This window comes from Effusibacillus consociatus (assembly GCF_042652925.1).
In the GTDB taxonomy this organism is placed as follows: domain Bacteria; phylum Bacillota; class Bacilli; order Tumebacillales; family Effusibacillaceae; genus Effusibacillus; species Effusibacillus consociatus.
On sequence record NZ_JBHSHC010000099.1, the window covers coordinates 1 to 57671 of the forward strand.

At 48.9% G+C, this 57671-nt stretch carries 56 protein-coding genes (1 of these 56 running past the window's edge); 49 read left to right on the top strand and 7 right to left on the bottom strand.

From position 1 onward, the window contains the following. The first annotated feature begins 263 nt into the window (after positions 1 to 263). The 8 genes from ACFO8Q_RS13035 to ACFO8Q_RS13070 all read left to right on the top strand — a co-directional run bounded on the left by ACFO8Q_RS13035 (position 264) and on the right by ACFO8Q_RS13070 (position 8660). Complete coding sequence (locus ACFO8Q_RS13035) at positions 264 to 1139, top strand: YitT family protein (protein ID WP_380026249.1); 876 nt, start codon at positions 264 to 266, stop codon at positions 1137 to 1139. 60 nt (positions 1140 to 1199) lie between these two features. Continuing rightward, positions 1200 to 3206 carry a transketolase gene (gene tkt / locus ACFO8Q_RS13040; RefSeq protein ID WP_380026250.1) on the top strand — a complete coding sequence of 669 codons (2007 nt, stop codon included), beginning with the start codon at positions 1200 to 1202 and terminating at the stop codon, positions 3204 to 3206. Positions 3207 to 3273: 67 nt separating this feature from the next. Further along, positions 3274 to 3657 carry a cupredoxin domain-containing protein gene (locus ACFO8Q_RS13045; RefSeq protein WP_380026251.1) on the top strand — a complete coding sequence of 128 codons (384 nt, stop codon included), beginning with the start codon at positions 3274 to 3276 and terminating at the stop codon, positions 3655 to 3657. 189 nt (positions 3658 to 3846) lie between these two features. Then, positions 3847 to 4164, top strand: coding sequence for a c-type cytochrome (locus ACFO8Q_RS13050; protein WP_380026252.1), 318 nt, complete (start codon positions 3847 to 3849; stop codon positions 4162 to 4164). A gap of 141 nt (positions 4165 to 4305) precedes the next feature. Further along, a complete protein-coding gene (argC, locus tag ACFO8Q_RS13055) occupies positions 4306 to 5343 on the top strand; it encodes an N-acetyl-gamma-glutamyl-phosphate reductase (RefSeq protein ID WP_380026253.1) in 1038 nt (345 codons plus the stop codon). A gap of 12 nt (positions 5344 to 5355) precedes the next feature. After that, a complete protein-coding gene (argJ, locus tag ACFO8Q_RS13060; protein ID WP_380026254.1) occupies positions 5356 to 6591 on the top strand; it encodes a bifunctional glutamate N-acetyltransferase/amino-acid acetyltransferase ArgJ in 1236 nt (411 codons plus the stop codon). A 39-nt stretch (positions 6592 to 6630) separates the two neighbouring features. Then, entirely contained in the window at positions 6631 to 7488 is an 858-nt protein-coding gene (gene argB / locus ACFO8Q_RS13065; protein WP_380026255.1) for an acetylglutamate kinase, read from the top strand. Next, positions 7485 to 8660, top strand: a complete 1176-nt coding sequence (locus tag ACFO8Q_RS13070; protein WP_380026256.1) for an aspartate aminotransferase family protein — start codon at positions 7485 to 7487, stop codon at positions 8658 to 8660. Before argB ends, ACFO8Q_RS13070 begins: the two co-directional genes overlap by 4 nt. Before the next feature lie 98 nt (positions 8661 to 8758). Here the strand turns inward: ACFO8Q_RS13070 and ACFO8Q_RS13075 are convergent, their stop codons facing one another. Together ACFO8Q_RS13075 and ACFO8Q_RS13080 are read right to left on the bottom strand one after the other, a co-directional pair. After that, positions 8759 to 9346, bottom strand: a complete 588-nt coding sequence (locus tag ACFO8Q_RS13075) for a S8 family peptidase (RefSeq protein ID WP_380026344.1) — start codon at positions 9344 to 9346, stop codon at positions 8759 to 8761. Beyond that, positions 9237 to 9983 (bottom strand): S8 family serine peptidase, encoded by a 747-nt coding sequence (locus tag ACFO8Q_RS13080; protein ID WP_380026257.1) that lies wholly within the window; start codon positions 9981 to 9983, stop codon positions 9237 to 9239. Before ACFO8Q_RS13080 ends, ACFO8Q_RS13075 begins: the two co-directional genes overlap by 110 nt. A 389-nt stretch (positions 9984 to 10372) precedes the next feature. Between ACFO8Q_RS13080 and ACFO8Q_RS13085 the strand changes: the two genes are divergently transcribed. Beyond that, the gene (locus ACFO8Q_RS13085) at positions 10373 to 12058 is read left to right on the top strand and encodes a thiamine pyrophosphate-binding protein (protein WP_380026258.1); all 1686 of its coding nucleotides are present in this window, start codon (positions 10373 to 10375) and stop codon (positions 12056 to 12058) included. Between the two features lie 50 nt (positions 12059 to 12108). Here the strand turns inward: ACFO8Q_RS13085 and ACFO8Q_RS13090 are convergent, their stop codons facing one another. From ACFO8Q_RS13090 to ACFO8Q_RS13100, 3 genes are all read right to left on the bottom strand, one after another. After that, entirely contained in the window at positions 12109 to 12564 is a 456-nt protein-coding gene (locus ACFO8Q_RS13090) for an N-acetyltransferase (protein WP_380026259.1), read from the bottom strand. A gap of 92 nt (positions 12565 to 12656) precedes the next feature. Further along, positions 12657 to 13511, bottom strand: a complete 855-nt coding sequence (locus ACFO8Q_RS13095; protein ID WP_380026260.1) for a polysaccharide deacetylase family protein — start codon at positions 13509 to 13511, stop codon at positions 12657 to 12659. After that, positions 13508 to 15004 (bottom strand): putative glycoside hydrolase, encoded by a 1497-nt coding sequence (locus ACFO8Q_RS13100; protein WP_380026261.1) that lies wholly within the window; start codon positions 15002 to 15004, stop codon positions 13508 to 13510. The genes ACFO8Q_RS13095 and ACFO8Q_RS13100 overlap by 4 nt, the downstream gene beginning before the upstream one ends. A 202-nt stretch (positions 15005 to 15206) precedes the next feature. Here ACFO8Q_RS13100 and ACFO8Q_RS13105 point away from each other — a divergent pair, with 202 nt between their 5' ends. The 6 genes from ACFO8Q_RS13105 to argH all read left to right on the top strand — a co-directional run bounded on the left by ACFO8Q_RS13105 (position 15207) and on the right by argH (position 24154). Next, on the top strand, positions 15207 to 15335 hold the full coding sequence (locus ACFO8Q_RS13105; RefSeq protein ID WP_380026262.1) for a hypothetical protein: 129 nt from the start codon (positions 15207 to 15209) through the stop codon (positions 15333 to 15335). 374 nt (positions 15336 to 15709) lie between these two features. Next, on the top strand, positions 15710 to 16804 hold the full coding sequence (locus ACFO8Q_RS13110; protein ID WP_380026345.1) for a carbamoyl phosphate synthase small subunit: 1095 nt from the start codon (positions 15710 to 15712) through the stop codon (positions 16802 to 16804). After that, positions 16788 to 20009 (top strand): carbamoyl-phosphate synthase (glutamine-hydrolyzing) large subunit, encoded by a 3222-nt coding sequence (gene carB, locus ACFO8Q_RS13115; protein WP_380026263.1) that lies wholly within the window; start codon positions 16788 to 16790, stop codon positions 20007 to 20009. Before ACFO8Q_RS13110 ends, carB begins: the two co-directional genes overlap by 17 nt. Positions 20010 to 20119: 110 nt before the next feature. Further along, positions 20120 to 21088: an ornithine carbamoyltransferase gene (gene argF, locus ACFO8Q_RS13120; RefSeq protein ID WP_380026264.1), complete on the top strand. Its 969-nt coding sequence runs from the start codon at positions 20120 to 20122 to the stop codon at positions 21086 to 21088. Positions 21089 to 21176: 88 nt separating this feature from the next. After that, the gene (locus ACFO8Q_RS13125) at positions 21177 to 22415 is read left to right on the top strand and encodes an argininosuccinate synthase (protein WP_380026265.1); all 1239 of its coding nucleotides are present in this window, start codon (positions 21177 to 21179) and stop codon (positions 22413 to 22415) included. Positions 22416 to 22723: 308 nt separating this feature from the next. Then, positions 22724 to 24154, top strand: a complete 1431-nt coding sequence (argH, locus tag ACFO8Q_RS13130) for an argininosuccinate lyase (RefSeq protein WP_380026266.1) — start codon at positions 22724 to 22726, stop codon at positions 24152 to 24154. Between the two features lie 66 nt (positions 24155 to 24220). Here the strand turns inward: argH and ACFO8Q_RS13135 are convergent, their stop codons facing one another. Together ACFO8Q_RS13135 and ACFO8Q_RS13140 are read right to left on the bottom strand one after the other, a co-directional pair. After that, positions 24221 to 24415 carry a hypothetical protein gene (locus ACFO8Q_RS13135; RefSeq protein ID WP_380026267.1) on the bottom strand — a complete coding sequence of 65 codons (195 nt, stop codon included), beginning with the start codon at positions 24413 to 24415 and terminating at the stop codon, positions 24221 to 24223. 69 nt (positions 24416 to 24484) lie between these two features. Continuing rightward, entirely contained in the window at positions 24485 to 25285 is an 801-nt protein-coding gene (locus tag ACFO8Q_RS13140) for a hypothetical protein (RefSeq protein WP_380026268.1), read from the bottom strand. Positions 25286 to 25400: 115 nt separating this feature from the next. On the opposite strand from ACFO8Q_RS13140, the gene ACFO8Q_RS13145 reads away from it, so the two are divergent. The 34 genes from ACFO8Q_RS13145 to ACFO8Q_RS13310 form a co-directional block, all read left to right on the top strand. Continuing rightward, positions 25401 to 25526 (top strand): hypothetical protein, encoded by a 126-nt coding sequence (locus ACFO8Q_RS13145; protein WP_380026269.1) that lies wholly within the window; start codon positions 25401 to 25403, stop codon positions 25524 to 25526. Beyond that, complete coding sequence (ftsE, locus tag ACFO8Q_RS13150; protein WP_380026270.1) at positions 25519 to 26205, top strand: cell division ATP-binding protein FtsE; 687 nt, start codon at positions 25519 to 25521, stop codon at positions 26203 to 26205. Before ACFO8Q_RS13145 ends, ftsE begins: the two co-directional genes overlap by 8 nt. Continuing rightward, positions 26195 to 27076 carry a permease-like cell division protein FtsX gene (gene ftsX, locus ACFO8Q_RS13155; protein ID WP_380026271.1) on the top strand — a complete coding sequence of 294 codons (882 nt, stop codon included), beginning with the start codon at positions 26195 to 26197 and terminating at the stop codon, positions 27074 to 27076. The genes ftsE and ftsX overlap by 11 nt, the downstream gene beginning before the upstream one ends. An 83-nt stretch (positions 27077 to 27159) precedes the next feature. Next, the gene (locus ACFO8Q_RS13160; RefSeq protein ID WP_380026272.1) at positions 27160 to 28590 is read left to right on the top strand and encodes a S41 family peptidase; all 1431 of its coding nucleotides are present in this window, start codon (positions 27160 to 27162) and stop codon (positions 28588 to 28590) included. Positions 28591 to 28674: 84 nt separating this feature from the next. Further along, complete coding sequence (locus ACFO8Q_RS13165; RefSeq protein WP_380026273.1) at positions 28675 to 29964, top strand: serine protease; 1290 nt, start codon at positions 28675 to 28677, stop codon at positions 29962 to 29964. 26 nt (positions 29965 to 29990) lie between these two features. Further along, complete coding sequence (locus ACFO8Q_RS13170) at positions 29991 to 30800, top strand: flagellar motor protein (RefSeq protein ID WP_380026274.1); 810 nt, start codon at positions 29991 to 29993, stop codon at positions 30798 to 30800. Further along, the gene (locus ACFO8Q_RS13175; RefSeq protein WP_380026275.1) at positions 30784 to 31536 is read left to right on the top strand and encodes a flagellar motor protein MotB; all 753 of its coding nucleotides are present in this window, start codon (positions 30784 to 30786) and stop codon (positions 31534 to 31536) included. The genes ACFO8Q_RS13170 and ACFO8Q_RS13175 overlap by 17 nt, the downstream gene beginning before the upstream one ends. 227 nt (positions 31537 to 31763) lie before the next feature. After that, a complete protein-coding gene (gene uvrB / locus ACFO8Q_RS13180) occupies positions 31764 to 33749 on the top strand; it encodes an excinuclease ABC subunit UvrB (protein ID WP_380026276.1) in 1986 nt (661 codons plus the stop codon). A 113-nt stretch (positions 33750 to 33862) separates the two neighbouring features. Then, positions 33863 to 36748 carry an excinuclease ABC subunit UvrA gene (gene uvrA, locus ACFO8Q_RS13185; protein ID WP_380026277.1) on the top strand — a complete coding sequence of 962 codons (2886 nt, stop codon included), beginning with the start codon at positions 33863 to 33865 and terminating at the stop codon, positions 36746 to 36748. Between the two features lie 13 nt (positions 36749 to 36761). Further along, positions 36762 to 37073 carry a hypothetical protein gene (locus ACFO8Q_RS13190; protein WP_380026278.1) on the top strand — a complete coding sequence of 104 codons (312 nt, stop codon included), beginning with the start codon at positions 36762 to 36764 and terminating at the stop codon, positions 37071 to 37073. 70 nt (positions 37074 to 37143) lie between these two features. Continuing rightward, positions 37144 to 37332 carry a PspC domain-containing protein gene (locus ACFO8Q_RS13195; RefSeq protein WP_380026279.1) on the top strand — a complete coding sequence of 63 codons (189 nt, stop codon included), beginning with the start codon at positions 37144 to 37146 and terminating at the stop codon, positions 37330 to 37332. 12 nt (positions 37333 to 37344) lie between these two features. Next, positions 37345 to 37692, top strand: coding sequence for a phage holin family protein (locus ACFO8Q_RS13200; protein ID WP_380026280.1), 348 nt, complete (start codon positions 37345 to 37347; stop codon positions 37690 to 37692). Between the two features lie 92 nt (positions 37693 to 37784). Beyond that, on the top strand, positions 37785 to 38585 hold the full coding sequence (locus tag ACFO8Q_RS13205; RefSeq protein WP_380026281.1) for a Cof-type HAD-IIB family hydrolase: 801 nt from the start codon (positions 37785 to 37787) through the stop codon (positions 38583 to 38585). A 17-nt stretch (positions 38586 to 38602) separates the two neighbouring features. Then, positions 38603 to 39574, top strand: coding sequence for a PucR family transcriptional regulator (locus ACFO8Q_RS13210; RefSeq protein WP_380026282.1), 972 nt, complete (start codon positions 38603 to 38605; stop codon positions 39572 to 39574). Between the two features lie 90 nt (positions 39575 to 39664). Continuing rightward, positions 39665 to 40774, top strand: a complete 1110-nt coding sequence (locus ACFO8Q_RS13215) for an ABC transporter ATP-binding protein (RefSeq protein ID WP_380026283.1) — start codon at positions 39665 to 39667, stop codon at positions 40772 to 40774. Between the two features lie 97 nt (positions 40775 to 40871). Beyond that, complete coding sequence (gene hprK, locus ACFO8Q_RS13220; protein ID WP_380026284.1) at positions 40872 to 41810, top strand: HPr(Ser) kinase/phosphatase; 939 nt, start codon at positions 40872 to 40874, stop codon at positions 41808 to 41810. 144 nt (positions 41811 to 41954) lie between these two features. After that, positions 41955 to 43397: a peptidoglycan DD-metalloendopeptidase family protein gene (locus ACFO8Q_RS13225; protein ID WP_380026285.1), complete on the top strand. Its 1443-nt coding sequence runs from the start codon at positions 41955 to 41957 to the stop codon at positions 43395 to 43397. 140 nt (positions 43398 to 43537) lie between these two features. Next, positions 43538 to 44494, top strand: a complete 957-nt coding sequence (locus ACFO8Q_RS13230) for a nucleoside recognition domain-containing protein (RefSeq protein WP_380026286.1) — start codon at positions 43538 to 43540, stop codon at positions 44492 to 44494. A gap of 28 nt (positions 44495 to 44522) precedes the next feature. Further along, on the top strand, positions 44523 to 45164 hold the full coding sequence (ppaX, locus tag ACFO8Q_RS13235) for a pyrophosphatase PpaX (RefSeq protein ID WP_380026287.1): 642 nt from the start codon (positions 44523 to 44525) through the stop codon (positions 45162 to 45164). Between the two features lies 1 nt (position 45165). Continuing rightward, positions 45166 to 45657, top strand: coding sequence for an acyltransferase (locus ACFO8Q_RS13240; protein WP_380026288.1), 492 nt, complete (start codon positions 45166 to 45168; stop codon positions 45655 to 45657). A gap of 98 nt (positions 45658 to 45755) precedes the next feature. Then, a complete protein-coding gene (gene hisZ, locus ACFO8Q_RS13245) occupies positions 45756 to 46988 on the top strand; it encodes an ATP phosphoribosyltransferase regulatory subunit (RefSeq protein ID WP_380026289.1) in 1233 nt (410 codons plus the stop codon). Beyond that, entirely contained in the window at positions 46985 to 47659 is a 675-nt protein-coding gene (gene hisG, locus ACFO8Q_RS13250; RefSeq protein ID WP_380026290.1) for an ATP phosphoribosyltransferase, read from the top strand. Before hisZ ends, hisG begins: the two co-directional genes overlap by 4 nt. Continuing rightward, the gene (gene hisD / locus ACFO8Q_RS13255; RefSeq protein ID WP_380026346.1) at positions 47659 to 48933 is read left to right on the top strand and encodes a histidinol dehydrogenase; all 1275 of its coding nucleotides are present in this window, start codon (positions 47659 to 47661) and stop codon (positions 48931 to 48933) included. The genes hisG and hisD overlap by 1 nt, the downstream gene beginning before the upstream one ends. A gap of 5 nt (positions 48934 to 48938) precedes the next feature. Further along, positions 48939 to 49532, top strand: coding sequence for an imidazoleglycerol-phosphate dehydratase HisB (hisB, locus tag ACFO8Q_RS13260; protein WP_380026291.1), 594 nt, complete (start codon positions 48939 to 48941; stop codon positions 49530 to 49532). Positions 49533 to 49547: 15 nt separating this feature from the next. Beyond that, a complete protein-coding gene (gene hisH, locus ACFO8Q_RS13265; protein WP_380026292.1) occupies positions 49548 to 50168 on the top strand; it encodes an imidazole glycerol phosphate synthase subunit HisH in 621 nt (206 codons plus the stop codon). Further along, entirely contained in the window at positions 50165 to 50932 is a 768-nt protein-coding gene (hisA, locus tag ACFO8Q_RS13270; RefSeq protein WP_380026293.1) for a 1-(5-phosphoribosyl)-5-[(5-phosphoribosylamino)methylideneamino]imidazole-4-carboxamide isomerase, read from the top strand. The genes hisH and hisA overlap by 4 nt, the downstream gene beginning before the upstream one ends. After that, complete coding sequence (gene hisF / locus ACFO8Q_RS13275) at positions 50932 to 51693, top strand: imidazole glycerol phosphate synthase subunit HisF (protein WP_380026294.1); 762 nt, start codon at positions 50932 to 50934, stop codon at positions 51691 to 51693. The genes hisA and hisF overlap by 1 nt, the downstream gene beginning before the upstream one ends. Further along, on the top strand, positions 51690 to 52379 hold the full coding sequence (gene hisIE / locus ACFO8Q_RS13280; protein ID WP_380026295.1) for a bifunctional phosphoribosyl-AMP cyclohydrolase/phosphoribosyl-ATP diphosphatase HisIE: 690 nt from the start codon (positions 51690 to 51692) through the stop codon (positions 52377 to 52379). The genes hisF and hisIE overlap by 4 nt, the downstream gene beginning before the upstream one ends. A gap of 186 nt (positions 52380 to 52565) precedes the next feature. Beyond that, on the top strand, positions 52566 to 52694 hold the full coding sequence (locus tag ACFO8Q_RS13285) for a hypothetical protein (RefSeq protein WP_380026296.1): 129 nt from the start codon (positions 52566 to 52568) through the stop codon (positions 52692 to 52694). A gap of 23 nt (positions 52695 to 52717) precedes the next feature. After that, on the top strand, positions 52718 to 53233 hold the full coding sequence (locus ACFO8Q_RS13290) for a hypothetical protein (RefSeq protein WP_380026297.1): 516 nt from the start codon (positions 52718 to 52720) through the stop codon (positions 53231 to 53233). A 172-nt stretch (positions 53234 to 53405) separates the two neighbouring features. Continuing rightward, on the top strand, positions 53406 to 54455 hold the full coding sequence (locus ACFO8Q_RS13295; RefSeq protein ID WP_380026298.1) for a substrate-binding domain-containing protein: 1050 nt from the start codon (positions 53406 to 53408) through the stop codon (positions 54453 to 54455). A gap of 101 nt (positions 54456 to 54556) precedes the next feature. Beyond that, complete coding sequence (locus tag ACFO8Q_RS13300) at positions 54557 to 56062, top strand: sugar ABC transporter ATP-binding protein (RefSeq protein ID WP_380026347.1); 1506 nt, start codon at positions 54557 to 54559, stop codon at positions 56060 to 56062. 3 nt (positions 56063 to 56065) lie between these two features. Further along, positions 56066 to 57205, top strand: coding sequence for a sugar ABC transporter permease (locus tag ACFO8Q_RS13305; protein ID WP_380026299.1), 1140 nt, complete (start codon positions 56066 to 56068; stop codon positions 57203 to 57205). 110 nt (positions 57206 to 57315) lie between these two features. Further along, positions 57316 to 57671, top strand: partial view of a sigma-54-dependent transcriptional regulator gene (locus ACFO8Q_RS13310; protein ID WP_380026300.1) — the beginning only. Its footprint extends 2500 nt past the window's final position; only the first 356 of its 2856 coding nucleotides appear in the window; the start codon lies at positions 57316 to 57318; its stop codon lies beyond the right edge, outside the window.

The following is a 57671-nucleotide window of genomic DNA, read 5'->3' on the forward strand; positions in this document are numbered from 1 at the left end:
TAAGCTCTCCAGCGCCGATGGTACTTGGGCACGAGCCCTGGGAGAGTAGGTCGTTGCTAGGCACCATAAGGCCTGATCTGTTGATCAGGCCTCTTTCATTTATTGAACGAAAGTCACTCCAATGTGTTTTTGTCTATTCCGTAATCGTACTTCCCTTCGAAACAGAGGAATGGTATACTTCATAGGAAAAACTCAACCATTCGAAATGAATATTTCGTACATACTAAGATTGACAACATGTGTTTACAATTGGGGGATTGTCGTTGAAACGCAACCGTGATCGTGTCTCTCTAACGAGTTCTTGGGTACGCGATATGATCTTTGTCACAATCGGTGCTTTTCTGACCGCCCTTTCGGTGAACTGGGTTTTTGTTCCGAATCAAATTGTGACGGGCGGTTTGACGGGAATCGGTATCCTCCTGGAATTTGCACTGGGCATACCGATTTCGGCTACTACACTTTTGCTCAACATTCCGCTCTTTGTGGCGGGTTGGAAAATGCTTGGCGGACAGGCCTTCGGTTTTAAAACATTGTACGGTTTCGTAGTATTGGCCGGATTCATACAACTGACCGATTTTTTCCGCACAACCCCTTTAACGGATGAGCCTTTATTGGCGTGTATTTATGGGGGTGTTTTGCTTGGAGGCGGACTCGGGATTGTATTTCGGGGTCGTGCCACTACAGGCGGAACTGATTTGTTGGCCCGTTTGGTACAGAAGTTAACGGGCGTTTCACCGGGAGTGTTGCTTCTCGTCATTGATGGTTTGATTATCGTGTCTGCAGCTGTCATGTTTAATGTGGAACGCATCCTTTATGCATTGGTCAGTTTGTTTGTGACAGGGAAGACAATCGATTTTATCCAGGAAGGCTTGGCTCGTTCCAAGGTTGCCTATATAATCTCGGCCCATCATGACCAAATTAAAGAAGGAATTCTTCATTCACTTGACCGCGGTGTTACACAGTTGGAAGCGGTGGGAGGCTATACCGGGGAGAACCGAAAGGTTTTGCTCTGTGTGGTGAACCAATCGGAAGTGTCCAACTTAAAAGATCTTGTCCGCTCTGTCGATTCGGAAGCATTTGTGATCGTGTCGGACGCACACGAAGTTTTAGGGAAAGGATTCCTGCTTCCAACCTTATAGTTCAGCATAGACAGGGATTTTGAGAAAAGGATCAGAACAATTTTGAAAGGAGTATTCTGAATGAATCACAACTCTGTAGAACAACTTGCGATTAATACGATCCGCACACTCTCCATTGATGCGGTCAATAAAGCGAACTCCGGCCATCCCGGAATGCCCATGGGCGCCGCACCGATGGCGTACGTTCTCTGGACTCGTTTTATGAAGCATAATCCAACCAATCCTTCCTGGTTTGATCGGGACCGGTTTGTACTGTCAGCGGGCCACGGTTCCATGCTGCTGTATAGTTTGCTGCATCTTTCCGGGTACGATGTAACGATGGATGATTTGAAAAACTTCCGTCAATGGGGAAGCCGCACTCCCGGTCATCCTGAGTTTGGGCATACGCCAGGTGTGGAAGCCACTACGGGTCCGTTGGGACAAGGGATCTCGATGGCTGTCGGGATGGCGATGGCTGAGCGCCACATGGCGGCCGTCTATAATCGTGACGGACATGAAATGATTGATCATTATACATATTCCATTTGCGGCGATGGCGATTTGATGGAAGGTGTGGCAGCGGAAGCCGCTTCCTTGGCAGGTCATTTGAAACTCGGCCGTCTGATCGTATTGTACGATTCAAATGATATCTCACTCGATGGGGAATTGAATCTCTCGTTTAGTGAAAGTGTGGAAAAGCGTTTTGAAGCGTATGGCTGGCAGGTGCTTCGTGTTGAGGATGGCAACGATATACAGGCAATTGAACAGGCAATTGCAGAAGCCCACAAAGATACGGAGCGCCCTACCTTAATTGAAGTACGCACGACGATCGGTTATGGAAGCCCGAATCGTGCCGGCAGTTCGGAAGCGCACGGAAAGCCGCTTGGCAACGAGGAAGCCCAACTGACGAAAGAAGCATACGCATGGCCGCATGAACCGTTCCACGTTCCGGATGAAGTTCGGGCACATTTTGCCAAAGTGAAGGAACAGGGTGAACGGGCAGAAGCCGAATGGCGGCAACAATTTGATCAATACAAACGGGAGTTTCCTGAATTGGCTCAGCAGCTGGAGGATGCAATCGGCAACAAGCTCCCTGCCGGTTGGGAGGAGAGTTTGCCCACCTATACTCCGGACAAGGGGAAGATTGCAACACGGAATGCATCCGGTGATGTGCTGAATGCGATTGCCAAAAAGGTTCCTTTCTTCCTAGGAGGATCGGCCGACTTGGCTTCTTCGAACATGACGCTTTTAAAGGGAGAGTCCAATTTCAGTTCACGGGATTACAGTGGCCGGAATATTTGGTTTGGAGTGCGGGAACATGCGATGGGAGCCGCCCTGAACGGAATGGCGTTACACGGTGGGGTGAAGGTTTACGGAGGAACTTTCTTCGTATTCTCCGATTACCTGCGACCTGCAATGAGGCTGTCTGCGTTGATGAACGTACCCGTGATTTACGTATTGACACATGACAGTATTGCGGTTGGCGAAGATGGGCCGACTCATGAACCGATTGAACACCTTACTGCACTCCGTGTGATTCCGGGCATGACTGTTTTCCGCCCTGCCGATGCGAATGAAACGGCTGCGGCCTACCGTTACGCTGTTGCGGAAAGCAAAGGCCCGGTTTCGATGGTGCTGTCCCGCCAAGGGTTGCCGGTTCTCGAAGGAACTCAGGACAATATTTATCAAAAAGTGGCACGCGGGGCGTACGTAGTTTCCGAAGCTTCCGCACAGCAGCCGGAAGTTATTTTGATCGCTACCGGTTCGGAAGTCAGCCTGGCCATTAAAGCCCAACAGGAATTGGCTGCAAAAGGCGTTGCGGCCCGTGTCGTCAGCATGCCAAGCTGGGAGTTGTTCGAAAAACAGCCTCAGTCCTACAAAGATCAAATTTTGCCTCCTAATGTGAAAGCACGTGTGGCAATTGAAATGGGACATCCGATGGGCTGGGAGCGTTATGTCGGCGAGCAAGGTGCCGTACTTGGCATCGATAAGTTCGGAGCTTCCGCACCTGGTGACAAAGTGATCGAAGAGTACGGATTTACAGTGGCCAACGTTGTGGCTGCGGCAGAAAAAGTGATCAAGAAATAGTTTTCACAAAACTGTCAACACCTCCTTGCCCCAATGATGTTAGGATTGGAACGAGGAGGTTTTTTCTATGACCAGATCTGCGAAATTGTTTGTGATAGCTGCTGCTTCTCTTGGAATCTTAGCCGGATGCGGCGGAGGGGAGTCTGCCTCAACTTCCAATCCCGTGATGACAGGGAACCCGCAAGAAGTGAAGATTGCAGGCTCGAACTATAAGTTTGAAGTGACCCAGGGTGAACTGAAAGCGGGGCAACCGGTGAAACTGACGCTTGAGGGGAAAGCAGGCGTCCATGGATACAAAATTACCGATTCCTCCATTAACGAAACCGTAAAAAGCGATGAAGTCAAAACGGTGACCTGGACTCCCGAAAAATCGGGCGAGTACTTTGTTGTGTGCTCAGTTCCGTGCGGTTCAGGCCACAGCAGCATGCAAGCGAAGATTGTCGTAAAGTAACGGTGCAGCCATTGCACCGATCTATGAGAACGACCATTGTGGTAAAAATAATCCCTTCTGCGCCCACTGCCTGCACCTTCGATTGATTTTGGAATTGAGGGTTTTTTTGTTTTCATTTCTTTGCATAATGAATAGAGGGGATCAACCGGACAATGCGAATGGATCAATGCGATTTGGAGGCAGCGGATCATGAATCGAAAATTCACTATGTCGGTTGCACTAGGTGTGGCCTTGATTGCAACTGGGTGCGCGACCAAAGATAAGCAGGAAGGACAGCCCGCCGTTTCGGATATTCCTGCCGCTTATAGAAAAAACTGTTCCGCTTGTCATGGAAGCTCGCTGGAAGGGAGAAGCGGCCCTAATCTCACCAAAGTGGGAGGCAAGCTGCCGCAGGAACAAATAAAATTGATGATTGAAAAAGGCGGACGTGGGATGCCACCGTTCAAGGACGTTCTTACAGCGGAAGAGATAAACGAAATAAGCAACTGGCTGGCCGCTAAAAAATAATCTGCGGATTCCAACCATACCCGTTTCCTATAGTCGGAAGCGGGTTATTTTTACGTTTCTAAATGGTGTTGAAAAAATATACATATATATGTATAATCATTCATATCGTTTTCATATCGTGATTTATGGGGGAATCTAAAGATGATTCGTGCTGCTGTTGTGGGAGCATCAGGATATACAGGCATTGAACTGCTGCGATTGCTGCAACGTCATCCTCAAGTCCAGGTGACATGCATGACGGGTGATTCGTCAGCAGGAAAAGACATACAATCGATCTATCCTCATCTTCAGGGGTTTTATGGCAATAGAATCGAAACGGTCGATCCGGATGCGATTGCGGAACAGGCCGATGTGGCATTTATCGCACTTCCCAGCGGACACGCGGGAGGGATTGTGCCCGGACTCTTAAAAAATGGCCTGCGCGTCATTGATCTCGGCGGGGACTTGCGGCTGCCTGCTGACCTCTATGAGACTTGGTACGGGAAAAAACCTGTTCCGGCAGAGGTTCAGAATGAGGCTGTTTACGGTCTGTCCGAATGGTACCGCGAGGAAATCAAAGAGGCAAAGCTGATTGCGAATCCGGGATGTTTTCCGACTGCGACGCTTCTCGCCTTACTGCCTTTAATTCAAGCGGCAGCAGTCGAAAAGGATTCGATCATTGTCGATGCCAAATCGGGTGTCTCGGGAGCAGGGAGGACTGCTTCGCTGGGATCCCTTTTTGCGGAAGTGAACGAAAACTTCAAAGCTTATCGGGTGAATCAGCATCAGCATACGCCGGAGATTGAAATGCAGTTATCCCGTATTGCAGGGGAAAAGGTAATCATGACGTTTACGCCTCACCTTGTGCCTATGAACCGGGGGATTCTTGCAACATGCTATGCAAAAGTCAAAGCGGGTTGGACACAATCGAAGCTGTTTGATCTCTATCGCAGCACCTATGAAGGGAAACCGTTTGTTCGCATTCGCCCTGAAGGGAATTACCCGCAAACGAAGGAAGTAGCCGGTTCAAACCTGTGCGACATCGGATTGTCGCTTGACCATCGTACAGGTCGGCTGACTGTGTTATCAGCGATCGACAACCTGGTGAAAGGTGCCTCCGGGCAGGCGATCCAGAATTTGAACATTATGATGGGATTCGAGGAAACGAGCGGCTTGACAGCTGTGCCATTATACCCGTAAGGGGGATGAAACATGTTAAAGACAGAGAAAAAAATTCAGGTAGTTGAAAACGGGGGAGTTACTGCCCCGAAAGGGTATAAGGCAGCGGGGGTACCTGCCGGCATCAAGAACGGAAAGAAAGAGAAAAAGGATGTAGCGGTTCTCGTTTCTGAAGTTCCGGCGGCGGCGGCAGGCGTGTATACCACGAATGCTGTTCAAGCGGCCCCTCTTTTGGTGACGAAAGCTTCTTTGGAAAAAACGGGACTTCTGCAAGCAGTAGTTGTCAATTCCGGGAACGCCAATGCCTGTACGGGCGAACAAGGGATTAAAGACGCGGAAGAAATGCAAGAGTTGACAGCAAAAGTGTTTCAAATTGACAAAGAGCTTGTGGGCGTGGCCTCGACAGGTGTCATCGGAGTATTGCTTCCGATGGACCGGATTTCCGAGGGGATTGCGGAAGCAAGCCGTAAAGTGAGCGGTGACGGCGGAGTCGATTTTGCCCGGGCGATTATGACCACCGACCTTGTGAAAAAAGAAGTTGCCGTACAGGTTGAAATTGAGGGCAAGGTCGTCACGATTGGTGGAGCAGGTAAAGGGTCCGGCATGATTCATCCGAATATGGCGACGATGCTGGGCTTTATTACAACCGATGCTGCGATTGAACAAGCAGCTTTGCAAGCCGCACTTCGCCAGATCACGAACCGCACATTTAACCGGATTACCGTTGACGGTGATACCAGCACGAATGATATGGTGCTAGTTCTTGCAAATGGTCAAGCCGGGAATGATACTCTCAATCCGGGTCATGAAGAATGGCCGCTTTTTGTCGAAGCGCTGGAGTATGTTGCGCTGCATTTGGCCAAGGCGATTGCCCGTGACGGAGAAGGAGCTACGAGGCTGATCGTGGCGGAAGTCTGCGGTGCCCGTTCGGAAGAGGATGCGGAAAAAGTGGCTAAGACAATCGTCGGATCCAGCCTGGTGAAAACGGCAGTGTTTGGCGCTGATGCGAACTGGGGCCGGTTGATGATGGCAGTCGGGCGTTCCGGAGCGGAAGTCGATCCCAACCGTGTGGACATTTGGATCGGTTCGATCCAAGTGGCAGCAAACGGCATGGGAATGGAATATGACGAAGCGGAGGCGACGTTGGAACTGCAGAAAGATCCGGTTGTATTTAAAGTGAATCTGAATGTCGGGCACGCGGATGCGACCGCATATGGATGCGATCTTACTTACGAATATGTGAAGATCAATGGAAGCTACCGGACATAACAACTTCTATCCCGATACAGGGATTGGGGAGGCGGAGGAATGACAGAGTTTACGGCGAAGGCTTCGGTACTGATTGAAGCTTTACCTTATATCCAGCGGTTTGCTGGCAAGACGATGGTAATCAAATACGGTGGATCTGCGATGGGCGGCCCATTTGAACAGGTGATTCTCGACATTATCTGGCTGAAACAGGCGGGCATTCGTCCGGTTGTGGTACATGGGGGCGGCAAAGAGATCACAGGGCTCTTAAACCGTTTGCAGATCGAATCCCAATTCGTTGACGGACTTCGGGTGACGGATGCGGAGACGATGAATGTTGCGGAGATGGTTTTAGGGGGCAGTATCAACAAACGGATTGCAGCGACTTTTTATAAAAACGGGGTGGCGGCAGTCGGATTAACCGGTGTGGACGGCGGTTTGCTGAAGGTACGGCAAAAGCGGGAAGAACTTGGACTTGTCGGTGAGGTGGTCAGCGTTAACAGTTCCTTCCTTACTCAGTTACTTGACGCAGGGGTGGTACCGATCATCGCTCCGATTGGGGTAGATGAGAACGGCGTCCGCTACAACGTGAATGCCGACTCGGCTGCAGGGGCAATTGCCGGTGCACTCCATGCGGAAAAATTGGTTTTGCTGACCGATGTGCCCGGTATTTTACGTAATACTCCGAATGGTAAACAAGTTCTGAACCAAATTACACCCGAGGGGATTCAATTGCTGATTGAAGAAGGGCAAATAACGGGCGGAATGGTTCCAAAAGTGGAGGCTTGTTTGCAAGCGCTGGCAGCGGGTGCCAAACATGTTCACATTTTGAACGGGGAAGAACCGCACGCACTGCTGCTCGAAGTATTCACCGATCAAGGGATCGGCACTATGGTAATCGGGGAGGAGACCGCATGACCAACCATGTGATGCAAACGTATGGACGCTGGCCTGTTTCGATGGCAAAAGGGGAAGGCATTTGGCTGTACGATTCGGAAGGGAACAAGTATCTCGATTTTACCGCCGGCATCGCGGTGACGGCCCTTGGTCATGCACATCCGGAGATTGCAAAAGTAATTGCGGAACAAGCAGCCACACTTCTGCACTGTTCCAACCTTTATCACATTCCGAATCAGATCGAATTGGCTGCAAAATTGGTGGAGTTATCCTGTTTCGATAAAGTATTCTTCTCCAACTCGGGAGCGGAAGCGATTGAAGGGGCCATTAAGATGGCTCGCCGCTGGGCATACGAGAACTACGGTCCTGAAAAACATGAGGTCATTACGTTTGAACATTCCTTCCATGGCCGAACTTTAGGTGCATTAACGGCTACCTGCCAGGCAAAATACCAAGAGGGATTCGGACCGCTCGTTCCGGGGTTCCATTATGCTAATCCCGGAAATATCGAATCGGTTAAGTCTTTGATCTCGGAAAAAACTTGTGCAATTCTGTTAGAGCCGGTGCAAGGAGAAGGCGGAGTCCGTCCCTTTAGTAAGGCATTCCTGCAGGAACTGCGGGCACTTTGTGATGAGAACGGCTTTTTGCTCATTCTGGATGAAGTACAGACCGGCGTCGGGCGTACAGGTACATTTTTCGCATACGAGCAGTTTGGAATTGAACCCGATATTCTTGCATTGGCGAAAGGTTTGGCGAATGGGGTTCCGATTGGTGCGGTACTGGCCAAACAACATGTTGCGGATGTAATGGTGCCGGGTACTCATGCGAGCACGTTTGGCGGAAATCCGCTGGCGACGGCTGCGGGTCTTGCAACCGTAAACCTCTTACTGCAAGAGGGGATTATGGACAACGTAAGAGAGATGGGTGGTTATCTCGTCGGCAAGCTGCAGCAGTTGGTCGACAAACACCCGGTAGCGCAGGAAGTAAGGGGGATGGGATTGTTGGTCGGCTTGTCACTGGATCGTCCGGCGGGCGATGTGATAAAAGCATGTATGGAAAAGAAATTGCTGCTTACTGTTGCCGGGGGGAACGCGGTGAGATTTACACCCCCTCTGATCGTAACGAAAGAGCAGATTGACCAAGCGGTTTCCATTCTCGATGAGACTCTGGCTGAACTGTACCAAACTGTTTAACAGTAGGGATTAGAAAGTGGCACACTTTGCAGAAGCGAAGTGGCCACTTTTTCTTTGGTCAGAGTTACGCTCCGGATCGACGCGTTATTTGCATAAACTTATTTTTTCAGTAAAGCGTTATCGATGTTTGCTTCACCTGCGCCAAAGTATTGATCATGCCCGCTTTTGCCCAGGTCGACGGCGGTCTGTTGGATTGATGCAGCTATTTGCGCGGGGTTGTATTCCGGGTGTTGAGCTTTGATCACCCCTGCGATGCCCGCTACTTTTGGAGCTGCCATGGAAGTGCCGTGCAGCAGCGCATACCCTGTGAGATTCGCAGTAGGGTAGGGCGGCAGATAAGTTGGCCAGGTGGACAGCGTACGATACATAAAGTCGCGCTTGTTGAGGTAATTGCCAGTTGGGTCTTGCCGGTAGAGAGCATCATAAACCGGTCCGTTGTCTCTCCCCGGAGCGGCTACATCAATTGCCCCGCTGCCGTAGTTGGAGTAAAACGCAATCACATCTTTGGACCATTCATTCGACGAAGAAACTGTGATTACTCCGGGAATCTGTGCCGGTACCACCCGGGAAGGACCTTTAATGTCCCATCCGTAAATTTGTTTCCAATAGGTTTGCATGTCGTGCAGACTGTTCAGGTTCCGGGAGTCGTTCCCCGCAGCGACGACAACTGTAACTCCCTTTTTGATTGCATATTGAATTGCACGATGGTAGGCAACCATCGACGCAGACTGGTCCTTTGTCGTCCAGGTTATGAGCCAGCCAACGCCAGCCGCCGAGACTCATGTTTACGACCTCGACTCCGTCATTCGCCGCTGAAACAATTGTATCGGTAATCCAGGATTGCTTTGCTCCTCCGGTTGCGCCAAATACTCTGTAGGCACGGACTTTCAGATTTGGACCTACGCCAAGCACTTTTCCGCTTCCTGCAATCGAGCCTGCCACATGGGTACCGTGACCATTTTGGTCCCAAGCGTTTGTGGTTCCGGGAACAAACGTCTTGCTGCCCGCCTCATCCGCCTGGGGATCATCCTCAAGATAAAGTTCAATTTCTTCATCGGCAGCTTCAATTTCGGGATTGGAGCGCAAGCTGGGTAAGAAGGAAGGATTGTTGGAAGCTGCTTCGACAATTCCCACTTCAGCGATCGTTCGGGTAACAGCGCCGCCAGCCTGTTGGATTTGCGCCTGGTAATCGACAGGCAGATTTCCTTTAAAGGAGACTAAATAGGATTTTTCCTCCTGCGCGTTAGCTCCGCCCTGTATGCCGGCTAACAAGGAAAGTGCAAGTACAGAAGACATAGTAAGTGCAACCAGACGTTTTTTCACCAAGACTCCCCTTAGGAACTGACAATCTGGAAAATAATTAACAATATAAATCATATCAGTGGAATGTCAAATGGGTCAATCAAATTATTGCAAGACTTATATAATTTAATAATTTACTTTTACTTATTATTGTCCCTTTTTAACATCTGTGATAAATAAGTAAAAATAAATATTTACAAAATAAAAAAAGACGTTTTGAGAAGGGTGATCATATGGAAGCCCACAAGTTTAAAGAACAACCCGAATGCGGTAGAGGTTATGAACCAATTGGTTGCGGTCGCATTAGGTAAGCAGAGTCAATCTTGGAAAGCCAAATTAGCTCTTTAGCATAATCTTCCGTTCTCCAACACACGTTAAGTACGAAGAATCGTGATAAAGGGGACGGACAAATGGTTCAAGAAATTCAACAGAAGCCGCAGAATCAGGTTGCTGCCGTTCAAGCGGCATCAGCGGTGACACCGTGGAATAACAAAACGGTGGCCGAGACGATTTTGGAGCAGCTGCACTTATGGGGTGTGGAACGGATATACGGAGTGGTGGGAGACGCCATTCTGGGCTTGATGGATGCGATTGCGAAGCAAAATCGGATCCGGTTTATTGCCGTAAAACATGAATCGGTTGCCGCCATGATGGCTTCAGCGGAAGCCAAGTTAACGGGAAAACTGGGAGTATGCGTTGCCACGATGGGGCCCGGGCTTGGCAATTTATTAAACGGTCTCGGTGATGCACACATGGATAAAGCACCGGTATTGGCAATTACCGGACAAGCACCGACAGATAAAATAGGAACCGACTACAAGCAGTATGTCGATCAGCAGGAACTGATTAAGCCGTTCGCACGGTACAGCACCTTACTTACACATCCGAATGCAACGGTGGAGGTGTTGGTAAAGGCCATGCATACCTCCTTGACAGAAGGTGCGGTGACACATCTCTCAGTACCGAAAGATATGTTTACAATGATGACGTCGGCAAAAGTCCGGCAGAAACCTGCATTGCTGAAGGGGACAGCTCAGTTTGACAAACACGGTTTGCAATCGGCGATTCAACTCCTCGCCTCCGCAAAACAACCGATGATCGTTGCAGGTGTCGGGGGAAGAACGGCTGCACAAGCGGTTGGAAAATTGGCGGAAACATTGGGCGCAGGCATTCTCGTCAGTTTAGGGGCCAAAGGGATGATTCCCGAGTCCTCTCCAAATATGCTTGGAGGCATTGGCCAAGGCGGAAACCCATATGCTGACGATCTGTTTAAACAGTCTGATGTGGTACTGCTGGTTGGGGATACCTGGTGGCCGGAAGGCTATGTCCCGACACAAGCCCGCATTCTCCAAATCGATACGGCGCAGCAAAATATCGGAAAAGGCATACCGACTGAACTCGGAATCGTTGGGGATGCGTCCGTAGCAGTTCCTTTGTTGACTGAAGGATTGCAAGGATATCAGAAAAATCCGGAATGGGTTTCCAAATGGACAGTGGTGAAACGAATGTGGGAGTTAACCAATGAGCAGGAAGGGATGCTTGGAGGCTCCCCAATCCACCCCGCAACAGTTTGTCGAGTGATCGAGAGATCCGTATCATCGAACGCAGTTATAACCCTGGATACCGGAGATGTAACAGTCTGGATGAACCGCAGCTTCAGAGCTCAAAATCAGGATGTGTTATTCTCGGGAGATTGGCGGACAATGGGGTTTGGAGTCCCTGCGGCCCTTGCCGCCAAATTATGTTCTCCGGATCGCCAAGTGGTAGCGGTTGTTGGGGACGGCGGGCTCGAAATGGTGATGGCCGATTTGCTCACAGCCGTTCGTTACGGGTTACAAGTGACCGTTGTGGTGTTTAATAACGGTGCCCTGCAGATGGAGTTGGACAAGATGATTGTGAGCGGGTTTCAAACGGAAGGAGTGCAGCTGACAAATCCCGACTTTGTAAAATTGGCCCAAGCGTGCGGATGGGAAGGGTACCGGACTGAGACGGAGGAACAGCTCGAAAGAGCCTTGCGGGAAGCGCTGCAGTCCAACAAGCCGGTGTTGATCGATGTGAAAACGGCAGCGGTGGTTCATCCGGAGACAAAGCAATAACAAAAAAGCCGGAGTCCAATCGACTCCAGCCAAAGGTTATCCCGCCTGAATTAGGACACGTAATATAACATGGCAGTCTCGTCGCAGGTGGGAAACTTGCTGCAATTGATACAATCCTTCCACACTTTATGCGGAAGGGTTTCTTTTTGTACGATCTCAAATCCGCATTTGCGGAAAAAATCCACCTGATAGGTGAGCGATAAAACACGCGGAATCCCGAGTTGGGCAGATTCCTTCACAAGGATGGACACAAGCTCTTTGCCAAGACCCATTCCTTTTTTGTCAGGTGCAACTGCGAGAGATCGGATTTCTGCAAGATCCTGCCAGAGGATATGGAGACCGCCGACACCTACAATACGGTCTTCATCCTCAATCACGGTTAATGATTGCAGATTTTCATATAAAGAAATACGGGGACGCGGCAATACCAGGCCGAGATCCGCATTCATCTGGATCAATTCGTAGATAGCTTCCGTATCACCCATTACCGCTTTGCGAAATTGCACGGGACTTCACTTCCTATAATGAATATGCAAAAATTAAGTATAATTATACACACGTATGCATGTCCCGTCTATCACTATTTTCATCGTTTTCTTTAGTCGGGTTTTACTTCTGTCGGCAGCACAAATTTATAGCCCTGCTCGGTCAGCCGTTTGAGAATTCCGTCTAGAGCCTGAACTTCCACAGGATTGTCGTGCATTAAAATATTGGCTCCGTTATGCATGGTGGATACAGTTTGCTGAATCACTTTTTGCGGATCGGTGTACTCCCAGTCAAGCGATCCGACCGACCAGTTCATCCATTGCATACCTTGTTTTTTGACTTCATCTTGAAAAACATCTGTATAGGATCCAAACGGGGGCCGGATAAATTTTGGTTTTTCGCCTGTGATCTTTTCAAGAAGCTCGCTCAGGGAGGCAATTTCTTTTCTTTGTACATCGGGCGGAAGTTGTTTGAAGTTTTCATGGGACCAGCTGTGGTTTGCCACTATATGTCCCCGCTTTCTGATTTCGAGGATCATTTCTTCAAACTTTTTTGCTTTGTGGGGATCGGGCAGATAATTGTATCCATAGTTAAATCCGCTTACGAACCAGATTGATTTCGCGTGGTAACGGTCCAGAATATCAAGAATTTGAAGAGTGGAATCTCCTTTCGGACCATCATCGAACGTCAGCAGTGCAATTTTTTCGTTTGCAGATTCTTCAACCGAATGAATGAAAAAGTTTTGGGTATCGACGTAGTATCGTTTCGGTTCCTTGACTTCAGGCTGCTGAAGCGGCTGTGGCTCCTCCGGAGCGGATGTCGGCGTTGTAGATGGCGCCGGTGCTGCGGCTCCTTCCGAAGGTTGATCGGATGCTGCCGGAGCGGAAGACGGAGATGCGGGTTGATTCGAACAACCCGCAAACGTTATCGCGACCGCAAGAAGAAGTGGAATTTTACGGTGCATCATGGCGTGTAATCGACTCCATCCGTATAGGTATTGCCGGCATTCCAAATCAGAAATTCATTGATCCCGTGATCTTTCAGCGCTCGAATTTGCGCTTCCACTTCGGCTTTTCCGTACGACTTGTAATTCCCGCCACCCAGCCAACTTGCGGTGAAATCTTGAATCCAGGGGCGAGAAGTGACCTTATTTTTCAAACCGTTTAATTTTTCATTTTCGGCTTTTGCATATTCTGCCACCAAACGATAGGGCTCAAGATCCGGTTTGGGAATGTTGAAATATCCGGGCCCCCAATGGGACGGATAGATCATGGAGGAAATGACGTCCACATTTTCGCAGATTCGCACAAAGTTCTGTCCGATACCGGGAGCTTCCGGCAGGGTTGCCGAGTAACCGAAAATATCAACACTTACTTTTGCGCCAAAAGGCTCCAGTTCCTTTCTCGCGTACGACACGAAATCGGTGACGGCATCGACACGAAGTTGAACGAGACGCTCCTTCTCGGAAAATTGAGGGGCTTTTGGTGCTGTCTTTTCGTGGTTTTGGAATTCGGCAGATGCTTTCGCCAAAGATTCTTCCGCGGCTTGCAGTTCTTTCTTTTGTTCTTCCGACAGGTTTTCTTTCGGTTGGTATCCGCTTACCTTCGCTTGCAGAGCTTCCTGCTGCTTCTTCAGTTCCGCTTTTCTTGATTCATAAGAGTTTATCGCTGCCTGGTATTCCTGTTCCAATTGGGCAAATTTCGTCGGTTTCCGGTCTTTATACTCTCCCATGTTATACTGCAGGGTATTGTCCATTGTTTCGAAGCCTTCGGGGAATCGTACATAATCGAATTGTATTTCCTGGAAGCCTGCTTCTGCGGCTTTCTTTGCAATTTCAAGGTTGTGTTTCCAAACTTCGGGGAGGAAGGGATTGACGAACGCTTCTCCGCGACTGTTTCTCCATATTTGTCCCTGGGTAAGGAAGGAATATTCAGGGTGGGCTTGTGCGAAGACGGAGTCTTTGAAGACTACAATTCTGGCGATTGGATAAATGTCATGTTCTTTCAATTTTGCAAGCAAAGCTTTCGGGTCATGGATGTAGGGGCGGCTGGAATCTTCCCATTTTGGATCGTTGATCTTGTAAGTGATATAGCCCCAGTCGTCTTTGATATCGATGACCATCGTGTTTAAGTCTGTTTTGTCAACCAGATCGACGAGACTGTTGAAGCGTTCTCCACCCGCTGAATGGGCGGTAACATAAATTCCGCGGACTGCATCGGGATACGTGAAACCAGAAGTTTGTGAGATTTTTGGTTGCGGTGGTTCTGAGGGCTCCGGTTTCTGCAGGGAAGGAGTGGCCGTTTGCTGAAGAGTGGGAGGCTCACTTTTTTGAAGAGCGGGAGTTTCCGTTTTTGCCGCCACTTCGGATTGTGTGGCGTTTTCGGAGCTTCCACCGGTGATGACTGTGGTGGAGCATGCAGCCAATAAAGGGATTACCAACAAGTATGTCCATTTTTTCATAATAGTTACCCCTCTTTTATCCTTTTACTCCATTTTAATGGTGGCTATCTCTCGTTTCTTCGGCATTTTTTCACATATTTCGACATTTAGGTTAGGACAAATAGCCTATTTTTTTATGGGCGGGATAAAAGTCCAAACGGTTGTTGCAGGGCTGGCGTACAATGGACTATACTCCATTGTCTGCAAGTAAGGGGGGAGTGCGGTGCTTCCGTTTGGTTTCGGTTTCCCCGGTGCCGGCTTCGGGTACGGCTGGTCATGGTGGGCGATTGCTTTCTTGATTGCATTTGCAGTGTTTTTCTTTATTGTATGGTGTTGGAAGCCCATTTATTAATCACCGGTTCTGAGAACCGGTTTTTTTGTTGACCGCAAACAAAAAGGCCCGCGGGGCCTCAGACTTCTTGCTCTTTATGCAAGAGCATCTATATGAACGCTCCTTTCCCTTTGTCTATACACCTCCGAGTGGGATGGAGCGGTAACCCGATATTTTACTTTACTTTATGCAGAAGGAGTCGGATTGGTTCGCCCTGCCCCTTTAAACGGTAAGATCTAAAAAACCATTGCAAATTTATTCATCGGAACGTATAATAATTCGAGAACATGCATCTATATACAATAGATAGAGTAAATATAGAGGGGGAGGGAACCAGAATGACTCACCCAAAGGGTTCAAATTTCGGCAGGGGTACAGCGTCTTCGGGAGATGCTGTGAAAGGTCGTTTGGTCCTCGAGAACGGACAAATTTTTACGGGAACTATGATTGGCCGATTGACACGAGGGTTCGGGGAAGTCGTGTTTCATACAGGGATGACAGGATATCAGGAGATCTTAACCGATCCTTCCTATGCAGGACAAATCGTCGTGATGACATATCCTCTAATTGGCAATTACGGGATCAATCCGGAGGATTTCGAATCCCGCAAAGCTTGGCTGTCCGGCTTTGTGACGGCTGAAGCTTGTGACGAACCGAGTCATTGGCAAAGCAATCAAACCTTATCCGATTATTTGGCAGAACAAGGCGTCGTCGGACTGACAGGTGTCGATACAAGGACGATCGTTCGAATCATTCGCGATAAAGGTGCGATGAAAGGCTGGATTCTTCCTGATGTGGAGAATGAGCCCATTCAGGTGGGACAACTGGAGTTCCCGGAGACAATGAAGGGGCATGTAGATCACGTTACAACCCCTGCCATGTATCCGGCTTCGACAAACGGAAACTATCATGTTGTGGTAGTGGACTTTGGGGTGAAGTCAAATATCGTTCAGTCGGTAGTCAACTTGGGATGTAAAGTTACGGTGGTGCCGGCGAGAACTTCATTTGAAACCATTCAGAGTCTGAATCCCGATGGAATTCTATTGTCGAACGGACCTGGCGATCCAATGGACTGTGCGGACGTGCTGCCAACGATTCGGAAACTGGCGGAAACGTATCCGTTGATGGGGATCTGTTTAGGCCATCAGCTGTTGTCCCTGGCATTTGGTGCAAAAACGGGCAAGATGCTGTTTGGTCACCGCGGTTCCAATCATCCGGTGAAGGAGTTGGCCAGCGGACGGATCTGGATTACTTCCCAGAATCACGGGTATGCGGTACTTGACGGGCAGATTCCGGATGAATTGGAAGTAACTCATATCAACGTAAATGACGGGACTATTGAAGGGGTTCGTGTGAAAGGACTGCCGGTTTTTTCCGTGCAGTTCCACCCGGAAGCCTGTCCCGGACCGCGTGATTCGGAACTGTTGTTTGAAACATTTATGCAGCATATGGCGGAACGGGAGGGGCGGCATCTTGTCTACGCAACTTAGTCCCACAACAGAAGAGACGATTCTTGTCATCGGTTCAGGTCCGATCGTAATCGGGCAGGCTGCAGAATTTGACTATGCCGGCACGCAAGCCTGTAAAGCCCTGCGTGAGGAAGGATACCGCGTAATCCTTGTGAATTCCAATCCTGCGACGATTATGACCGATCTGGATGTGGCGGATGTTGTTTATATTGAACCTTTAAATGTTGAGGTTCTCGAAAGAATCATTGAGAAAGAACGTCCTGACGGACTTCTGGCGACACTTGGCGGTCAGACCGGACTCAACATGGCGGTTGAACTGGATGAGGCAGGGGTTCTGGAAAAGTATGGAGTGAAGCTGCTCGGAACATCACTCGAATCAATCAAGCAAGCCGAAGATCGCCAGTTGTTTAAAGACTTGATGGACTCGATCAAGCAGCCGATTCCGGATTCAAAGGTTGTGGAATCGTTGGAGGAAGGTTTGGCGTTCGTTGAAAAAATCGGACTTCCGGTGATTATCCGACCTGCCTACACCTTAGGCGGAACGGGCGGCGGCATCGCTGAAACAATGGAAGAATTCAAGACGATCGCAACCCGCGGTCTGAAACAAAGCCCGATCAGTCAAATCCTGGTTGAGCAAAGCATCAAGGGCTGGAAAGAAATTGAGTATGAAGTGATGCGGGATGCTGCAGACACCTGCATTACCATTTGCAATATGGAAAATATTGACCCGGTTGGCGTTCATACAGGGGACAGCATCGTGGTGGCTCCTTCGCAAACGCTGACCGATCAGGAATATCAGATGCTGCGGACGGCTGCGGTAGATATCATTCGGGCTTTGAAAATCGAAGGCGGATGCAATGTCCAGTTTGCGCTTCATCCCACAAGCCGCGAGTATTGTGTGATTGAAGTGAACCCGCGTGTATCCCGTTCATCCGCGTTGGCTTCCAAAGCGACCGGATATCCGATTGCCAAGATGGCTGCCAAGATCGCAGCGGGCAAGCGCCTGGATGAAATCCTGAATCCGGTGACAGGCAAGACGTATGCATCTTTTGAACCGGCTCTCGATTATGTAGTGGTGAAAATCCCGCGCTGGCCGTTTGACAAGTTCCCGACAGCCGATCGCACACTCGGTACTCAGATGAAGGCGACGGGAGAAGTGATGTCGCTGGAGCGTTCATTTGAAGGGGCATTACAAAAAGCGCTGCGATCCCTGGATATCGGTCTCGACGGCCTTGAATTAAAAGGCGTGTCCGGGTTGTCCGATTCGGAAATGGAACGGATCCTCGGAAAGGAACCGGACGACCGCCGTTTGTTTGTTGCAGCAGAAGCCTTGCGCCGCGGCTGGTCGCAAGAGCAGATTTGCAATCTATCAGGCATTGACCGATTTTTCATAGGGAAGTTGGCAAAGTTGATCCGTTTCGAGAACGAACTGTCGGCAGCAGGTTCCGGGAATTTGCCGGAAGAGCTGTTACTGGAGGCCAAAAAACTTGGTTTCTCGGATGACCGGATCGCTTACCTGACAGGAGTTACAAACCAGGATGTGCGGGCAGCCCGGTTGGCAGACGGAATTGTACCGTCTTATCTCTTAGTTGATACTTGTGCAGCCGAATTTGAGTCGGCCACTCCTTATTATTATTCGACCTACAGATCTCAAGATGAAGTACAGCCGTCTTCCCGGAAGAAGGCGCTTGTAATCGGGTCCGGACCGATCCGTATCGGGCAGGGAATCGAGTTTGACTATTGCTCGGTGCACGCGGTGTGGGCGTTAAAACGGCAGGGCTATGAAACGATTATTATCAATAACAATCCGGAGACGGTATCGACCGATTTTGACACGGCGGATCGATTGTATTTCGAACCTTTGACGCTGGAAGATGTGCTGTCGGTGATTGAAAAAGAAGGCGTCGAGCAGGTGTTCATCCAGTACGGCGGGCAAACAGCCATCAACCTTGCCGAGAAGCTGGAAAAAGCGTTAGTTGGAACCAATGTGAAGATTGCGGGTACGCCGCTGGCAGCTATCGATCGGGCGGAGGATCGCGACGAGTTTCGCCGGTTCCTGCTGGAACAGGGCATTCCGCAGAGTGAAGGCGGAACTGCCTACGATGTCGAAGGCGCTGTTGAGGTGGCAGGAAAAATCGGGTACCCGGTGATTGTTCGCCCCTCTTATGTGATTGGCGGGCGAGCAATGGCTGTGGTTCATAACGAAGAGGAACTGCGCGACTATATGCGCTTGGCTGTTGATGTGAATCCCGAACATCCGGTTCTGATCGATGCGTATCTCGCAGGAAAAGAAGTGGAAGTCGACGCGGTGTGTGACGGAGAGAACATCTTGATTCCGGGGATCTTTGAGCACATCGAGCGGGCGGGTGTCCACTCGGGCGATTCGATGGCCGTTTATCCGCCGCAAACCCTTTCGGAAGCGGAGATTGCAACGATCGTCGACTATACGCAAAAAATCGCCCGGAATTTGCCGGTGATCGGTTTGATTAATATTCAGTTCGTGATCTACGAAGGGCGAGTGTACGTGCTGGAAGTCAATCCGCGGGCTTCACGGACAGTTCCGATCATCTCGAAGGTGACCGGAATTCCGCTGATCGATCTGTCTGTTCGGGTGCAGCAGGGACAGAGGTTGACAGAATGCGGATACGGAACGGGTCTTGCCGCAAATCAGTCCTATGTGGTGGTAAAAGCACCAGTCTTTTCGTTCGCGAAGATTACCGGCTTTGATATTCATCTCGGTCCTGAAATGAAATCGACCGGTGAAGTGCTTGGCATCGGGGACGATTATGCAGCCGCAGCCGCCAGCGCCTTTGCTGGAATGGGTATCGGATTAAAGCCTGGCGGATTGTTCTGCTCAATTACAGAGCGTGAGAAGGCGGCTGCCGTTCCATTGTTAAAACGTTATGCACAACTCGGCTTCGAGCTTTACGCGACACTGCAAACAGCGAGTATTCTAGAGCAGAACCGCGTGCAGGGGGTAACTCCCGTCGAGAAGAGCCAAGAGGCGATTGAGCAACTGTTGAAGTCGGGGGCGATTCAACTCGTGTTGAATATCCCTACGAAAGGGCAGGATCCGGAACGGTTGGGGTTCTGGTTAAGAAGATACAGCGTAGAGACGAGAGTGCCTTGTCTTACATCACTCGATACGGCAAGTGCCCTGTTAATGGTTTTGGAAGAACGGGCTGAGGTGACACCGAAGCCATTGGCACCGGTGGTCGCTCGTTAATTAAGGCCAGGGAAATAGCTTTAATAATAATACGGGGCCCCCACAAAGTACTCGGTGCAGCTGTAACGCTTCACGTCACTTTGTGGGGTGTTTCGGGGAGGTAGAGAGGAATGGCAAAATCAGTTCCTATGGTTCGGGATTGGCAATTGAATCGGCTGAAAGGTCGGGATTTCATCGATTTTGCGGATTATACTCCAGCCGAGTTGGAATACTTGTTGAATCTGGCGGAGACGATTAAAGAAAAACAAAAGAAAGGCGAGATGTATCAGCCGCTTCTCGGAAAAACGCTTGGTATGTTCTTTACCAAGGCATCGACGCGGACTCGAGTCTCATTTGAAGTGGGGATGTTTCAATTAGGCGGTCATGCGCTTTTTCTGTCGGGCAGTGATACCCAGATCGGCCGTGGGGAACCAATCTCCGATACGGCAAGAGTGATGTCCCGGTATGTGGATGGGATTATGATTCGGACATTCGGCCATGATGATGTCGTCGAGTTGGCTGAACATGCGGATATTCCCGTCATTAACGCGTTAACGGATCTGCATCATCCCTGCCAAGTGCTGGCCGACATCTTGACCTTGAAAGAGTACAAAGGCAAATTGCAAGGTCTCACGGTCGCGTACGTGGGAGATGGAAATAATATGGCTAACTCCTGGATTCAGGCGGCTCCGAAGTTCGGTTTGAATATGCGCGTGGCAACACCGACCGGATATGAGTGCGATCCTGCGGTTGTGGAACAAACCAAGAAATTTGCCAAGGAATACGGGACGGAACTGGTATTCACAAACGATCCTGTGGAAGCGGTACAGGGCGCAGATCTCGTGTATACGGATGTGTGGGCGAGTATGGGCCAGGAAGCGGAACAGGAAGAGAGGGTGCAGAAGTTCGCTGATTACCAGGTGAACGAGGCGCTGTGCAGCCATGCGAAGCCTGATTATCTGTTTATGCACTGCCTGCCTGCACATCGGGGTGAGGAAGTGACGGCCGAGATTATCGATGGCCCGCATTCGGTGATTTTCGATGAGGCGGAAAACCGGCTGCATGTGCAAAAGGCGATTCTCGCCGCTACCCTTGGGTAGCCGCTTGAATGTCAAAATGTTTTCATAGATAATTATTCAGGTGTTGAACAGAGTCGAAATGATTTTCAATTGAATGGAGCGAGAACGGATGGCGAAGCAGAAAATTGTGTTGGCGTATTCCGGCGGATTGGATACGTCCGTTATTTTAACCTGGCTGAAAGAGACTTATGATGCCGAGATTGTCGCCTTTACGGCAGATATCGGGCAAAAGGAGGAACTGGAAGGGCTCGAAGAAAAGGCGCTGCGTACGGGTGCGAGCAAAGTGTACATCGACGATTTGCGCGACGAGTTCGCACGGGACTTTATTTACCCGATGTTCCAAGCCGGGGCGCTTTACGAAGGACAGTACTTGCTCGGCACGAGCATTGCCCGTCCGCTGATCGCCAAGCGGATGGTTGAAATTGCTCGAGCTGAAGGGGCAACTGCGATTGCGCATGGCGCAACTGGAAAAGGGAACGACCAGGTGAGATTCGAGCTTACAGCGGCAGCTTTGGCTCCGGAATTGGAAGTGATCGCTCCGTGGAGGGTCGAGGGGTTTCGCCAACAATTCCCGGGCAGAGCGGAAATGATCGCGTATGCGGAGAAGCACGGGATTCAGGTGCAGGCAACTGCGTCGAAGCCCTATTCCATGGACCGCAATCTGCTCCATATCAGCTTTGAGAGCGGCATTTTGGAAGACCCTTGGTTTGACGCGAGCAGTGTGGAAAGCAAAGACATGTATGTGCTTAGCGTTTCGCCTGAGGAAGCACCGGATCAACCGGAATACTTAGAGTTGGATTTTGAACAGGGGAATTGCGTCGGATTGAACGGGGAGCGCATGTCACCGCTCCAGGTTATGGAGAAGCTCAACGAGCTCGGTGGGAAACACGGGATCGGACGCGTGGACATGGTAGAGAACCGTTTTGTCGGCATGAAGAGCCGCGGGGTTTATGAAACTCCGGGGGGCACGATCCTGTTTATCGCCCATCGCAAAATGGAGTCGATCACGATGGACCGCGAAGTGATGCAGCTGCGCGATTCGCTCATTCCCCGTTACAGCACGCTTGTTTACAACGGCTTTTGGTTCGCACCGGAACGGCTGGCGCTGCAGGCACTGGTCACCGAGAGTCAGAAAAATGTGACCGGCACGGTTCGAGTGAAACTGTACAAAGGGAACGTAATTGGTGCCGGGGTGAAGAGTCCGGTGAGCTTGTACAATCCGAATATCGCGACGATGGAAGCTGACCCAACGCAGGCGTACAATCAATCTGACGCGACCGGTTTTATTCGTCTGAACGCGCTGCGTCTGAAAGTGGCATCTGGTGTGCAGCAGAACACGGACAAATAAGACGTCTCCGACGGGGAACGAGGAGCAAGTTTGTAAGGCATGTTCGGAATAAGACCTTTTGGAGGTCTTATTCCTGCGTTTTTTTGTGGTGTTTTCTAAATAGCTCCTTTTGCAGGTGTTATTTCACCGTGTGGAAGCGGATTAGGGTCCGAAAAACATCAAATAAGACCCTTATAGTCCTTTATTTTGCAAATTAACCCTGAAAATCGGGAAATAAGACCTTGTCAGTCTCTTATTTCAGCAGCGCACCTAATTCTGACTTAGTGGGCAAAGCGATTAAGGGACACAGTGAGAAAGGAAGTACTGAAATGTCAAAACTATGGGGCGGACGTTTTACAAAACCAACAGACAAGCTGGTGGAAGAGTTTACGGCTTCCATCACTTTCGATCAAAAATTGGCCGTTGATGATATCCGGGGCTCGCTGGCTCATGTAAAAATGTTAGGCGCATGCGGCATTATCCCGCAGGAAGATGCAGATAAGATCCGTGAGGGATTGCTCTCGATTCTGGAAGATGTGAAAGCGGGCAAGCTCACTTATGCGGTTGAAAATGAAGACATCCATATGAATATTGAGAAATACCTGATTGAACGGATTGGTCCGGTCGGAGGCAAGCTTCACACAGGACGTTCGCGAAACGATCAGGTGGCAACCGATATGCACCTGTATTTGCGCCGCGAGACCAAGCAGATTATCGCCCTGTTGGTTGACGTAATGCAGGCTCTTGTAGACTCGGCGGACAAGCATTTCGACGTGATCATACCGGGGTATACTCATCTGCAGCGTGCACAACCGGTTTTGTTTGCCCATCATTTGCTGGCCTATGTGGGCATGTTCTCGCGGGATGCGGAACGTTTGGAGGATGCATTGAAGCGAATTGACATTCTGCCGCTAGGGGCGGGTGCCTTAGCGGGTACGACGTTCCCGATTGACCGTGAACTGGTTGCGAAAGAACTCGGTTTCTCGCGTATCTACGACAACTCGATGGATGCGGTAAGTGACCGCGATTTCATTTTGGAATTTCTCAGCCACGCTTCGATTCTCATGATGCACCTGTCCCGTTTTTGTGAAGAACTGGTACTTTGGTCTTCCACCGAATTCGGTTTCGTGGAACTGGACGATGCCTATTGTACAGGTTCGTCGATCATGCCTCAGAAGAAGAATCCGGATGTTGCCGAATTGGTCCGCGGAAAATCGGGCCGGGTCTATGGCAATCTGTTCGGTCTGTTAACGGTGCTCAAGAGCCTGCCGCTTGCTTATAACAAGGATCTGCAGGAAGACAAAGAGGGCATGTTTGATACGGTGGAGACTCTGAAAGGTTCATTGGCCCTTTTTGCTGACATGATCCGGACCATGGAAGTCCGCAAAGAACGGTTGGCTCAAGTCGTGAAAGAAGACTTCTCAAATGCCACTGACCTGGCTGACTATCTTGTTCGCAAAGGGCTGCCGTTCCGTCAGGCGCATGAGGTGATCGGAAAGCTCGTACTGTATTGTATCTCCAACGGCAAGTTCCTGGCCGATTTGACAGTAGAGGAATACAAGGAGCACAGTCCGCTTTTTGAACAGGATGTGTATCATGTGATCGATATTCAGACGGTTGTGGATGCACGGAATGTCCATGGCGGAACCGGCAGTGAGCGGGTTAAACAGGCGCTTGCGAAAGCGAAAAGTCTCACGTCAGATTTGGGGAATTGGGTGGAAGCCGCATTGGAAAAGGAAGAATGGGAGCCCAAGGCTTAACCGTCAGGTAAACAAAAAGAAACGCCTTTCCTTAGTTTAAGGAGAGGCGTTTTTGGTTGGGTTTTTCTACAGTTCGGACGATTTTCGCAGGGATGATTCGGCAGCAGCTTTTTTGATATCCTCTTTTAAGCGATGGGGAAACCCTGAGTACTGACTGCATGTTTTACAAATCATTCCGTGCGACTCCAACATGATCGATTCAAATTCGGACGGAACAAACCAAGGCTCATTACACACTGTGCACAAAACCACCAATTGCATCTGAATCCCCTCCCAGTCAATTCGTTTACTAGAAGAATGGACAAGACTGGTAGTTTTTATACTCAGTGCCTACCGATTCAGCCCAAAGCCAATCTGGGCGATATAGACCTCGCTTTGAAACTGCTGCAGAATCGTTCCGTAATCATATTTGATGAAAATCGGCACGATCGATTCGATTGCTTCCTCATAAGGTTGGCCGCATACCTCGCGTAACTGCACATACTTCTGGAACAGAATGGCCTTGTCAAAATTGATGCCTAACTGATAAGCCCCTTTTCCCAGCTGCTCCTTCGGCATTTCCTTAAACTTGGCTACAAGCTCCTGATATTTGTCAATATAATTGCGGTGCAAGAAGTAAATGGAATAATCCCGGTAAATGAGTTTGCCGACATCATCAATGTTTTGCTTCGGTTTGGCAAAGCCGATCATATGGTTGTCGTGTTCCAGCACATAGGTTTCATCGTTATGCAGTTCGTTCACCAAATCCCGGCTCTTTCTGTCAAACAGTCTATTAAACTTGATCACGTGGTGCAGCGTTTCGGAAAAGCGGGAATCGTCCTCCCCGAGTATAAATAAACGGTCGGCCATCGGTAACAGCTTCAGGATGTCTGCCGAAAGTCCGCTCGAGGCATCGTATACGACAATATCAAAAGCCGATTTCAATTCTTTTATTTTCTGCTTTTGTTCATCGAAAGACAATTCTGCAAATTTATGCACCGTTTCTTTCGTAATCGGTTCTTTTTCCAGGATACCGTTTGAGACAAAGGCGATAGAGAGTGATGTGTTTTGTCTTAACCAATTGGCGACTAACAGTGCCGTCTCTGTTACTCCGGCCTTTTCTTTCGGGGAATAAAACCCTACCAAATACATGCTGATCGCTCCTCTCTAATTTAAGTTTACTAGATTTTTCATAGTCCTGCCAAACAATACCTCGCCAGCAAGAGGGAAAAGTCCTGTATAATTCAATAAGGAGACAGGATTTTGCATGAAAGCTGTCGAAAAAAGAAAAAGATTGGCAGGGGCCGGAACGGGATTGCACAGGGTCGTTATGGGGCTGGGTAAGCGCCATCAGCGAATACTGACAGAGGATGTGGATAATAGCGATGATTGAAATGCACGACGTGTGGAAAATTTATCCGAATGGCGTCTCGGCGTTAAACGGGATTAATGTGAAAATTGACCGCGGGGAATTTGTATATGTGGTAGGGCCCAGCGGAGCGGGGAAATCCACGTTTATCAAATTGATGTACCGCGAAGTGAAACCTACAAAAGGGACGATTTTTGTCAATGGGTTCAACGTGGAGCGCCTGAAAGAAAGAAAGATTCCATTGATGCGTCGGCAAATCGGTGTAGTGTTCCAAGACTTTAAACTCCTCCCGCAGTTAACCGCCGCCGAGAATGTGGCGTTTGCAATGGAAGTAATCGAAGCTCCCAGGAGAAAAATCAAACAGCGTGTAAAAGAGGTTATGGAACTGGTAGGACTGGGCGATAAACTGAATCAATTTCCGAACCAGTTATCCGGAGGAGAACAGCAGCGGGTGGCGGTGGCCCGGGCGCTGGTAAATCATCCGGCTGTTATTATTGCGGACGAGCCGACAGGGAATTTGGATCCCGAGACATCGTGGGACATTATGCAGCTATTCAGCAAGATCAACGATCAGGGAACAACGATCGTTATGGCGACTCATAACAAAGAGATCGTAAACACCATGAAGCGCAGAGTGATCGCTGTTGAAGGCGGTAAAATCGTACGTGACGAACGACAGGGGGCATACGGATATGAAGATTAGAACGTTGATTCGTCATATCCGTGAAGGTCTGAAGAATATTGGACGGAACGGATGGATGACATTTGCGGCTGTAGGATCGGTAGTGGTGTCGTTGATGATTCTGGGGGTGTTCCTCACGCTTGCCATGAACCTGCAGCAAATTACGAAAGACGTGGAAGAACAGGTCCAGATGGACGTATTTATGATTGAAGGAACTTCCCGAAGCGATATCAGTCAGATTGAAAATCGCTTGAAATCGCTCGCCGGGGTCAAATCCGTCGAGTTTGTGTCGAAAGAAGACGCTGTGAAACAGATGGTGCAAAAATATAAGGAGCACCGGGATCTCTTCACAGGACTCGAAATGGAGAACCCGTTTCCCGACAAATTTATCGTCAAGGCTGACAATCCTCGTCAAACGCTGGAATTGGCCGATCGGATCCGCACGTTCCCATATGTCGAGAAAGTCAAAGACGGACGGGAAGTGGTTGAAAAACTGTTTGGTGTGATGGATGTGATCCGCTGGATCGGCGGCGCATTGATTGTCGGCTTGGCGCTTACAGCCGTGTTCTTGATTTCAAACACGATTAAGATTACAATCTATTCCCGTCGCCGGGAAATTGAAATCATGAAGCTAGTAGGTGCCACAAACTGGTTTATCCGTTGGCCATTTTTCGTTGAAGGCCTGTTGATGGGAGCGATCGGCGCTCTGATTCCTGTCGGGTTGATTACGGTTATCTATACGTATGCTTTGGACAACTTTGCGAATACATTTATTCCATTGCTGCCGCTGCAAGCTCTGATTTTTGAAGTCGGCGGATCGTTGTTGTTGATCGGGGCTTTGATCGGCGTCTTCGGTTCGGTATTCTCAGTTCGCAAATTCCTGAGGATCTAGATCCAGTCAATCTATGTACCAAGTAATAGACTCCAGACTTGTCTCATATACTCGCAATGAGACATAACAAAGGTGGTGAATCCATGCAAATACGAAAACGCACCCTTGCATTACTGCTCGTGGCAGCGCTCTTTCTTGGAAGCACTTCGACGTACGGGTTTCTTCAATGGAAAATGGGCGGTTCACCTCTTGCGAAGGAGATGCCCCGTTTGGGGTCCGGGGAGCAGGCGGCCAATTTTGCCAAATTTAATGAAGCCTATCAGACGATTCGGGGGAAGTATTACCGGCAAATTGACGATCAAAAGCTTCTTGACGGCGCTATTTCAGGCATGATCCAAGCCTTGGATGATCCTTATTCCACCTATATGGATAAGGAAACCGCAGATCAATTTCATATGTCTTTGTCCTCTTCTTTTGAGGGAATCGGTGCGACAATTGAATCAATCAACGGCCGTGTGACAATCTCCTCTCCGATAAAAGGTTCGCCTGCCGAAAAGGCGGGTTTGCGGGCAGGGGATCAAATTCGCAAAGTGAACGGGCAAACGTTGGACGGAATGGAGATTAACCAGGCGGTTCTTTTGATTCGCGGCAAGAAGGGGAGCAAGGCCGAATTGGAAATCACCCGTCCCGGATCGAGCGATATCATGCATGTGAGCGTGGTTCGCGATGAAATTCCTCTCGAGACTGTTTACGGCGAGAATTTGGGAAATGGGATTGGCAAAATCCAGATTACCTCCTTCTCGGAGAATACGGCAAAGCGTTTTGAGGAAGAGCTGAAAAAGCTTGAAGCCCAGGGCATGAAAGGGTTAATCATCGATGTGCGGGACAACCCGGGCGGTTTTCTGGAAGCAGTCAACGAAATCAGCAATCTGTTGATTCCGAATAAAGGAATTATCCTTCAGGTTGAATACCGAAACGGACAAAAAGAGGTATTCCGATCCAAGCTTGAAAATGCGAAATATCCGGTTGTGTGCCTGATTAACGGTGGTTCGGCAAGCGCATCGGAGATTCTGGCAGGAGCACTCAAGGAATCCGGCGGCTATCCGCTCGTTGGTGAAAAGACCTTCGGTAAAGGAACCGTGCAGCAAAGCAAGGCTTTCGATGACGGGTCGAACTTCAAGTATACGATGGCGAAATGGCTGACTCCAAAAGGCAATTGGATCCACAAAAAAGGGGTAGAGCCTGACTATTCGGTTGCACAGCCGGCTTACTTCAAGCTGACGGCACTCAATCCGGAAACCGCGCTCAAGCGGGATATGACCGGATCAGCCGTGAAAACTCTGCAGCAAATGCTGATTGGAGTTGGACTTGTTCCGGGACGTGACGATGGATATTTTAGTACGCAAACGGAAGAAGCGGTCAAAACATTCCAGCGGGTGAACGGGTTGCCTGTTACGGGTGTTGCAGAAGGGGAAACTACCTTAAAGTTGATGGAAGCGATCAGCGAAAAAAAGAAAACCAATGATGCCCAGCTTGAAAAAGCGATTTCTGTTATTCGTTCCATGATAAAGTAGCAGGTAATATACGGTATTCCGTCGAATATTCCCTTGAGGGCGTAATGTCCTCAGGGGGTTTTTTGTTTTAAGGGGGAATGGTGCTTGCAGGCTGTACCTTTTTTGCTTGAGTTGGGGCGCGGATTTCTGGAGATTCCACTCACTCCGTTTTTCTATGTGGCCATCCTCTTGATGTATCTGCAATATCGCAGACAAGTTTCACTGGAACGCCAATTGTTCGGTGTTCGTGTAACATCCGCAGAAAGACAAACGATTCTATCTGTCGGATATGGACTTTTGGGCGGACTGTTGACCACTCTTCTCGTATCTGCAATCGGCGTTGTTCTCAACCCGACCGACTTTATCTATGTCTGGGTGTTGGCGGTGGCATTGGCAATTTTCAATGTCAGGTTTATCTGTTTCGCTTATGCGGGCGGAATCCTGTCGTTTGTCTCGCTGCTGTTAAATGCACTGCCCGAGTATTCGATCGGTTGGCCTTGGATGGGGCAGATCTACGAGGACTTCCGGGCTTTATCGGTTCCTCATTTGTTGACGCTGGTTGCCATTCTGCATTTGATAGAAGCGATTTTGGTGCTTCTGCAGGGGAAAGAAGGAGTGTCACCTGTCTTTGTGCAGAGCAAAAGGGGACGTTTGATCGGAGGGTTTATCCTTCAGAAGTTTTGGGTTCTTCCGTTGGCGGCCGTGGCAGTTACCGGGACGGGAGGTTTGGAACCCCCTCCGTGGTGGGCGATATTGCCTGTTGTCGGGGTACACGGTTTGCAAGTGGTTCCGATTCCTGCCGTACTCGGATATTCCGGGGTGACGCTTTCTCGCCATCCTGCAGAAAAAGCGGCGCGAACGGCGAAATATTTGGCACTGTATGCGATCGTACTTCTGCTTATATCCGTCCTTGGAGCCAAATACGCACCTCCACTCTTATGGGTGGCTGCGTTATTTTCTCCGATTGCTCATGAATTTCTGGTTAAATGGGAGTTGGCCGATGAAAAACTGCGGCGGCCTCTCTTCGTGAAACCGCTCCAGGGTCTCCGAATTCTGGCGGTACTCCCCGGAAGCCCGGCGGAAAGTATGGAGCTTAAGTCCGGAGATACAATTACGAAAGCAAATGGAATGCCGGTCAATTCACCGTTTGATTTGCATTTTGCAATGAATCGGAATTCGGCATTTATCAAGTTGGAAGTAATGGATGAACAAGGGGAGATCCGGTTTGTGGGAAAACCCAGATACTCGGGGGAACATCACGGACTGGGGTTGATATTGGTTCCGGATGACTCCGCGAAGGAATATATCCGACTTGAGTCGATTCCAATCTGGAAGAGACTTTGGAGTACACTAAGCGGTCGCAACCGAAATTCACCAGCAAAAGAAAACTACTGAAGTTGTTGCAACAGGAGGAAACATAGATGGATATCACAACAGTCCTTGGCTTGATCCTCGGAATCGGTTTTTTGGTAGGAGCCTTCATTTTGGAAGGGGGTCACGCGTCCGCGCTATTTGAAGTGACCGCTCTGATGATCGTATTTGGTGGTACGGCAGGAGCTATAATGGTCGCTACGCCGATGGAACAGTTGAAACAACTGCCAAAAATTTTGAAAATCGCTTTTTTTCACAAATCCCGGGACCCGTTGGAAGTTATCGATGAGCTAGTATCCTTGGCCACAATTGCACGACGGGAAGGGATTCTTGCGCTTGAAGAGAAAATTGAGACCTATGAGGACGAATTTTTCAAAAACGGAGTCCGCCTGGTTGTTGACGGAGTCGATCCCGAGTTGGTCCGCAGCATCATGGAAACAGAACTCTCGTTTATCGAAGACCGCCATTCAAAAGGGGCCGCCATCTTTGAACAGGCGGGAGGTTTTGCTCCGACAATGGGAATTATCGGAACCGTTATGGGATTGGTCCACGTTCTTGGCAACCTGGAAGATGCCAGCAAGTTGGGGCCATCCATTGCAGTTGCCTTTATTGCTACATTGTATGGTGTAGCTTCCGCAAACGTGGCCTATTTGCCAATTGCCAACAAATTGAAAATTCGCAGCAAACAGGAAGTGCTGGTGCGGGAATTGATGATCGAAGGGATCTTGTCCATTCAAGCCGGTGAGAATCCGAACATTCTCGGGCAGAAATTAAAAGTGTTCCTGGCGCCCACCAACCGTGAAAAAGATGCTAGAGCAGCAGGGCGAGAGGTAGGCGAAGCGGATGTCGAGACGGCGTAACAATCACGGGGGCGCACATGAAAACCATGAGCGTTGGCTGTTGACATATGCGGATCTGATCACTCTCCTGATGATATTTTTCGTGGTGTTGTATTCGATGTCGAAGATCGATATCACCAAGTATGAACAGCTTGCCGTTTCGTTGAATCAATCTTTCTATAACGGCTCAACCGGAGTTATGCAAACAAAGTTTGAAAGACCGAACGGTGAGCCGAACGAATCGGGAAAATCAATTGATAAAGAAATATTGGAAGCCAGCAAGAAAATGGCGGAAGAAAACCAACGCTTAAAGAATGCCGAGGAAAAACTCCAACAGCACATCCGGCAAAACGGTTTGAGTGACAAAATCCTGGTCGAGTTGAACACGAAAGGTGTTCAAATCACCCTGCGGGACGTCGCCTTGTATGATACCGGTTCTGCCGCTTTGAAACCGGATGCCGAAAAAATCCTCGGCGGGCTCGCTCCTTTTTTAAAGGAACTGCCAAATAAGATTTCAATTGAAGGGCACACGGACAACATACCGATCCGCAATTCCCAGTTCCGTTCCAACTTTGACCTTTCAGCCGAGAGGGCACTCAATGTGCTGTATTACTTCCAAAGCCAGGAAGTAAAGCCTGAATTAATGTCTGCAACCGGGTACGGAGAATATGTTCCGGTTACGGGGAATGACACGCCTGAGGGGCGTGCTGCCAACCGGCGGGTGAATGTGATCATTCTTCGGAATACAGGGAATTGACAGATCCGGATTACGACCGGCACACAAAATCTTTGTGTGTCTTTCTTTTTTTGTCGATTTGATTATGGAAAAATTCTTTCCATCCGCTGGATTTTGAAGTGAGGGTTCGATACAATAGAACAAAAGTTCGTGTTCGGTCGGAGTTACGAATGGTTACTAAGCGAAAATGTTATGTTACCTTGTTGACGTGATCGAGTATAATAATTGTTATGGAAAGGGTGGGGAAAATGGCCGAACGGAAAGGCGTTTTTGAGTTGAAGTCCGAATACGCGCCGCGGGGCGATCAACCGACAGCAATCGATTCGCTTGTCAAAGGACTGCAAGCCGGAAAAAGACAGCAAGTGCTGCTGGGGGTAACCGGTTCAGGCAAGACATTTACAATGGCAAATGTGATCGCGAAAGTGAACAAACCGACCCTTGTTCTTGCACCCAACAAAACTTTGGCCGCACAATTGGCTGCCGAGTTTAAGGAGTTTTTTCCGAACAATGCGGTCGAATACTTTGTTTCGTACTACGATTATTACCAACCGGAGGCCTATATCCCGTCCTCCGATACGTATATCGAGAAAGATGCCAAGATTAATGATGAGATTGACAAGCTGCGTCATTCAGCGACCAGTTCCCTGTTGGAACGAAATGACGTGATCGTGGTAGGTTCCGTTTCTTCCATTTACGGTTTGGGGAACCCTGTCGAATACGCAGCGCATGTGCTGTCACTTCGTGTTGGGATGGAAAAACCACGAAACGACATCCTGCGTAAACTTGTCGAGATGCAATACGAGAGAAACGACATTAATTTTATTCGCGGAACTTTTCGTGTTCGGGGAGACGTGTTGGAGATTTTTCCCGCATCCCGAAGCGAAAAAGCATTTCGTGTGGAGTTGTTCGGCGATGAAATTGATCGAATCACAGAGATCGATGTAGTCACTGGGGAAATCGTAGGAACACGGCAGCATATCGCGATTTTTCCGGCCTCTCACTTCGTCACCTCAAGTGACAAGATGCAGCGGGCGATTGCCAGCATCCGGGCGGAATTGGAAGAGCGGCTTGCGGAACTACGCGAAGCGGGGAAACTGCTGGAAGCCCAGCGTCTGGAACAGCGTACAAACTATGATTTGGAGATGATGGCGGAAATCGGTTTCTGTTCCGGAATTGAAAACTACTCCCGCCACTTGGAAGGGCGTCCTCCGGGCTCGGCTCCACATACCCTGCTCGATTACTTCCCGAAAGATTACTTGTTGATCATTGATGAATCACACGTCGGTGTTCCGCAAATCGGCGGAATGTATAACGGGGATCGCAGTCGGAAACTGACTCTGATCGAGCATGGTTTTCGGCTGCCTTCCGCAGCGGATAACAGACCGCTCAAATTTGAAGAGTTTGAACAGCGAATCAGTCAAGTAATTCATGTATCCGCGACCCCGGGACCGTATGAATTGGAACATGCGGAACAGGTTGTCGAACAGATCATCCGTCCTACAGGTCTTGTGGACCCGCAGATTGAGGTTCGCCCGATCAAAGGTCAAATCGATGACCTTGTGGGAGAAATCAATAAACGAATCAAGCGTGATGAACGTGTATTGGTCACTACGTTAACGAAGAAAATGGCGGAGGATCTGACCGATTACTTCAAAGATTTGGGTATTAAAGTACGATACCTCCATTCAGACATCAAAACACTGGAACGGATGATGATCCTTCGTGATTTGCGGACCGGAGTATTCGATGTTCTAATCGGGATCAACTTATTACGTGAAGGGTTGGACCTGCCTGAAGTATCGCTGGTGGCAATCCTAGATGCTGACAAAGAAGGATTCCTGCGGGCGGAGCGTTCCCTGATTCAGACTATTGGTCGGGCTGCGCGCAATGCCCACGGTCAAGTCATCATGTATGCGGATACGATCACGAAGTCGATGCGGATCGCTATCGATGAAACGAATCGGCGACGTTCGATTCAACAAGAGTACAACAAACAGAATGGAATTACCCCGCAGACAGTTCGTAAAGCGGTGCGCGAGGTGATTGAAGCAACGAAGGCAGCCGAATCGAAAACAGAGTACAATGTGAAGAAGAGCGTCGACAAGATGTCGAAGAAGGATCGTGAGCAGCTGATCAAGACGCTTGAGAAGGAAATGAAAGAGGCGGCGAAAGCTCTCCAGTTCGAACGGGCTGCTGAACTGAGGGATATTATTCTTGAGCTGTCAGCCTCGTAATTGTGGGAATCAAACAGCAGGATACCAAAAATTCGCGGGGAATTCGACAATGACTCGTCCACGTTCGACTCTTTTCCCGGGAAATGTAGAAACGTGCAGAAAAGGAGAAGTCTATGGCACAGGAATATATTGTCGTGAAAGGTGCACGAGCACACAACCTGAAAAATATTGATGTGCAAATTCCGAGGGATAAGCTCGTTGTTTTAACAGGGTTAAGCGGATCCGGGAAATCGTCGTTGGCGTTTGACACCATCTATGCAGAAGGTCAGCGGCGTTATGTCGAGTCCTTGTCAGCTTATGCCCGGCAATTTCTCGGACAAATGGATAAACCGGATGTGGATTCAATCGACGGGCTTTCACCCGCTATTTCCATCGATCAGAAAACAACTAGCCGCAATCCTCGTTCCACAGTAGGGACGGTTACGGAAATTTATGACTATTTGCGACTTTTGTTTGCACGAGTCGGACAACCATTTTGTCCGAACTGTAATATTCCGATTTCGTCTCAAACGGTAGAACAAATGGTTGACCGGATTCTTGAGCTGCCCGAACGAAGCAAAATTCAAATCTTTGCTCCATTGGTACGCGGGCGCAAAGGTGAGCACAGCAAATTGCTTGAGGACATTGGCAAACAAGGATTTGTTCGCGTTCGTGTAGACGGAGAGATCCGCGACTTGTCGGAGCAGATCTCCTTGGAGAAAAACAAAAAGCATACGATCGAAGCGGTTGTAGACCGGATTGTTGTGAAAGATGACGTTGCAGCCCGATTGGCAGACTCCTTGGAGACTGCCTTAAACCTGTCCGGCGGCACTGTGATTGTAGGCGTTGTGGATGGGGAAGAGATGATTTTTTCACAAAATCTGGGGTGTCCGGAATGCGGGTTCTCCGTTGAAGAACTAAGCCCCCGCATGTTCTCTTTCAACTCTCCTTACGGTGCGTGTGAAACCTGTTCGGGGTTGGGGACCAACATGGAAGTCGACCCGGATCTTGTGATTCCCGACCGGGGCAAGACATTGGCTGAAGGTGCTCTTGTTCCGTGGGCCGGAACAGCGTCGAATTATTATCCGCAGTTGTTGGCATCCGCCTGTAAGCATTTTGGAATCAAGATGAACGTTCCGATCGATCAGATTCCGAAAGAGAAGTTCGAAAAACTGTTATACGGTGCTCCCAACGAGAAAATTCGTTTTCACTATGAGAATGACTTTGGTCAAACAAAAGTGGCCGAAGTTGTCTTTGAAGGTTTGATTCCGAATCTGGAGAGACGATACAGGGAAACGGCTTCCGATTATGTGCGTGAATTTATTGAAGAATACATGAGTGCTAAGCCTTGTCCCAACTGTAACGGAGATCGCTTAAAACCGGAAGTGCTTTCTGTTCGAATTAACGATCGCAATATTTCTCAGGTGACTCGCTTATCTGTGAACGAAGCGTTGGATTACTTTGAAAACCTGCGGCTGACAGAAAAAGAAGAAGCAATTGCCCGTTTGATTCTGAAGGAAATTAAGGCCCGTCTTGGATTTCTGCGAAATGTAGGTTTGGATTACCTGAATCTGAGTCGTGCTGCAGGTACTCTCTCGGGAGGGGAAGCACAGCGGATTCGACTTGCCACTCAAATTGGATCCGCTTTAACCGGGGTTCTCTATGTCCTTGACGAGCCGTCAATCGGACTTCACCAAAGAGACAACGCGCGGTTGATTCGAACGTTGGAGCATATGCGGGATCTGGGCAATACATTAATCGTGGTCGAACATGATGAAGATACGATGTTAGCTTCCGATTATATCATCGATATTGGTCCGGGAGCGGGGGTTCATGGAGGTAGAATTGTCTCTCAGGGCACGCCGCAGCAGGTCATGGAAGATGAGAATTCGCTGACAGGTCAGTATTTGTCGGGGAAAAAGATGATTCCCATTCCGGCTAAGCGGCGCAAACCCAACGGGAAGTGGATCGAGGTCGAAGGTGCCAATGAGAATAATCTGAAAAATATTAATGTCAAGTTTCCGCTCGGACTGTTCACTTGTGTCACCGGTGTCTCCGGATCGGGCAAATCTACGTTAGTGAATGAGATTTTGCATAAAGCACTGGCTCAAAATCTGAACGGAGCGCGTACCAAGCCGGGCTCGCACAAGAAAATATGCGGTTTGGAACATCTTGACAAGGTGATCGATATCGACCAATCTCCGATCGGACGGACCCCGCGTTCCAACCCTGCAACTTATACGGGTGTTTTTGATGATATCCGTGATGTGTTTGCAACAACCAATGAGGCAAAAATTCGCGGATACAAAAAAGGCCGTTTTTCATTCAACGTAAAAGGCGGTCGCTGCGAGGCGTGTCGCGGGGACGGTATTATTAAGATTGAGATGCACTTTCTGCCGGATGTGTACGTTCCCTGTGAAATCTGCAAAGGACGCCGCTATAATCGAGAGACGTTGGAAGTAAAATATAAAAACAAGAACATTGCCGATGTACTCGATATGACGGTGGAGGACGCGCTTGAATTCTTTAAAAATGTACCACGTATCCAACGCCGACTGCAAACCTTATACGATGTCGGTCTCGGGTATATCCGGTTGGGGCAGCCGGCAACCACGCTGTCCGGCGGAGAGGCCCAACGTGTGAAGCTTGCATCAGAGCTCCATCGGCGCAGTAATGGCCGGACCATGTATATCCTTGATGAACCGACAACAGGTTTGCATATTGCCGATATCGAACGTTTGCTGCAAGTTCTGCAGCGTCTTGTAGACGCCGGGGATACCGTCCTGGTCATCGAACACAATCTGGATGTCATCAAGACAGCCGATTATTTGATTGATTTGGGGCCTGAAGGCGGGGATAAGGGCGGTACGATTGTAGCGACGGGTACTCCGGAACAGATTGCGAAAGCAGAAGCTTCGCATACCGGTGCGTTCCTTGGACCGATCCTGGAACGGGATAAACAACGCACAAAAGCCAAGAAAGAGAAAACTAAAGTCAAGGCGGGAGCCGCTGTTTCGTAAGCTGATTCCCGGATTGCATCGCCACTATCAAAAATTGGATGCCACCATGATTGTTCATGGTGGCATTTTTTCGGTGCGCTCTCCTTCTTTCAGGAGAACCGGAGAATTAGGGGCGACGACGGCGACGGCGGCAGATAACCAATACGCTTTGGCCAGGTTCCAAGACAATACGACGGCGACGTTGCTTCAACATATTTTTTTCCTCCTTTATCATCAAGATGATTTATTGTATGGACAAAGATTATTGATGGAAGCGGCACAAGACGTAAGAAGAATAACCAATTCTCAGGAGTTTGCAGGGAATTCTGATACTCCCGACGTCTAATTAAGTAAATGATGAAACTGTTTGCTTTCGAAATCGTATACAATGGTAGAGAGAAGAAGGGAGATCCTAAATGAAAAAATTATTTCGTTCTCGTAAAAATTCAATGATTGCCGGTGTGTGCGGCGGAATTGCTGACTATTTGGGCGTGGATGCCACGGTCATCCGGGTGGTTTATGTACTCCTGTCCCTGCTGACTGCTGCGTTTCCCGGTCTCGTGGTTTATATCATTATGTTGTTTATTATACCTTCCGAACAATAGGAGGTTGTATCTATGGGGTTTGTAACAAGACTGTTGTTGAATGCTTTGGCTCTGATGACAGTAGCGTGGTTATTTGACGGGATTTCATTCGCTTCGGGGGCGGACGGTGTATTTGCCGCGTTATGGGCTGCCCTTGTACTCGGGTTGGTCAACGTAACGATTAAGCCGGTTGTAAAACTGTTGACTTTGCCCGTGAACATTTTGACATTAGGTATTTTTGGTTTGTTGGTGAATGCAATGATGCTCAAGGTGGTTGACTGGTTTTCGCCGGGATTTGCAGTCGAAGGTTTTTTGGCCGCATTCCTTGGGGCAATCGTATTGGCGATAATCTCATCGATCCTCAACCTGTTTGTGGATTAGGGAGGTAGTGGCCATCTTTCTTTTTGGGGGAATGTTCGGTATATTTATTTAAAATCTTTTTAGACAAAAACAAACGGGGAGAGCCAAGCCAAATGACGCAATATAAGTTGGTAGCCATCGATTTGGATGATACACTGCTGCGGGAAGATTTGACCATATCAGAGCGAAATCGGCAAACGATCAGACAAGTAATTCAAAAAGGTGTAATCGTTACCATTGCAACAGGGCGGATGTATGCGTCCGCCAAACGTTTTGCCGTCCAATTGGAATTGGACGTACCGTTGATCACTTACCAGGGAGCTTTGATTAAAACCGCGTTGACCGGTGAAGTGTTATATGAGAAATTGCTGCACCCGGGTGTGGTAAAGTCCGTGATCCAGCTCGCCTTTGATCGGGGTATCCACGTACAAGCCTATTCTAACGACGCCTTATATACCCAGGAAGAGAATGAGGAAGTTCGCGCCTATACAGAGTTGGTGGGAGTGAACTATCAAGTTGCAGACTTGATGGAGATTGCGGAGCAGGGAACTCCCAAGGTTCTTTATTCGGGTGACCCGGATTTCCTTGATGAGTTTGCCCATGAGGTAAAAGCGGTTGTTGGGAATAGGGCGAACGTGTTCAAATCAAAGCCGCATTTTCTGGAAGTTACACATCCGGAAGCAACCAAAGGACAGGCACTTGATTATTTGGTCCAACGGTTGGGAATTACCCGAGAAGAGGTAATCGCACTGGGAGACAGTTATAACGATCTGGATATGATTGAGTATGCGGGGCTGGGCGTTGTCATGGAGAATGCCCCGGAGGCCATCCGCCAACTTGCTGATTATGTAACAGGACACCACGAAAAAGATGGTGTAGCGGAGGCTTTAAACCGTTTTGTCCTCAGCGTTTAGAATTGAGGTGACAGCTCTTGGAATGGCTCCGTGAACTGAAACAGATTCTTGGTGATCGGATACGCTTGGAAGAATGGGCTGATTTTCCGGTTGGAAAAGAACCGTTTTTGCATGAAACTGAACAATGGATACCTATCGGGAAGAAGCAGTACATTGTAATCGATCGGAACCGATTGTCAGGGGAAGCTGCCGAGCTTCTTACTCTGTTAATTGAAAAAGGTGTTTCCGCTCGCGATACGTCCGCTGCCCAGTGGTTTCAACAATTGATTCAAAATCACCGGGAAGAGCATAAATTCGTGAATGAAGCAGTTGTTAACGGGTGGGATATTTCGCTGCCTGGAGTGGTTGGGGTTTTGGCGCTGCACGCCGCAGAGAGCGAAGGGCCGGTGACCCTGCTGGAAGAGATTTTGTCAGATGTGGACGGGCATGCTTTAGCAATCGGAAACGATCAGAATATCTGGTTCTATCTGCCGATGCTGGAAGGGCAAACGATTGAGGATGTAAAGGAAACATGCGCAAGATTGTTGGATACCCTGATGAGCGAACTCTATGCATCGGGAAAAGTGGCCATCGGTCGCCCGGCAATGGATCTGCAGGATCTGCCAAGAGCGAAACGGGAGGCGGAAGTTGCACTGCTTGCAGGCTCAGCATTTCGCGGCGGGCAGAAGGTTTATTTTTATGGTCAATTGGGACTGGCCCAATTATTGTTTGGGATCACACCGGAAGCAAAGAACGCATTTTTGGAAGAGGTGCTGCCGAAAGAAAAGGCAGAGGGGCTCACTCAGGAATTTCGGGAAACGGTTCACTCTTTTGCCCTGCATGGTCAAAATATTTCAGAGACGGCAAGGGCACTGTTCATCCATCGCAATACTCTCCTGTACCGTCTCGATAAAATTCAGGAACTAACAGGCAGGGACATTCGGCGTTTTGAAGATTTGGTGGTAATATGGCTCGCATTGATGCTCCATTACCAACAAAATGCACAATAATGTGTCCTGTTTTTCGTACAGAGCGTCCAATTGGCTGGGCGCTCATTTGCTTTTATAGTAAAGATAAGATAAATCGAGGGGGCAGATCTGATGGCACGCGTTCAACTGAAGCATGTATATAAACGTTACAGCGGGGATGTAGTAGCGGTAAAAGATTTCGATCTCGACATTCGGGATCAAGAATTTCTTGTATTGGTGGGTCCCTCCGGATGCGGTAAATCCACCACTCTTCGCATGGTAGCAGGTCTTGAGGAAATTTCGGACGGAGAACTTTGGATCGGGGAGCGTGTTGTGAATGATGTTCACCCGAAAGATCGCGATATCGCGATGGTTTTCCAAAACTATGCTTTGTATCCTCATATGAATGTATATGATAATATCTCTTTTGGTCTGAAGCTGCGGAAAGTTCCAAAGCAGGAAATTGATCGTCGTGTCCGGGAAGCGGCAAAGATTCTCGACATTGAACATTTGTTGGACCGCAAACCAAAAGCATTGTCCGGCGGTCAGCGTCAGCGGGTTGCTTTGGGACGCGCTATTGTACGCGAACCGCAGGTATTCTTGATGGACGAACCGTTGTCGAACCTGGATGCGAAACTCCGTGTTCAGATGAGAACCGAGATTGCCAAGCTGCATAAGCGTTTGAAAACTACCGTGATCTATGTTACACACGACCAGACAGAAGCGATGACTATGGGTGATCGGATTGTAGTAATGAAAGACGGCGTGATTCAGCAGGTAGGTACACCGGTTGAATTGTACAACCATCCGACCAACATGTTCGTGGCTTCCTTCATCGGTTCGCCTGCCATGAATTTCTTGAACGGGAAGCTGGTGGAAGAAGGCGGTTCGATCTACTTCCGTGCCGAAGGGATTACTATTTTGATTCCGGAAGGACGTTATGGGCTGCTGCGTGATAAGGGTGTAGTAGGCAAAGAAGTTGTATTCGGAATCCGTCCCGAAAATCTCCATGATGAACCGGTGTATCTCGAAACATATTCCAACGCTACCTTGCGGGCTGAGGTCGAAGTAGTGGAAATGCTGGGGGCGGAAGAGTACTTGTATCTGAACGTGAACGGCCAATCCCTTACAGCGCGTGTGGATGCTCGTTCGGATATCAAGTCGGGTTCAAACGTGACCCTTGCATTGGATATGAATAAGGGACACATCTTTGATAAGGAAACACAGCAGGCGATTTTTTAATGCAGGACTTGAAAAAGATCTCTGATTCGCTTCCGTGTTATGGGGTACATCTGGTATCCTAAACACGGAAGTTATTTTTTACTTAAGGGTGAGCAGCTTGAACAAAAGATTACAGACGAAAAACCTGATTGAGGAATTTGATTTCGTACTGCTCAACCCGGGAGCGGATATCAGCAGGGAGATTACCGTCAGTGATATCAATCGACCCGGCTTGGCACTGGCCGGATTTTTTATCTATCATCCGGCGGAGCGTGTTCAATTGTTAGGGCGAACCGAATTGGCATTTTACAATTCGATGCAGGAACACGATCAGCGTGCAAGGGCAGATGCCCTCTGTCATTTCGCCCAGACTCCGTGTATCGTGGTGTCGAGGGATCAAGCATTACCAAGTCTGCTCCTGGAAACAGCCAGTCGTTATCAACTTCCCGTGCTGCGAGGGAAGTTTAATACAACCAAGTTGGCTGGAAGCCTGCAGCGTTTTCTGGATTTAAAATTGGCTCCGGAAACCCAGGTCCATGGAGTGCTTGTCGATGTCTATGGAATAGGAATTTTGATCACCGGGTCATCCGGAATCGGCAAGAGCGAAACCGCATTGGAACTGATTAAAAGGGGACACCGATTGGTGGCGGATGATGCGGTGGAAATTCGTCAGGTCGAAGATGGCGTTTTGATGGGGGAATCTCCTGACCTTTTGAAAAATCTTTTGGAAATCCGAGGCCTTGGCATATTAAACGTGATGACGCTCTTTGGAGCCGGCGCGGTACGGACACGAAAACAGATTGAGTGCGTGATTCGGTTGGAGATGTGGAAAGAAAATATGATGATCGATCGGCTGGGGCTGGACGAAAATACGACCCGAATTTTGGATACTAATCTGCCATGCCTGTCACTGCCTGTTATGCCGGGAAGAAACTTGGCGGTTCTGATCGAAGTGGCCGCTATGAATCAACGTCTGAAACGAATGGGTTATAACGCTGCAAAAGATTTGTCGGATAAATTGATGATCGCAATTGAAGAGCAGGAACACAGCCTGTGACGCCAATTGAAATTGGCGTCACTCTTTTTTCGACATTTTTGTAACCAAATTGAAATAATTATCCTGCAGGATCGAGTCGATTTCTATCGAATAAAGAGACTTTGGCGTACATATATAGTTTACTAGGCCAAAGGAGGTTGAGGCATGGCGGAATTACAAACTGGATGGCACACACATCTTCGCTCAATCGCCGTCGCCAATAAAGAATATACAATTGAACAGCTGTCACAAATGGATACGAAGAATATTGTCCGGCAAATTAAGGAGCAGGTCAGTAAAACTTTTACCGTTCGAAAGACAGCGGCGGTGGTTGTGTTGGTAGCCCTGACCACTTTCGGGGCTCTGGCGATCCAAGAGAGTGTTGGGAAGACGGACTTGTACTACAAGGTCTATGTTGACGGGCAATATGTGGGAGATGTCAAAGACCCGAATTTTGTTTATGACAAAATTGCTTCACTAGGTGACAAACTGCAGGTTTCTGTTTCGTTGGTTCCGGTTCATCAGCGTTTGGCAGGCGGTACTTCGGAAGCGGAAGTTTCGTTCGCGATGAATGAAGCTGTGAATCCTCATGTACAGGCAATCATGATCCGAGTGGATGGTCAGGACGTTGCGGCAGTTAAAGATATGGCAACCGCAAAAGCAACAATTGAAAAGATTAAAGCGAAATTCGCCTCTGGTGACAAGGCCGTCAAAGAAGTGAAAATCATGCAAACTATTGATTTTCAGACGATGCGTGTCAATAGAGACGAGGTTCGCTCCTTGGAATCGGCCGCAGCAATCCTGCTGGAGGGGCGGGAAAAACCGAAAAAGTATTTGGTCTCGCGTGGTGAATCCCTTTGGACCATTGCGGCGAAAAACCAAACAACCGTTGATAAATTGAAGGCAGCCAATCCCGAGATCGCAAACGAAAATGCTCTGCAGGAAGGTCAAGAGATTGCCATCAATTCGGTTGAGCCGTTCGTTACCGTTGAAGTAGTGGAGGAAATTACCCGCACTGTGCCGATCGAATATGAAACACAGTATCGGGACGATGCTTCTTTGAATAAAGGAGAACAGCGTGTGATCACCGAAGGGCAAGCCGGTGAGAAAACGCAAAAAGTCCAGATCCGTAAGAAGAACGGAAACGTCTACGCAGAAATTGTACTGTCCGAGCAGGTTGTTAAAGAAAAAACAGACAAGGTTATCCTGCGCGGAACCAAGGTTCCTACAGAAGTGTCAGGCGATTGGGCATGGCCGGTGGCCTCCCGGACTATCTCCTCTACATATGGCGAATGGCGAGGAAGCAGTCAGCATTTTGCCATTGATATCAGTGCGCCCATTGGCACTGCTGTCTATGCTTCCAACAATGGAAGAGTCGTTTTTGCCGGATGGGACGGGGGATATGGCAACGTAATCCGGATTAGTCACGGAAATGGCGTTGTGAGTGTTTATGGACACTTGTCCTCGATTAAGGTTTCGGTTGGCCAACAAGTGGAGAAGGGCACTGTAATTGGAGGTGTCGGCTCGACGGGCAACTCGACGGGTCCGCATCTTCACTATGAAGTGCTGGTCAATGGCGTTCGAGTCAATCCGGCTCCTTACATGTAAGGCAGAAGGGTCTCATACGGGACCCTTTTTTGTTATACTTATTGCGGAATATATTATTTTTGGGCCCCCATCAAAGTACTCGGAATGAACTACTATGCTTAGCGTCACTTTGATGGGTGGTGACAGGAGAGAGGAACGGAATGGATCGTGGTGTCTGGAAACGCGGATTGTGGTCAGGATTAAGAACCACTTGGGTACTTAGTAAAGTAATTGTTCCAGTCACCATGCTGGTAACGATACTCAAGCATACACCCGCAATTGAATGGATTGTGACCTTATTTCAACCTGTTATGAACTGGCTGGGGCTGCCGGGTGAGGCGGCGGTCGTCCTGGGATTGGGATTTATTCTGAATTTGTATGCGGCGATTGGCGCCATGTTCGTACTGCCTCTTACCTCGTACGAAATATTCGTATTAGCGGTCATGTTGAGTTTCGCCCATAATCTCTTTGTGGAAACTGCCGTGTCCAAAAGAGCAGGGTTATCAGCGACCGTGATTTGTTTGACAAGAGTTGGAACCGCATTTCTTTCTGCAGCCGTGATTCGGTTGTTTGCTCCTGCAAATGCAGTGCCAGTTTCCGGCAAAATGGGGGAAGTCGTTTTCGATCCCTACTTTTGGAACATGGAACTTTCGATTTTCCTGGCTGAACTCTTTCAGAAAGCGTGGACAGCGGTCTGGCAGTTGGCTTTGATTGTGATTCCGCTCATGTTTGTCATTCAAATCCTGAAGGAAATCAAGTTTCTTGATTCCATGGCAGGTTGGATGCGGCCTGTCACCCGTCTGTTGGGATTGCCGGAGAAAGCGGCTGTTCCGCTTCTTGCGGGATTGTTTTTTGGGCTGGCGTACGGAGCGGGTGTGATTCTCCAGTCTACTCAGGAGGAGAATCTGACTCGGCGTGAACTGTACTTGATGTTTATTTTTTTGATCTTGTGTCATGCAGTGGTTGAGGATACGCTATTATTTGTTCCTCTGGGAATTAACGGATGGCTGCTTCTCGGCACACGGCTTGCGGCTGCAGTTATTATAACCGCAGTGTTGTCCAGAGTATGGCGAGAGCGACGGGTCATTCAGAATCTGGCGGTCAGCAATGGAAAGTAAGGCATAATAAAAGATGTGGAGGACTATTGTGAGATATCCGTATATCTTGTTCGACCTAGACGGTACATTGATCGATACGAATGAATTGATTTTACAGTCTTTTGAACATACGCTTGAACATTATTTTCCGGGTCGGTACACGAGGAAGGATGTTCTTCCGTATATGGGGGAGCCACTTGTGAAGCAGTTGGGGCGTTGGGCGGAACCTGAGCGGGTCCCCGAAATGGCGGGAACCTACCGCAATTACAACGTGGAACAACACGATCGGCTGGTTGCGATTTTTCCGGATGTGCAAGAGGTATTGGAAGAGCTGAAAAATCTGGGCTGCAGGATGGCGGTCGTCACCAGCAAAATGCGGTTGACTGCGGAAATGGGACTCCGTCGTTTTGGCTTGGAACGATATATGGGGACAATCATAACAATTGAAGATACGGAAAAGCATAAACCGGATCCGGAACCTCTCCTGTTGGCAATGAAAAGATTGGGGGCGGATCCTGTTAAAACGCTGATGGTCGGGGATTCTCCCTATGACATCTTGGGCGGTCAATCTGCCGGGACGGCTACCTGTGGAGTTGCTTGGAGTCTGCGGGGGCGTGAAGGTTTAACACGCTATAAACCTGATTATTTGATCGAGGACATGAAACAATTAGTGGAGATTGTGCGGGGGTAGTATGAGAAGAACGAACCGGTATCCGGTGCAGGGAGCAAATTCACTTTGGCAATTGTATAAGACCGTGCCTTTCTGGAAGGTGGCCCGAAACTTCATTGTGATCCAAATTGCTCGCTACACACCTTTTTTTGGCATGAAAAATTGGCTGTATAGAACATTTCTAGGGACGCAGGTCGGACATCAAACGGCATTTGGTCTAATGGCGATGCTTGATATCATGTTCCCCGAACGGATCCGGGTGGGCAGCAATTCGATTATCGGTTATAACTCCACGATTCTCGCCCACGAATACCTGATTGAAGAGTACCGCTTGGGCGATGTGATAATTGGGGATCGAGTCATGATTGGCGCGAACACGACCATTCTTCCGGGTGTGAGCATAGGAGACGGGGCGGTCATCGGTGCCGGTTCGCTTGTGAACCGCGACATTCCTCCCGGGGTATTTGCTGCCGGAAATCCGGTACGTATCATTCGGGAACTGCAAGCCGAATAGAATGTGGCTGTTGATTGACATATCCCCCGCATCATGCTAACATTTGAAATCATACTTTAGTATATTAGCAAACTAAAGCGTCGGTAGGTGAATACTGGATGCAGAAGCCGTTATTGTTTGAGAAACCGCAGGGAGTCAGAGATTTTTTACCGGATACCGCCGCCAATAAGCGACAGGTTGAGCGGGAGATCTCAAAAAGTTTTGCCGGTTGGGGATATCGGGAGATTATTACGCCGATGTTTGAATACATGGACACGTTTCAAACCGGGATCCGGGGAGCGGAAGACCGGGTTTTTAAGTTTGTGGAGCGTTCGGGCCGAATGGTGGCATTGCGTGCGGATATGACATCTCCGATCGCGCGGGTGGTCGCTTCCTTGTTGAAGGACTCGCCACTGCCCATCCGTTTGTCCTATACAGCGAATATTTTCCGGCAGCAGGAATTGGTTGCCGGGCGGGATGCGGAGTTTACGCAGGCGGGTGTCGAACTGATCGGGGATGCTTCTCCGGATGCAGATGCCGAGATGCTGGCGTTGGCCGTATCCACTCTAAAGGCCATTGGTCTTGAAGGATTCCGGCTTGCCTTGGGACAGGTCGGTTTTGTACACGGGCTGCTGCAGGAATACGTCGTGGATGAAGCGATCCGGGATCGGCTGCAAAGTGCGCTTGCAGATAAAGATTATGTCGCATATGAGCGGACAATTGCACTGGAAGTGACCGAGCCCGCTTCCTCCATTCTGCTCCAGATCCCCCGGCTTCGGGGGGGTGTGACAGTTCTTGCAAAAGCCGGAGAATTGACGAGCAATCCGCAAGCCCGGGAAGCTTTGCAGAATTTGGAGGACATCTGGCGAGTTCTTGCGATCCATGGTGTTACAGACCATGTTCAAATTGATCTGAGCCTGCTCTTGGGATTGAATTATTATACGGGAGCTGTTTTTGAAGGCTATGCGCCGCTGATGGGTTTTCCGATCTGCGGCGGCGGACGTTATGACGAATTGATTGAACGGTTTGGCCGGAAAGCTCCTGCGACCGGTTTTATTATAGGGATTGAAAGAATACTGGAGATTCTTGAGAAAAAAGGGGCTTTTTCCCCGGATGCACGCTACCTGCTATGTTATCCGGAGGAAGATCGTGAACCGGCCCTTCATTTTGCCTCTTTTCTTAGAAGACAAGGGATTCCGGTTTCCACGAAATTGATTGCACGGGATGAAAAAGTGCCGGTTGTTGAAGGTTCTGACCCGGTTCGATTGGAAGCAGGCAGCCTGCAAACCAATGACGTAAAGCTTCACAGTTTCTATCAAGTTTTTCAGGCGGAAGGTGGAAAATTCCGATGACACCAACAGATGGTCAACAGTTAACGGTCGCTCTGTCAAAGGGACGCATCATGAAAGATACACTGCGCCTTTTGCAGCAGGCAGGGATTCCGGTACCGGAAGACATTGAAGAATCCCGCAAGCTGATTCTTGAATCATCCGATCGTACTGTTCGATATATCCTTTCGAAACCTGTAGATGTTCCGACTTATGTAGAGTACGGTGTAGCAGACGTAGGAATTGTCGGCAAAGATGTGCTTCTTGAAGCAGAACGTGATCTGTATGAACTGCTTGATCTTGGCATCGGGCGCTGCCGTATGTGCGTATGCGGTCTGCCGGGTACCAAAGGCGGAATGGTAAGCCGGGTGGCCAGCAAATATCCGCGAATTGCAACCAACCATTTTCGCAATCAGGGTCAACAGGTGGAAGTGATCTTTTTAAACGGTTCCGTTGAATTGGCGCCATTGATCGGGTTGGCGGACGGGATTGTAGATCTGGTCGAAACAGGCCGCACACTGGCGGAAAACGGACTGGTCATCCAGGAGGAAATTGCTCAGATCACCACACGCGTAGTGGCCAACCGTATGAGCTTCCGGTTGAAAAGTGAGCAGATCGACAATTTTGTCACAGGGTTGCGTCAGGTGACAGAACAGAAAGTGCAAGCCATCCTCGGCAGGGGGGAGCAGGTATGATACGAATTGTAGAAGCAAAGGAGTTTTCGCTAAAACGGGAAGAAGCGGAACCCTATGAAAAAGAACGGGAAACCGTCCTTGATATCATTCAACATATCCGTCAGTACGGGGATCAAGCATTGCGGGCATTTACCCGGCGGTTTGATGGGGCTGAACTTATTGATTTTCGGGTGCCGGAGGCTGCTTTTGCAGAGGCTTACAACCAGGTCGCTCCGGAATTCGTGAACGCGCTGCGTGATGCGATTGCAAATATTCGGCGTTACCATGAGGCTCAACGCCGCCAGTCTTATTTGATGATGGATGAAGAGGGGACTACGCTCGGACAGCTGGTTCGTCCGCTGCAGCGGGTGGGAGTCTATGTTCCGGGAGGAACCGCTTCATATCCTTCGACAGTACTGATGAATGTGATTCCTGCACAAGTGGCCGGTGTGCCCGAGATCGTTGTGGCGACACCGCCTGACAAAGAGGGAAATGTAAACCCCGGTGTTCTGGTGGCTTTGCAGGAGTTGGGTATTACCGAAGTGTATCGTGTAGGTGGCGCCCAGTCGATAGCGGCTCTGGCGTATGGTACTCAGTCCATTCGTCCGGTTGATAAGATTGTGGGTCCCGGGAATATCTATGTCGCTCTTGCGAAGCAAGCCGTTTTCGGAAAAGTCAGCATCGAAAGCATTGCGGGTCCGTCCGATATTTTGGTTGTGGCCGACGATACGGCCGATCCGGAGTATGTCGCAGCCGATTTGCTGTCGCAAGCGGAACACGGTGAAACTTCACAAGCGATTCTGGTGACTCCGTCACGTGAGCTGGCAGAAAAAACGGCCGTTGCACTTGAGCGGCAACTAGCCGCTCTACCGCGCCGGGAGATCACCGAAGTCTCGATCCGCAACATGGGTGCGATCGTGGTGACGGCCGATTTGGCGGAAGCTGTCGATGTTGCAAACAGAGTGGCTCCGGAGCACCTGGAACTGATTGTGGGAAATCCGGATGATTGGATTGGCCGGATTGTGAATGCAGGTGCAATTTTCGTAGGTGCTTATTCAACAGAGCCGGTCGGAGACTACTATTGCGGCACCAACCACGTGCTTCCGACAGAGGGAACCGCCCGTTTTTCCTCACCGTTAAATGTGGACGACTTCCTGAAGAAGACATCTTTGATTCGTTACAGCAAGACTTCGTTATTGAATCATGGACATAAGATCATTGCACTGGCGGAGGCGGAAGGACTCGAGGCACATGCAAACGCAGTCCGCATCCGGCTTCAAAAGGAAGGAAAGTGACGACCATGAGCGCAAACCGAATTGGAGAAATCAAACGGGACACGTTTGAGACACAGATTGCCCTAAAGTTGAATCTTGACGGGGAAGGCAGGCGGCAGCTTGAATTACCTGTGCCTTTCCTCAAACATATGCTGGATTTGTTTGTAAAACACTCCGGTTTTGATCTGGATGTGGATGCAAAAGGAGATATTGAGATCGATGATCATCACACGGTCGAGGATATCGGAATTTGCTTGGGACAGGCATTCAAACAGGCAATAGGCGACAAGGCGGGAATACGCAGGTACGGCAACCGCTTCACACCGATGGATGAAGCGCTGGCTCAGGTGACGGTTGACATCTCCGGCCGCTCCTATCTGGTATTTAATGCGCAGTTCCCTGCAGAAAAAGTCGGTAATTTCCAGACCGAACTCGTGCTTGAATTCTTCCAGGCATTTACGGCTAACGCAGGTGTTACTCTGCATATCAATCTGCATTACGGCACCAATACACATCACATGATTGAAGGGATCTTTAAAGCATTTGCCGGTGCGTTGGCAGAGGCTGCAAGAAAAGACGAAACCATAAAAGGTGTTTTGTCAACCAAAGGATCGCTGTAGCGGGGAGGTAACATAATGATCGCGATTGTTGACTACGGTATGGGGAACTTGCGATCGGTACAGAAAGCATTTGAAAAGGTCGGCCATAAAGCGGTTGTCACCAGTCACCCGCGTGAGGTGGAAGCGGCGGACGGTGTCCTGCTTCCGGGTGTAGGTGCGTTTGGGGACGCGATGTTTCATTTGCATGAACTGGGATTGGTCGAGGCTGTAAAAAACTTTGCGGAACAAGACAAACCGTTGTTAGGAATCTGTCTTGGCATGCAGTTATTGTTTACCACGTCGGAAGAACATGGACATCATACCGGGCTGAACTTGATTTCCGGTCACGTTAAGCGTTTTAAAGGGGATTTCAAGATCCCGCAGGTTGGTTGGAATTCGCTGAACCTCAAACGAGAGCATCCGCTGCTTGAGGGTGTCAAGCAAGATGATTATGTCTACTACGTCCACAGTTATTTAGTCGATCCGACAGACCGGAACGTGATTCTTGCCAGCAGCGATTATCACGGTGAGGTACCGGGCGTGGTCGGGTACAAAAATATTTTTGGCATTCAGTTTCATCCGGAAAAAAGCTCGGCCGTCGGACTCCGAATGCTGGACAACTTCGGTAGGATGTGCAAGGAAGGAGTCTTACTATGAGCAAAAGCGAATTTATCTTATATCCCGCGATCGACATTCTGGACGGGAAAGCGGTTCGTCTGCTTCGCGGGGATTATGACGAGAAAACCGTCTACAATGACAATCCGGTCGAAGTGGCTCGCCAGTGGGTGGAGCAGGGGGCGGATTTTATCCATGTGGTCGATTTGGATGGAGCGAAAGAAGGATCTCCCAAAAACCGCCCGGTGATCGAAGAGATTGTAAAAAGTGTTCCGGTGCCCGTACAGGTCGGGGGCGGAATTCGGACTGGCGAGACATTGGAAGCTCTTTTCTCTTTGGGAGTGGCTCGCTGTATTCTCGGGACTGCTGCTGTTCGGGAACCTGATTTTGTGAAACAGGCTCTTGTGGAATATGGGGAAAAGATCGCAATTGGAATCGACGCAAAAAATGGTTGGGTAGCTGTTAACGGCTGGTTGGAAACGTCCGACATCTCTGCCGTGGAATTGGGCAAGCAGTTGAAGCAGTGGGGTGCGTCCCGGGTGATTTTTACCGATATTGCTCGAGATGGTACATTAACGGGGCCGAATCTCGCAGCTACCATTGATTTGGCTGAGCAAACCGGACTAAAAGTGATCGTTTCAGGCGGCGTCAAAGAGACGAATGATTTGCTGGAGCTTACGAAATACCGCCAAACTGGGGTTGCCGGAGCGATCATCGGCAAAGCGCTCTATACGGGAAGCATCGATTTGCAAAGTGCCATTACGCAGGTGAAACAGATCCTGGATGTCGACGGAGGGAAAGCGTAATGTTAACAAAGCGCATTATCCCCTGTTTTGACGTAAAAAACGGCCGTGTCGTAAAAAATGTGTCGTTTTTAACCAATGAGCGGGACGCGGGAGATCCGGTCGAATTGGCTTCTTATTACGAGGAAGCGGGAGCGGACGAACTCGTCCTGCTGGACATTACCGCCTCGGTCGAAGGTCGATCGACCATGATGGATATTGTTCGCCGAACTGCGGAGCAGGTGTTTATACCCTTTACAGTTGGGGGAGGCATCTCAAGCGTCGAGGATATCCGGGAGATCTTAAAAGCGGGTGCGGATAAAGTTTCGATGAACACATCCGCCGTCAAGAACCCGCAGCTGATCACGGATGGGGCCAAACGGTTCGGTCAGCAGTGTATCGTGGTGGCGATTGACGGACGGTACGACCAGGCAAAAGGCGATTGGGAAGTGTTGATCAACGGGGGGCGTACCCCGACCGGCATGAGTGTGATCGAATGGGCGAAAAAAGCAGATTCGCTCGGTGCAGGCGAAATTCTTCTGACATCCTTTGATCAGGACGGACAAAAAGACGGCTATGATCTGCCCCTCACCCGGCTGGTATCGGAGGCAGTTTCCATTCCGGTGATCGCATCGGGTGGTGCAGGGAACAAAGAGCATTTTTATGATGTGTTTACTGAAGGCAAAGCGGACGCGGCTTTGGCAGCTTCGATTTTTCACTTTAAAGAAACGTCAGTGGGTGAAGTGAAAAGCTATTTGAAGAAAAAGGGGGTGCCGATCCGATGAGTCTGCAGCTGCAAAGTAAAGAATGGATCGACAATTTGCGGTTTGATGAACGGGGTTTGATCCCGGCCATCATTCAGGATTTCGAGAGCAAATCAGTGTTGATGCTTGCCTATATGAATCGGGAATCCCTTCTTAAAACGATCGAAACCGGTCAAACCTGGTTTTGGAGCCGTTCCCGCAATCAACTATGGAACAAGGGAGCCACATCCGGTCATGTGCAGCAAGTACACCGTCTTGCCTATGATTGCGATCAGGATACACTGCTTCTGGAAGTCACGCAAACCGGGGCGGCTTGTCATACGGGCGAATACACCTGCTTTTTTGAAGAGGTGGTCGTCGGAACTTCGAATGGAGAGACTGGCGGCAACCGTACTTCCGGATTCAGGATTCTGCAGGAATTGATTGACACAATTGCACTTCGCTATAAGGAACGTCCGGAAGGGGCTTATACCACGTATCTGTTTGAAAAAGGACTTGATAAGATCCTCAAGAAGATCGGCGAAGAATCGACCGAAGTGGTGATTGCGGCCAAAAACGATGATTCCACAGAGCTGATTGCGGAGACAGGCGATTTAATTTACCACTTGCTGGTGCTGCTCAAACAAAAAGGGATACCGTTTGATGATATCCAGTCAGAATTAGAGAAGCGGCATGGTGTGAAGGACATCCCGAATAAGACGAAATAGAGCAACATAAGAGCGTGTAAAATATTACATGCTCTTTTTGGTCGATAGGAACTAAGGCATTCACAAGTCTAAGGACTTGGCGAATGCCAAGTTTTCTTTATTTGCGGTTAAACCCTATTAACAAAAAGAGGTATTTGTTATAAATTGTAGAATAATTACTATAGAAAACTGGCCGGAGGTTCTTGGATGGAAGCGATGCAACGACTTCTGAGTGTTACGATCTTTAAGCTTACCGGACGTTACTGGTGGTCGCCCTGGTTTATTGCTCTCTATTATGATTGTTATTTTGCATCGCTCTCTCCACTGAATCCATAACTTTTGCGGAATCTCTGTTTGTTTTGTACGGTCCTGCAATCGCTTATATTGTAACCGTTTACGGCGAAAGAACAGGATATTTCTGGAGTCTAATCGCTTTTGGTCTGTTTACCTACCCGATCTGGGATCACAGGCTGGAAGAACTGCGGTTTGAAGGAATTGAGGACTTTATTTTAGAAGGAATCGTCATGCCTGTTGGGGTATTTCTGCTTTGTATTTACATAGGCCGGATCATTGTAAACTCCCGGAAGGTTACGGAAGAGACACAAAGGTTGTATCAACAGATTGTTGAGCTGCATCATCAGTCGGAACAAACGCTTGCAGGTTTCATTCTGGCAATGTCCCGTGCAATTGAATCAAAAGACCCTTATCGGGAAGGGATGTCTGCGGAACGGGCAGTCGAAGAACTCTACAAATCCTGTGACATCCGTTATGACAGGAAGCTGGTCGACCTGTTTGTCCTTGCAATGAAGGAGCGGAATTACTGTCTCATGACAAAGAGTGATTTTGATGAGCATTTCCGTAAAAATACGGAATAAGCTTTTGCAAACACATTCGACACACATGTATCAGATGTGTGTCTTTTTTGTGTGCAAGAAATTTCCAAGTCTACGTTTTGTAAGGGGTTTCATCGTTTACACAGATTGTTGGCATGAGAGTTGCTTATTAAATCGTGGTGAAAATAAAATTCAGCCTAAAGGGGGCAATACAATGAAACGAATTGCATTTCTCTTTATGTCAATGATTCTGATGGCAGGACTTATTCTAGCCGGCTGCGGGGCGAACCAGACCTCCTCCGGAAATGGAACGGATAAGCCGGCATCCTCAGAATCCAAGAAGATTGTAATTGGTGTGTCGGTGGCAACCTCTCAAGAAGCGGTCTATAAGTTTATGGAAAAAGCAATGCGTGACAACGAAAAGAAAGACGGTGTTGAAATCAAGTGGGTATCGGCTAACAACGATGCCAATAAACAAGTGGCTGACGTGGAGAACCTGATTGCTCAAAAAGTAGATGCGATCATTCTGCACGCGGTAAATACCGGAACGGCCAAGAACATAGTAAAGAAAGCGGAAGACGCAAAGATTCCGGTAATCGCAATGGACCGTCTGCCGGAAGACGCAAAAGTGGTTGCGTACGTAACTGCAGACAGCTTCAAAGTAGGGCAAACACAGGCTGAGTTTATCCTTAAACAAATCAACAACAAAGGCAATGTAGTGATTCTGGAAGGGGAAGCAGGGAACTCGGTAGCAAAAGCAATCACTGCCGGGAACAAAGATGCTCTCTCCAAAGTTTCGGACGTGAAGATTGTTGCAAGTCAACCCCATCAGGCTTGGGCACGCGATAAAGCGTTGGCAACCATTGAAAACTTGATTGCAAAAGGCGAAAAAATTGATGCAGTGCTGGCAAATAACTCCGGCATGGCAATGGGGGCCGTACAAGCTCTGAAAGCCAAAGGCTTGATTGGCAATGTAGCGGTTATCGGATCAGACGCTGATAAAGATGCTTCCCAGTCGATCCTGAAAGGTGAACTTCGGGCGGATATCGACAAAAAGCCTTATGATTTGGGACTTGGAGCATACAAGATTGCGCTGGCAGTTGCGAAAAAGCAGGACTGGAAAGCTGCTGTAAGCGGTCTCGGTACTGTTTCCACTCAGGACAACGGTACAGCCGGCAAAGTAGACGCGCTGCTGACACCTATCAAACTCATTACGAAAGACAACGTAAAAGACATGGAAGAACGTTGGGGCAAACTGGACTAGTGATCCGAAAAAAGACCTGGATAACCGTGAGAGAAATCTCGCGGTTTCTCCCTATCTGAGTCCTAGTGGAGGTGAGGGATTTGTCAGTCGTTAAACTCGAAATGAGGGGAATCATCAAAGATTTTCCGGGGGTTCGGGCATTAAATAATGTAACGTTTACCGCTAACAAGGGTGAGGTTCTTGCCTTGCTCGGCGAAAATGGTGCGGGTAAATCCACTTTGATGAAAATCTTATCAGGCGTTTATCCCCACGGAACCTATGAAGGGGATATTTTGGTGGACGGAAAGACTTGCCGATTTGCCAATACCCGTGACGCGGAAGCGGCCGGTATCGCGATTATTCACCAGGAATTGAATCTGATCCCGGGTTTGTCGATTGCCGAAAATATTTTTTTGGGACGTGAACCCAAAAAAGTTTCGCCGTTGGGCATAATTGACTGGAATCAAATGCACAAAGATACTCAACGATTGTTGGAGCGGCTCCGTTTGCCGTTTCGTCCGACGGACTTGGTTTCGACGCTGTCAGTGGGACAACAGCAAATGATCGAAATAGCGAAAGCATTGTCCATCAACGCGGATATCTTGGTTCTGGATGAACCCACATCGGCACTGACCGAATCGGAGGTTGAAAAGCTCTTTGAAATCATCAATGAATTGAGAACCTCCGGCGTTACGATGATCTATATTTCCCATAAAATGGATGAAATCTTCACCATTTCGGATCGAATCACTGTTCTGCGGGATGGAAGTTCTGTCGGTTCTGCCATGATTGAAGACGTTACACGCGATCAATTGGTCACTCTTATGGTCGGGCGCGACATTAGCCAGTTGTTCCCGAAAGTCGAACAGACGCCTGGTGACGTAGTGCTGAAGGTAGAAGGATATTCGGCAAAAAGTCCAAAAGGTGACGGGTATTTGCTCAACGATATCGAATTTCAAGTGCGGGCCGGTGAAGTGGTGGGATTCGCGGGTTTAATGGGATCGGGCAGAACGGAATTGGTAAACTCTCTGTTTGGAGCCCTCGAAGCAAAGGCTGATGGGAAAGTTGAAATAGAGGGCCAACCGGTTTCTATTCGCACACCACAAGATGCCATTCGACACGGAATTGCAATGGTAACCGAGGATCGAAAAGAATCCGGACTTGTCTTGAATATGACTGTAAAAGAAAATACTTCGCTGGCGAGCTTAAAAAGGCTGTCTTCCCGATTAGGAGTTATCAATGAACAGGCGGAAGAAGGGCTCGCTCGACAATATATGAAAGAGCTGCGGACGAAGACCCCGGGATCGAGTGCGGTCGTAAACAATTTATCAGGCGGCAATCAGCAGAAAGTTGTCATTAGCAAGTGGCTGGCAACAAAACCAAAGGTTCTGATTCTGGATGAACCTACACGGGGAATTGATGTTGGCGCGAAGGTCGAGATTTATCAACTGATTAACAAATTGACCGCTGAAGGAGTCGCCGTGATTATGATCTCCTCCGAACTCCCCGAAGTTTTGGGGATGAGCGATCGCATCCTCGTGATGAGAGAAGGCACAATCGCCGGAGAATTGTCTCGGTCTGAGGCGACACAGGAATCTATTATGCAATACGCCACAGGGGGTGTGTAATCAATGAACACAGGAATGAATTCAGTGGCTCTAAACGGTGCCAACCGGAAAATCAGCTCCGGTGAGCTTTTAAACAAATACAGCACGTTGATCGCTTTAGGAATCTTGTTCATTATCGCAAATTTTGTCTCCTCACACTTCGCCCAACCGCAAAACCTGACCAATATTACCATGCAAATTGCAGTGAACGGTATTTTGGCTGTTGGTATGACAATGGTGATCCTGACGGGCGGGATCGATCTTGGGGTTGGTTCTGTTGTGGGTTTAACCGGTATTGTTCTTGCGATGACTCAAGGGTATGGTTTGGTTCCGGCTATTTTGGCCACGTTAATTGCCGGTATGATTATTGGTTTGTGGAACGCGTTTTTTATCACCAAGTTCAATATTCCACCGTTCATTGTGACCTTAGGCATGATGACGATTGCACGCGGATTTGCTCTTTATCTCTCGGAAGGTTCGGCTATGCCGCTTGAAACCAACAGATTTTTTGAAGCTCTTGGCTCGGGATATGTGTCCATCGGGGGCTCAAGCATAGTTTTCTTGCTGCTTGCGGGAGCCCTGATTTGGATTGGATTTCGTAACCTTAAGAGAGAAGGGGCAAGCCTGCCCGCAATTCTGTCCCTTGTTTTGTCGTTAGGCGGATTAGGTCTGTTCGCTTGGGTATATCTCAGTTATCAAGGAATTCCTTATTTGGTTCTCGTATTCGGCGGGATTGTCTTATGGGGAATCTGGATCCTGAACAAAACGACTTTTGGCCGCTACCTGTACGCAATTGGCGGGAACGCAAAAGCTGCTTACCTGTCCGGAGTGAATGTCAAGGCAAACTTGGTCAAGGTCTATGTAACTTCCAGTGTGCTGGCTGCAATTGCAGGGATTATCATGACCACCCGTGTCGGATCGGCTGACCCGAATGGCGGGAACATGTTTGAACTGGATGCGGTGGCGGCAGCAGTCATCGGGGGAACCTCGCTGGCAGGCGGGTATGGAACAATCGGAGGGGCATTGATAGGCGCCTTTATCATTGGAATTCTGAACAATATTTTGATTCTTGCCAATGTAAATCCGTACTTCCAGTTTATTTTCAAAGGTTTGATTATTACTGCTGCAGTTCTGTTGGATATGAAGAACAAGAAAAAACAATAGGATGTCAAAACTTGAGAACACACTTTAGGTAAGATGTGTGTTTAAAGTGTGTTCCTCTATGTCGATCTGTATGGTATTATAGGACTACCAGTAGACGGAGGGGTGCACATATGAAGCGAATTCAACGAGTTGAACAGTTATTGCTTCAATGGACAACCGAATGTTTTGATACAGAGAGCATGCATCCCCACCGACCGCAAGGATGTACGGCCGAACTGATTGGAGAATCCCTTGGGATCGACCGCAGCAACGCCAGTCGGGATTTGAACTCTCTTGTCGCAGAACAAAAGGTGATCAAGATTGGCGGCAAGCCAGTCTTGTTTCTTTCTTATGAAGGGTTAAAGCAAAAGTTTGGGCACAAGCTTGCCCGAAAACATCTGTACGACTCGTGGTCAGATTTTTATGATGGTGTTTCAGAAGGCAATGGGGAGCAGCCGGATGTTTACGATGCACCGCGTTATGTTCA

What these genes read in the sequence shown, in the direction of transcription:
- ftsX (WP_380026271.1), top strand. Translation starts at nt 26,195, where the DNA reads ATGAAGATTAGAACGTTGATTCGTCATATCCGTGAAGGTCTGAAGAAT.
- hisG (WP_380026290.1), top strand. Translation starts at nt 46,985, where the DNA reads ATGACACCAACAGATGGTCAACAGTTAACGGTCGCTCTGTCAAAGGGA.
- ACFO8Q_RS13095 (WP_380026260.1), bottom strand. Translation starts at nt 13,511, where the DNA reads ATGATGCACCGTAAAATTCCACTTCTTCTTGCGGTCGCGATAACGTTT.
- ACFO8Q_RS13215 (WP_380026283.1), top strand. Translation starts at nt 39,665, where the DNA reads ATGGCACGCGTTCAACTGAAGCATGTATATAAACGTTACAGCGGGGAT.
- hisA (WP_380026293.1), top strand. Translation starts at nt 50,165, where the DNA reads ATGAGCAAAAGCGAATTTATCTTATATCCCGCGATCGACATTCTGGAC.
- ACFO8Q_RS13300 (WP_380026347.1), top strand. Translation starts at nt 54,557, where the DNA reads ATGAGGGGAATCATCAAAGATTTTCCGGGGGTTCGGGCATTAAATAAT.
- ACFO8Q_RS13100 (WP_380026261.1), bottom strand. Translation starts at nt 15,004, where the DNA reads ATGAAAAAATGGACATACTTGTTGGTAATCCCTTTATTGGCTGCATGC.
- ACFO8Q_RS13175 (WP_380026275.1), top strand. Translation starts at nt 30,784, where the DNA reads ATGTCGAGACGGCGTAACAATCACGGGGGCGCACATGAAAACCATGAG.
- hisB (WP_380026291.1), top strand. Translation starts at nt 48,939, where the DNA reads ATGAGCGCAAACCGAATTGGAGAAATCAAACGGGACACGTTTGAGACA.
- hisIE (WP_380026295.1), top strand. Translation starts at nt 51,690, where the DNA reads ATGAGTCTGCAGCTGCAAAGTAAAGAATGGATCGACAATTTGCGGTTT.
- ACFO8Q_RS13045 (WP_380026251.1), top strand. Translation starts at nt 3,274, where the DNA reads ATGACCAGATCTGCGAAATTGTTTGTGATAGCTGCTGCTTCTCTTGGA.
- ftsE (WP_380026270.1), top strand. Translation starts at nt 25,519, where the DNA reads ATGATTGAAATGCACGACGTGTGGAAAATTTATCCGAATGGCGTCTCG.
- ACFO8Q_RS13285 (WP_380026296.1), top strand. Translation starts at nt 52,566, where the DNA reads ATGGAAGCGATGCAACGACTTCTGAGTGTTACGATCTTTAAGCTTACC.
- ACFO8Q_RS13225 (WP_380026285.1), top strand. Translation starts at nt 41,955, where the DNA reads ATGGCGGAATTACAAACTGGATGGCACACACATCTTCGCTCAATCGCC.
- ACFO8Q_RS13205 (WP_380026281.1), top strand. Translation starts at nt 37,785, where the DNA reads ATGACGCAATATAAGTTGGTAGCCATCGATTTGGATGATACACTGCTG.
- ACFO8Q_RS13140 (WP_380026268.1), bottom strand. Translation starts at nt 25,285, where the DNA reads ATGTATTTGGTAGGGTTTTATTCCCCGAAAGAAAAGGCCGGAGTAACA.
- argB (WP_380026255.1), top strand. Translation starts at nt 6,631, where the DNA reads ATGACAGAGTTTACGGCGAAGGCTTCGGTACTGATTGAAGCTTTACCT.
- ACFO8Q_RS13195 (WP_380026279.1), top strand. Translation starts at nt 37,144, where the DNA reads ATGAAAAAATTATTTCGTTCTCGTAAAAATTCAATGATTGCCGGTGTG.
- ACFO8Q_RS13070 (WP_380026256.1), top strand. Translation starts at nt 7,485, where the DNA reads ATGACCAACCATGTGATGCAAACGTATGGACGCTGGCCTGTTTCGATG.
- ACFO8Q_RS13050 (WP_380026252.1), top strand. Translation starts at nt 3,847, where the DNA reads ATGAATCGAAAATTCACTATGTCGGTTGCACTAGGTGTGGCCTTGATT.
- ACFO8Q_RS13125 (WP_380026265.1), top strand. Translation starts at nt 21,177, where the DNA reads ATGGCGAAGCAGAAAATTGTGTTGGCGTATTCCGGCGGATTGGATACG.
- hisF (WP_380026294.1), top strand. Translation starts at nt 50,932, where the DNA reads ATGTTAACAAAGCGCATTATCCCCTGTTTTGACGTAAAAAACGGCCGT.
- ACFO8Q_RS13160 (WP_380026272.1), top strand. Translation starts at nt 27,160, where the DNA reads ATGCAAATACGAAAACGCACCCTTGCATTACTGCTCGTGGCAGCGCTC.
- hisZ (WP_380026289.1), top strand. Translation starts at nt 45,756, where the DNA reads ATGCAGAAGCCGTTATTGTTTGAGAAACCGCAGGGAGTCAGAGATTTT.
- ACFO8Q_RS13135 (WP_380026267.1), bottom strand. Translation starts at nt 24,415, where the DNA reads ATGCAATTGGTGGTTTTGTGCACAGTGTGTAATGAGCCTTGGTTTGTT.
- ACFO8Q_RS13230 (WP_380026286.1), top strand. Translation starts at nt 43,538, where the DNA reads ATGGATCGTGGTGTCTGGAAACGCGGATTGTGGTCAGGATTAAGAACC.
- ACFO8Q_RS13200 (WP_380026280.1), top strand. Translation starts at nt 37,345, where the DNA reads ATGGGGTTTGTAACAAGACTGTTGTTGAATGCTTTGGCTCTGATGACA.
- ACFO8Q_RS13085 (WP_380026258.1), top strand. Translation starts at nt 10,373, where the DNA reads ATGGTTCAAGAAATTCAACAGAAGCCGCAGAATCAGGTTGCTGCCGTT.
- argJ (WP_380026254.1), top strand. Translation starts at nt 5,356, where the DNA reads ATGTTAAAGACAGAGAAAAAAATTCAGGTAGTTGAAAACGGGGGAGTT.
- uvrA (WP_380026277.1), top strand. Translation starts at nt 33,863, where the DNA reads ATGGCACAGGAATATATTGTCGTGAAAGGTGCACGAGCACACAACCTG.
- ACFO8Q_RS13240 (WP_380026288.1), top strand. Translation starts at nt 45,166, where the DNA reads ATGAGAAGAACGAACCGGTATCCGGTGCAGGGAGCAAATTCACTTTGG.
- argH (WP_380026266.1), top strand. Translation starts at nt 22,724, where the DNA reads ATGTCAAAACTATGGGGCGGACGTTTTACAAAACCAACAGACAAGCTG.
- argC (WP_380026253.1), top strand. Translation starts at nt 4,306, where the DNA reads ATGATTCGTGCTGCTGTTGTGGGAGCATCAGGATATACAGGCATTGAA.
- hisH (WP_380026292.1), top strand. Translation starts at nt 49,548, where the DNA reads ATGATCGCGATTGTTGACTACGGTATGGGGAACTTGCGATCGGTACAG.
- ACFO8Q_RS13305 (WP_380026299.1), top strand. Translation starts at nt 56,066, where the DNA reads ATGAACACAGGAATGAATTCAGTGGCTCTAAACGGTGCCAACCGGAAA.
- tkt (WP_380026250.1), top strand. Translation starts at nt 1,200, where the DNA reads ATGAATCACAACTCTGTAGAACAACTTGCGATTAATACGATCCGCACA.
- argF (WP_380026264.1), top strand. Translation starts at nt 20,120, where the DNA reads ATGGCAAAATCAGTTCCTATGGTTCGGGATTGGCAATTGAATCGGCTG.
- ACFO8Q_RS13295 (WP_380026298.1), top strand. Translation starts at nt 53,406, where the DNA reads ATGAAACGAATTGCATTTCTCTTTATGTCAATGATTCTGATGGCAGGA.
- ACFO8Q_RS13145 (WP_380026269.1), top strand. Translation starts at nt 25,401, where the DNA reads ATGAAAGCTGTCGAAAAAAGAAAAAGATTGGCAGGGGCCGGAACGGGA.
- uvrB (WP_380026276.1), top strand. Translation starts at nt 31,764, where the DNA reads ATGGCCGAACGGAAAGGCGTTTTTGAGTTGAAGTCCGAATACGCGCCG.
- ACFO8Q_RS13170 (WP_380026274.1), top strand. Translation starts at nt 29,991, where the DNA reads ATGGATATCACAACAGTCCTTGGCTTGATCCTCGGAATCGGTTTTTTG.